This is a genomic window from Mycobacterium sp. GA-1199 (genome assembly GCF_001500045.1).
GTDB lineage: Bacteria > Actinomycetota > Actinomycetes > Mycobacteriales > Mycobacteriaceae > Mycobacterium.
The window spans coordinates 1-57,043 of record NZ_LQIX01000054.1 but is presented as its reverse complement, the minus strand read 5'-3'; the positions used below and the strand labels follow the sequence as shown (position 1 = coordinate 57,043).

General features: G+C 68.2%; 61 protein-coding genes and 1 pseudogene (1 of these 62 cut by a window edge). 47 read left to right on the top strand and 15 right to left on the bottom strand.

The window, feature by feature from the left end; genetic code table 11:
- Positions 1-143, top strand: the final stretch of a protein-coding gene (locus AU198_RS22500; protein WP_156431727.1) for a transglutaminase family protein. It extends 733 nt beyond the left edge of the window; the window shows 143 of its 876 coding nt (coding positions 734-876); its start codon lies beyond the left edge, outside the window; its stop codon occupies positions 141-143.
- A complete protein-coding gene (locus tag AU198_RS22495) occupies positions 136-1,164 on the top strand; it encodes a zinc-binding metallopeptidase family protein (protein ID WP_064350798.1) in 1,029 nt (342 codons plus the stop codon). Before AU198_RS22500 ends, AU198_RS22495 begins: the two co-directional genes overlap by 8 nt.
- A gap of 112 nt (positions 1,165-1,276) precedes the next feature.
- On the opposite strand, the gene AU198_RS22490 is transcribed toward AU198_RS22495, so the two are convergent.
- Positions 1,277-1,750, bottom strand: a complete 474-nt coding sequence (locus AU198_RS22490) for a nuclear transport factor 2 family protein (protein ID WP_064350797.1) — start codon at positions 1,748-1,750, stop codon at positions 1,277-1,279.
- Positions 1,747-2,547: an SDR family NAD(P)-dependent oxidoreductase gene (locus tag AU198_RS22485; RefSeq protein WP_064350796.1), complete on the bottom strand. Its 801-nt coding sequence runs from the start codon at positions 2,545-2,547 to the stop codon at positions 1,747-1,749. Before AU198_RS22485 ends, AU198_RS22490 begins: the two co-directional genes overlap by 4 nt.
- Before the next feature lie 120 nt (positions 2,548-2,667).
- Between AU198_RS22485 and AU198_RS22480 the strand changes: the two genes are divergently transcribed.
- The 4 genes from AU198_RS22480 (at position 2,668) to AU198_RS22465 (ending at position 5,763) form a co-directional block, all read left to right on the top strand.
- Positions 2,668-3,504: a DUF3097 domain-containing protein gene (locus tag AU198_RS22480; RefSeq protein ID WP_064350795.1), complete on the top strand. Its 837-nt coding sequence runs from the start codon at positions 2,668-2,670 to the stop codon at positions 3,502-3,504.
- A 20-nt stretch (positions 3,505-3,524) separates the two neighbouring features.
- Positions 3,525-4,853, top strand: a complete 1,329-nt coding sequence (locus tag AU198_RS22475; RefSeq protein WP_064350794.1) for a replication-associated recombination protein A — start codon at positions 3,525-3,527, stop codon at positions 4,851-4,853.
- Between the two features lie 77 nt (positions 4,854-4,930).
- Positions 4,931-5,293, top strand: coding sequence for an ArsR/SmtB family transcription factor (locus AU198_RS22470; RefSeq protein ID WP_064350793.1), 363 nt, complete (start codon positions 4,931-4,933; stop codon positions 5,291-5,293).
- A complete protein-coding gene (locus AU198_RS22465; RefSeq protein ID WP_064350792.1) occupies positions 5,290-5,763 on the top strand; it encodes an SRPBCC family protein in 474 nt (157 codons plus the stop codon). Before AU198_RS22470 ends, AU198_RS22465 begins: the two co-directional genes overlap by 4 nt.
- 65 nt (positions 5,764-5,828) lie before the next feature.
- Here the strand turns inward: AU198_RS22465 and AU198_RS22460 are convergent, their stop codons facing one another.
- Both AU198_RS22460 and AU198_RS22455 read right to left on the bottom strand, forming a co-directional pair.
- Positions 5,829-6,137 (bottom strand): GlsB/YeaQ/YmgE family stress response membrane protein, encoded by a 309-nt coding sequence (locus tag AU198_RS22460; RefSeq protein WP_064350791.1) that lies wholly within the window; start codon positions 6,135-6,137, stop codon positions 5,829-5,831.
- Positions 6,138-6,209: 72 nt separating this feature from the next.
- Entirely contained in the window at positions 6,210-6,830 is a 621-nt protein-coding gene (locus AU198_RS22455) for a hypothetical protein (RefSeq protein WP_064350790.1), read from the bottom strand.
- Positions 6,831-6,953: 123 nt separating this feature from the next.
- Here AU198_RS22455 and AU198_RS22450 point away from each other — a divergent pair, with 123 nt between their 5' ends.
- The 8 genes from AU198_RS22450 (at position 6,954) to AU198_RS22415 (ending at position 15,090) form a co-directional block, all read left to right on the top strand.
- Entirely contained in the window at positions 6,954-7,355 is a 402-nt protein-coding gene (locus AU198_RS22450) for a secondary thiamine-phosphate synthase enzyme YjbQ (protein WP_064350972.1), read from the top strand.
- A 147-nt stretch (positions 7,356-7,502) separates the two neighbouring features.
- Positions 7,503-10,199, top strand: a complete 2,697-nt coding sequence (alaS, locus tag AU198_RS22445) for an alanine--tRNA ligase (RefSeq protein WP_064350789.1) — start codon at positions 7,503-7,505, stop codon at positions 10,197-10,199.
- Positions 10,200-10,203: 4 nt separating this feature from the next.
- Positions 10,204-10,785 (top strand): Holliday junction resolvase RuvX, encoded by a 582-nt coding sequence (gene ruvX, locus AU198_RS22440; RefSeq protein WP_064350788.1) that lies wholly within the window; start codon positions 10,204-10,206, stop codon positions 10,783-10,785.
- Positions 10,778-12,019: an endolytic transglycosylase MltG gene (locus AU198_RS22435; RefSeq protein WP_064350787.1), complete on the top strand. Its 1,242-nt coding sequence runs from the start codon at positions 10,778-10,780 to the stop codon at positions 12,017-12,019. The genes ruvX and AU198_RS22435 overlap by 8 nt, the downstream gene beginning before the upstream one ends.
- Positions 12,006-12,839 (top strand): shikimate dehydrogenase, encoded by an 834-nt coding sequence (locus AU198_RS22430; RefSeq protein ID WP_064350971.1) that lies wholly within the window; start codon positions 12,006-12,008, stop codon positions 12,837-12,839. Before AU198_RS22435 ends, AU198_RS22430 begins: the two co-directional genes overlap by 14 nt.
- Entirely contained in the window at positions 12,836-14,017 is a 1,182-nt protein-coding gene (locus AU198_RS22425) for an esterase-like activity of phytase family protein (RefSeq protein ID WP_064350786.1), read from the top strand. The genes AU198_RS22430 and AU198_RS22425 overlap by 4 nt, the downstream gene beginning before the upstream one ends.
- Positions 14,018-14,043: 26 nt before the next feature.
- Positions 14,044-14,559 (top strand): hypothetical protein, encoded by a 516-nt coding sequence (locus AU198_RS22420; RefSeq protein WP_156431720.1) that lies wholly within the window; start codon positions 14,044-14,046, stop codon positions 14,557-14,559.
- 99 nt (positions 14,560-14,658) lie between these two features.
- Positions 14,659-15,090, top strand: coding sequence for a prepilin peptidase (locus AU198_RS22415; protein ID WP_064350784.1), 432 nt, complete (start codon positions 14,659-14,661; stop codon positions 15,088-15,090).
- Here the strand turns inward: AU198_RS22415 and AU198_RS22410 are convergent.
- From AU198_RS22410 to AU198_RS22390, 5 genes are read right to left on the bottom strand one after another with little or no spacing between them, the layout of a single operon-like run.
- Complete coding sequence (locus AU198_RS22410) at positions 15,087-15,287, bottom strand: CbtB domain-containing protein (protein WP_064350783.1); 201 nt, start codon at positions 15,285-15,287, stop codon at positions 15,087-15,089. The genes AU198_RS22415 and AU198_RS22410 overlap by 4 nt on opposite strands.
- Complete coding sequence (locus AU198_RS22405) at positions 15,280-15,570, bottom strand: nitrile hydratase accessory protein (RefSeq protein WP_064350782.1); 291 nt, start codon at positions 15,568-15,570, stop codon at positions 15,280-15,282. Before AU198_RS22405 ends, AU198_RS22410 begins: the two co-directional genes overlap by 8 nt.
- Entirely contained in the window at positions 15,567-16,187 is a 621-nt protein-coding gene (gene nthA, locus AU198_RS22400) for a nitrile hydratase subunit alpha (RefSeq protein WP_064350781.1), read from the bottom strand. The genes AU198_RS22405 and nthA overlap by 4 nt, the downstream gene beginning before the upstream one ends.
- The gene (gene nthB, locus AU198_RS22395) at positions 16,184-16,921 is read right to left on the bottom strand and encodes a nitrile hydratase subunit beta (RefSeq protein WP_064350780.1); all 738 of its coding nucleotides are present in this window, start codon (positions 16,919-16,921) and stop codon (positions 16,184-16,186) included. The genes nthA and nthB overlap by 4 nt, the downstream gene beginning before the upstream one ends.
- The gene (locus tag AU198_RS22390; RefSeq protein ID WP_064350779.1) at positions 16,921-17,463 is read right to left on the bottom strand and encodes a DUF1097 domain-containing protein; all 543 of its coding nucleotides are present in this window, start codon (positions 17,461-17,463) and stop codon (positions 16,921-16,923) included. Before AU198_RS22390 ends, nthB begins: the two co-directional genes overlap by 1 nt.
- A gap of 132 nt (positions 17,464-17,595) precedes the next feature.
- Here AU198_RS22390 and AU198_RS22385 point away from each other — a divergent pair, with 132 nt between their 5' ends.
- The 8 genes and pseudogenes from AU198_RS22385 to aroQ all read left to right on the top strand — a co-directional run bounded on the left by AU198_RS22385 (position 17,596) and on the right by aroQ (position 22,981).
- Positions 17,596-17,958, top strand: a complete 363-nt coding sequence (locus tag AU198_RS22385; RefSeq protein WP_231744757.1) for a nuclear transport factor 2 family protein — start codon at positions 17,596-17,598, stop codon at positions 17,956-17,958.
- Positions 17,955-18,443: a DUF3237 domain-containing protein gene (locus AU198_RS22380; RefSeq protein WP_064350777.1), complete on the top strand. Its 489-nt coding sequence runs from the start codon at positions 17,955-17,957 to the stop codon at positions 18,441-18,443. The genes AU198_RS22385 and AU198_RS22380 overlap by 4 nt, the downstream gene beginning before the upstream one ends.
- A complete protein-coding gene (locus tag AU198_RS22375) occupies positions 18,440-18,913 on the top strand; it encodes a nitroreductase/quinone reductase family protein (RefSeq protein ID WP_064350776.1) in 474 nt (157 codons plus the stop codon). Before AU198_RS22380 ends, AU198_RS22375 begins: the two co-directional genes overlap by 4 nt.
- 16 nt (positions 18,914-18,929) lie before the next feature.
- Positions 18,930-19,544 carry a TetR/AcrR family transcriptional regulator gene (locus AU198_RS22370; RefSeq protein WP_064350775.1) on the top strand — a complete coding sequence of 205 codons (615 nt, stop codon included), beginning with the start codon at positions 18,930-18,932 and terminating at the stop codon, positions 19,542-19,544.
- A gap of 37 nt (positions 19,545-19,581) precedes the next feature.
- A complete protein-coding gene (gene aroC, locus AU198_RS22365) occupies positions 19,582-20,793 on the top strand; it encodes a chorismate synthase (protein WP_064350970.1) in 1,212 nt (403 codons plus the stop codon).
- Positions 20,793-21,308 (top strand): annotated as a pseudogene (locus AU198_RS22360) (shikimate kinase); the annotation flags it as partial. The gene aroC and the pseudogene AU198_RS22360, both read left to right, overlap by 1 nt.
- Before the next feature lie 124 nt (positions 21,309-21,432).
- A complete protein-coding gene (gene aroB / locus AU198_RS22355; RefSeq protein ID WP_064350773.1) occupies positions 21,433-22,509 on the top strand; it encodes a 3-dehydroquinate synthase in 1,077 nt (358 codons plus the stop codon).
- A 4-nt stretch (positions 22,510-22,513) separates the two neighbouring features.
- Positions 22,514-22,981 carry a type II 3-dehydroquinate dehydratase gene (gene aroQ / locus AU198_RS22350; protein WP_064350772.1) on the top strand — a complete coding sequence of 156 codons (468 nt, stop codon included), beginning with the start codon at positions 22,514-22,516 and terminating at the stop codon, positions 22,979-22,981.
- On the opposite strand, the gene AU198_RS22345 is transcribed toward aroQ, so the two are convergent.
- Together AU198_RS22345 and AU198_RS22340 are read right to left on the bottom strand one after the other, a co-directional pair.
- Positions 22,909-23,805, bottom strand: coding sequence for a hypothetical protein (locus AU198_RS22345; RefSeq protein WP_064350771.1), 897 nt, complete (start codon positions 23,803-23,805; stop codon positions 22,909-22,911). The genes aroQ and AU198_RS22345 overlap by 73 nt on opposite strands.
- Before the next feature lie 30 nt (positions 23,806-23,835).
- Positions 23,836-24,381, bottom strand: coding sequence for a B-4DMT family transporter (locus AU198_RS22340; RefSeq protein WP_064350770.1), 546 nt, complete (start codon positions 24,379-24,381; stop codon positions 23,836-23,838).
- Between the two features lie 33 nt (positions 24,382-24,414).
- Here AU198_RS22340 and AU198_RS22335 point away from each other — a divergent pair, with 33 nt between their 5' ends.
- The 10 genes from AU198_RS22335 to AU198_RS22290 all read left to right on the top strand — a co-directional run bounded on the left by AU198_RS22335 (position 24,415) and on the right by AU198_RS22290 (position 34,123).
- On the top strand, positions 24,415-25,500 hold the full coding sequence (locus AU198_RS22335; RefSeq protein ID WP_064350769.1) for a M24 family metallopeptidase: 1,086 nt from the start codon (positions 24,415-24,417) through the stop codon (positions 25,498-25,500).
- A gap of 16 nt (positions 25,501-25,516) precedes the next feature.
- Positions 25,517-26,080, top strand: coding sequence for an elongation factor P (efp, locus tag AU198_RS22330; RefSeq protein ID WP_064350768.1), 564 nt, complete (start codon positions 25,517-25,519; stop codon positions 26,078-26,080).
- A gap of 118 nt (positions 26,081-26,198) precedes the next feature.
- Positions 26,199-26,678, top strand: coding sequence for a transcription antitermination factor NusB (gene nusB / locus AU198_RS22325; RefSeq protein ID WP_064350767.1), 480 nt, complete (start codon positions 26,199-26,201; stop codon positions 26,676-26,678).
- A 3-nt stretch (positions 26,679-26,681) separates the two neighbouring features.
- Complete coding sequence (locus AU198_RS22320; RefSeq protein WP_064350969.1) at positions 26,682-27,230, top strand: hypothetical protein; 549 nt, start codon at positions 26,682-26,684, stop codon at positions 27,228-27,230.
- 179 nt (positions 27,231-27,409) lie between these two features.
- Positions 27,410-28,153 (top strand): GntR family transcriptional regulator, encoded by a 744-nt coding sequence (locus AU198_RS22315; protein WP_064350968.1) that lies wholly within the window; start codon positions 27,410-27,412, stop codon positions 28,151-28,153.
- Positions 28,150-28,377: a 4Fe-4S dicluster domain-containing protein gene (locus AU198_RS22310; RefSeq protein ID WP_064350766.1), complete on the top strand. Its 228-nt coding sequence runs from the start codon at positions 28,150-28,152 to the stop codon at positions 28,375-28,377. The genes AU198_RS22315 and AU198_RS22310 overlap by 4 nt, the downstream gene beginning before the upstream one ends.
- Positions 28,378-28,387: 10 nt before the next feature.
- Positions 28,388-29,815: an ABC transporter substrate-binding protein gene (locus AU198_RS22305; protein WP_064350765.1), complete on the top strand. Its 1,428-nt coding sequence runs from the start codon at positions 28,388-28,390 to the stop codon at positions 29,813-29,815.
- The gene (locus AU198_RS22300) at positions 29,812-30,663 is read left to right on the top strand and encodes an ABC transporter permease (protein WP_082691163.1); all 852 of its coding nucleotides are present in this window, start codon (positions 29,812-29,814) and stop codon (positions 30,661-30,663) included. Before AU198_RS22305 ends, AU198_RS22300 begins: the two co-directional genes overlap by 4 nt.
- The gene (locus AU198_RS22295) at positions 30,660-31,421 is read left to right on the top strand and encodes an ABC transporter ATP-binding protein (protein ID WP_064350764.1); all 762 of its coding nucleotides are present in this window, start codon (positions 30,660-30,662) and stop codon (positions 31,419-31,421) included. The genes AU198_RS22300 and AU198_RS22295 overlap by 4 nt, the downstream gene beginning before the upstream one ends.
- Positions 31,418-34,123, top strand: a complete 2,706-nt coding sequence (locus AU198_RS22290) for a fumarate reductase/succinate dehydrogenase flavoprotein subunit (RefSeq protein ID WP_064350763.1) — start codon at positions 31,418-31,420, stop codon at positions 34,121-34,123. The genes AU198_RS22295 and AU198_RS22290 overlap by 4 nt, the downstream gene beginning before the upstream one ends.
- On the opposite strand, the gene AU198_RS22285 is transcribed toward AU198_RS22290, so the two are convergent.
- Together AU198_RS22285 and AU198_RS22280 are read right to left on the bottom strand one after the other, a co-directional pair.
- Entirely contained in the window at positions 34,099-35,319 is a 1,221-nt protein-coding gene (locus AU198_RS22285; RefSeq protein ID WP_064350762.1) for an FAD-dependent monooxygenase, read from the bottom strand. The genes AU198_RS22290 and AU198_RS22285 overlap by 25 nt on opposite strands.
- Before the next feature lie 17 nt (positions 35,320-35,336).
- The gene (locus tag AU198_RS22280) at positions 35,337-36,539 is read right to left on the bottom strand and encodes a serine hydrolase domain-containing protein (protein ID WP_064350761.1); all 1,203 of its coding nucleotides are present in this window, start codon (positions 36,537-36,539) and stop codon (positions 35,337-35,339) included.
- Positions 36,540-36,683: 144 nt separating this feature from the next.
- Here AU198_RS22280 and pyrR point away from each other — a divergent pair, with 144 nt between their 5' ends.
- From pyrR to metK, 12 genes are all read left to right on the top strand, one after another.
- Entirely contained in the window at positions 36,684-37,280 is a 597-nt protein-coding gene (pyrR, locus tag AU198_RS22275; protein WP_064350760.1) for a bifunctional pyr operon transcriptional regulator/uracil phosphoribosyltransferase PyrR, read from the top strand.
- On the top strand, positions 37,277-38,227 hold the full coding sequence (locus tag AU198_RS22270) for an aspartate carbamoyltransferase catalytic subunit (protein ID WP_064350759.1): 951 nt from the start codon (positions 37,277-37,279) through the stop codon (positions 38,225-38,227). The genes pyrR and AU198_RS22270 overlap by 4 nt, the downstream gene beginning before the upstream one ends.
- Positions 38,224-39,516: a dihydroorotase gene (locus AU198_RS22265; RefSeq protein WP_064350758.1), complete on the top strand. Its 1,293-nt coding sequence runs from the start codon at positions 38,224-38,226 to the stop codon at positions 39,514-39,516. The genes AU198_RS22270 and AU198_RS22265 overlap by 4 nt, the downstream gene beginning before the upstream one ends.
- Before the next feature lie 31 nt (positions 39,517-39,547).
- Positions 39,548-40,051 (top strand): PH-like domain-containing protein, encoded by a 504-nt coding sequence (locus tag AU198_RS22260; RefSeq protein WP_064350757.1) that lies wholly within the window; start codon positions 39,548-39,550, stop codon positions 40,049-40,051.
- Positions 40,048-41,178, top strand: coding sequence for a glutamine-hydrolyzing carbamoyl-phosphate synthase small subunit (carA, locus tag AU198_RS22255; protein WP_156431719.1), 1,131 nt, complete (start codon positions 40,048-40,050; stop codon positions 41,176-41,178). Before AU198_RS22260 ends, carA begins: the two co-directional genes overlap by 4 nt.
- A gap of 87 nt (positions 41,179-41,265) precedes the next feature.
- Positions 41,266-44,613, top strand: coding sequence for a carbamoyl-phosphate synthase large subunit (gene carB, locus AU198_RS22250; protein WP_064350756.1), 3,348 nt, complete (start codon positions 41,266-41,268; stop codon positions 44,611-44,613).
- A complete protein-coding gene (gene pyrF, locus AU198_RS22245) occupies positions 44,610-45,428 on the top strand; it encodes an orotidine-5'-phosphate decarboxylase (protein ID WP_064350755.1) in 819 nt (272 codons plus the stop codon). Before carB ends, pyrF begins: the two co-directional genes overlap by 4 nt.
- Before the next feature lie 429 nt (positions 45,429-45,857).
- Positions 45,858-46,175 carry an integration host factor, actinobacterial type gene (mihF, locus tag AU198_RS22240; protein ID WP_003889986.1) on the top strand — a complete coding sequence of 106 codons (318 nt, stop codon included), beginning with the start codon at positions 45,858-45,860 and terminating at the stop codon, positions 46,173-46,175.
- Between the two features lie 9 nt (positions 46,176-46,184).
- Positions 46,185-46,760, top strand: a complete 576-nt coding sequence (gmk, locus tag AU198_RS22235; RefSeq protein ID WP_064350754.1) for a guanylate kinase — start codon at positions 46,185-46,187, stop codon at positions 46,758-46,760.
- Positions 46,761-46,833: 73 nt separating this feature from the next.
- Positions 46,834-47,151, top strand: a complete 318-nt coding sequence (gene rpoZ / locus AU198_RS22230; RefSeq protein ID WP_064350753.1) for a DNA-directed RNA polymerase subunit omega — start codon at positions 46,834-46,836, stop codon at positions 47,149-47,151.
- A 31-nt stretch (positions 47,152-47,182) separates the two neighbouring features.
- Positions 47,183-48,433, top strand: a complete 1,251-nt coding sequence (gene coaBC, locus AU198_RS22225) for a bifunctional phosphopantothenoylcysteine decarboxylase/phosphopantothenate--cysteine ligase CoaBC (RefSeq protein WP_064350752.1) — start codon at positions 47,183-47,185, stop codon at positions 48,431-48,433.
- A gap of 126 nt (positions 48,434-48,559) precedes the next feature.
- On the top strand, positions 48,560-49,768 hold the full coding sequence (metK, locus tag AU198_RS22220; protein ID WP_064350751.1) for a methionine adenosyltransferase: 1,209 nt from the start codon (positions 48,560-48,562) through the stop codon (positions 49,766-49,768).
- Between the two features lie 209 nt (positions 49,769-49,977).
- On the opposite strand, the gene AU198_RS22215 is transcribed toward metK, so the two are convergent.
- Together AU198_RS22215 and AU198_RS22210 are read right to left on the bottom strand one after the other, a co-directional pair.
- Entirely contained in the window at positions 49,978-51,459 is a 1,482-nt protein-coding gene (locus tag AU198_RS22215) for a flavin-containing monooxygenase (RefSeq protein WP_064350750.1), read from the bottom strand.
- 28 nt (positions 51,460-51,487) lie between these two features.
- The gene (locus tag AU198_RS22210; RefSeq protein ID WP_064350749.1) at positions 51,488-52,477 is read right to left on the bottom strand and encodes an alpha/beta hydrolase; all 990 of its coding nucleotides are present in this window, start codon (positions 52,475-52,477) and stop codon (positions 51,488-51,490) included.
- Between AU198_RS22210 and AU198_RS22205 the strand changes: the two genes are divergently transcribed.
- The 3 genes from AU198_RS22205 to AU198_RS22195 all read left to right on the top strand — a co-directional run.
- A complete protein-coding gene (locus AU198_RS22205) occupies positions 52,476-53,198 on the top strand; it encodes a lysoplasmalogenase (RefSeq protein WP_064350748.1) in 723 nt (240 codons plus the stop codon). The genes AU198_RS22210 and AU198_RS22205 overlap by 2 nt on opposite strands.
- A gap of 77 nt (positions 53,199-53,275) precedes the next feature.
- Complete coding sequence (locus tag AU198_RS22200; RefSeq protein WP_197416204.1) at positions 53,276-55,222, top strand: primosomal protein N'; 1,947 nt, start codon at positions 53,276-53,278, stop codon at positions 55,220-55,222.
- A 37-nt stretch (positions 55,223-55,259) separates the two neighbouring features.
- On the top strand, positions 55,260-57,043 hold a 1,784-nt coding region (locus tag AU198_RS22195; protein ID WP_064350746.1), incomplete at its 3' end, for a DUF2207 domain-containing protein.

Here is a 57,043-nt window from a genome sequence, read left to right as displayed (position 1 = left end):
AGCGCTACATCACCGTCGGGTACGGCCGCGACTACGCCGACGTCCCGCCGTTGCGCGGCATCATCTACACCGACTCGCAGAGCAGCGAGATCGACGTCTCCGTCGACGTCGAACCGTTCGAGGGGGGAGTGCTGCATGCGTGACTTCCTGTGCCCCAACTGTGGACAGCGCCTGGCGTTCGAGAACTCGCTGTGCCTGTCGTGCGGTAAACCGCTCGGATTCTCCCTCGACGACATGGCGCTGTTGGTCATCGCCACCGGAGACGAGCAGAACCACGCCGGCTTCGTCGACGGCGAGAAGTACCAGCTGTGCGCGAACATGCATCTGGCGGAATGCAATTGGCTGGTGGAGAAGGGTCCGATCCACAAGCTGTGTGAGTCGTGCAGCCTCACCCGCACCCGGCCCCAGGACTCTGACACCAAGGCGCTCGCGGCGTTCGCCGACGCCGAGCGCGCCAAGCGGCGGTTGTTGGCCGAACTGTTCGAGCTCAAGCTGCCGATCGTCGGCCGCGACGAAGATCCCGACTACGGCCTGGCCTTCGACCTGCTCTCCAGCGAACACCAGAAGGTGTTCACCGGACATCAAAACGGTGTCATCACACTGGATCTCGCCGAGGGCGACGACGTGCACCGTGAGCAGTTGCGCAAGGCGATGGACGAGCCGTACCGCACGCTGCTCGGCCACTTCCGCCACGAGGTGGGGCACTATTACTACTACCGCCTGGTCAGCGTGTCACCCGACTACGACGCCCGATTCCGTGAGTTGTTCGGTGACCCCGACGCCGATTACCAGGCGGCGTTGGACCGCCATTACAACGAGGGCCCGCCCGACAACTGGGGGGAGAGCTACGTCTCCTCCTACGCCACCATGCACGCGGCCGAGGACTGGGCGGAGACGTTCGCGCACTATCTGCACATCCGCGACACCCTCGACACCGCCGCCGCGTTCGGGGTGGCGCCCGCGGCGGCGACATTCGAACGAAAGGTACTGGGGCCAAGCAGCTTCGATGCCATCATCGAGATGTGGCTGCCGCTGTCGTGGGCGCTGAACATGCTCAACCGCTCGATGGGCAAGGACGATCTATACCCGTTCGTGCTGCCCGTCCCGGTGCTCGAGAAGATGCGGTTTCTCCACACCGTGGTCGACGAGATCACCCAGACCTAGTCCCACCACCTCCGCGAGCGGCCGTGTCTGCACGCAACACGCCGTGCATTGTTGTCATTCCGCAACACGCCGCCGCTTGACATAGGAGCTATGGTCGCTCGCGCCGGTTGAGTCACCGCCCCGCCACACCTGTGGCCAACAGCTCGCGCGCCTCGGCGCCGCCGTCGAGCTGGCGGGTCCGCCGTTCGACGATGACCCACCGCCCGTCGCCGCGGCGCAACCGAAAGTGGTTGGCCCCCGCCCGGGATACCGTGAAACCGTCGTCGTGGCGCGTCACCAACAGCGACTCGCAGACCGCGACCGCGTCGTCGCCGTCCACCGTGACCACCGCGGGCCCAAGGAAGTGGCAGCAACCGCGACGGATCAAACCCTGGTGGGCGCCGGAGCGCACCATCGCCGCGACCTCCTCACGGCCCGCCATGTGCCAACCCTCGACGTCGTAGCTGCCGTCGTCGGCCCAGAGGTCCGCGGCCGCATCGGCTTCGCCGGCGTCCACCAACGGACCGTAGGACGCGATCAGCCGTTCGATCTCGCGCTCGTCCTCGATGCGGGCAAGCCGCCGCTCCAGGTCCACCAACTCGGTCATCGGGTTCCCCTCTCGCCCAGCAACTTCTGCATGAACTCGTGCGTGCGCAGCACCACCTTCGCGCGGTCCGGGTCGTTGCGACGCGCGACGTCGTCGGCGTTACCGCCCGCGACATGTACCGGCCCATTGGCCAACTGCTGCAAACCCTCTCGCGCCACATCGGCGGGATCGGCCACCCGCATCCCGGGCACGTCGAAGTTCAAGCCCACCCGTTCCATCGCCGGTGTGCGGGTCACACCCAGGACGAGTTCGAGCACGTGCACGTCGTACTCACGCAATTCGAGCCACAGGCTCTCGGCGAAGATCCGGCCGAACGCCTTCACCCCGCCGTAGACCGTGTGACGTTCGGAACCGAGATAGCCGGCCATCGACCCCACCATCAAGATGCCGCCGCGGCGGCGCTCACGCATCGGACGGCCGAAGTGCTGCACCATCGCGAGCATCGTGCCGACATTCAGGTCGATCACCTTCTGAAAGTCAGCGAGGCCAGCGTCGAAGAACTGCTCGCTGCAGGTGTTGGCCCCGGCGTTGTAGATCAGCAGGCCGACCTCGAGGTCACCGGTGACCGCCACGATGCGTTCCATCGCGTCGGGGGAGGTCAGGTCGACGGCTAAGGTGCGCACCTCCACGCCGCTGCGGCGACAAGCCTCGGCCGTCCGGTCGAGCGGGTCGGGCTTCCGCGCGATCAGCACGAGGTTGAAGCCCGCGCGGGCGAGGTGGTGGGCGAATTCGGCGCCGACACCTTCCGAGCCGCCGGCGATCACCGCCCAAGGTCCGTATCGAGCAAGATCCGTCACGCCCGCATTGTCGCCGACGAGCTGTCGGCTTCCGCGGGCGGACGTGGGCCGCCCGACATCTCGGCGTGTCGGAAACACTTTGGGTCCCTCGACGGCGAGAGGCGGCCCTACGATCGCCCGGTGGCTGATCGATATGGCTCCGACATCCTGGCCAACAACCCGCACCCGCGTAAGGTTCGCTCCACCGAACAACCGGCCGAGATCGGGCTGGTCGTCGAGGACGCGCAGACCGGATACGTCGGCGCCATCGTCCGTGTCGAATACGGCCGCATGGAACTGGAGGACCGCAACGGACGGCGCAAGCCGTTTCCCGTCGGGCCGGGCTACCTGATCGACGGCAGGCCGGTGATCCTGACCGCGCCCCGAGGGGCCGCACCCACGACCACCCGCACCGCGTCGGGATCCGTCGCGGTGCACGGCGCGAGGGCCAAGGTCGCGCTGGCCAGCCGCATCTACGTCGAGGGCCGGCACGACGCCGAACTCGTCGAACAGGTCTGGGGTGACGATCTGCGGATCGAGGGCGTCGTCGTCGAACACCTCGGTGGCATCGACGATCTCGTGGCCATCGTCGAGGACTTCCGGCCCGGTCCCGGCCGCCGCCTCGGCGTCCTCGTCGACCACCTGGTCTCGGGGTCGAAGGAGGCACGCATCGCGGACGCGGTCCGGCGCGGCCCCGGCGGCGCCCACACCCTGGTCGTCGGGCACCCGTTCATCGACATCTGGCAGGCCGTCAAACCCGAGCGGCTCGGCGTCGAGGCGTGGCCCCTCATTCCAAAGGGCATCGATTGGAAGACGGGCGTGTGCCGCGCGCTCGGGTGGCCCGCCGCCGGTCAGGCCGACATCGCACGGGCGTGGCAGCGCATCCGCGGGCGGGTGCGGGACTGGAACGACCTCGAGCCCGCGCTGATCGGGCGGGTCGAGGAGCTGATCGACTTCGTGACGCAACCCGCGTCATGACGGCGTGGTAAGCAGAAGGCGTGTCCGACGGTCTGTTCGACGTCCCCGGCGAGGCTCCCACGCCCGCGGCCGGGCCCGTCGGCGCGTCGTCGCCTTTGGCGGTGCGGATGCGCCCGGCCACGCTCGACGAGGTGGTCGGCCAGGACCACCTGCTGCAGGCCGGCTCTCCGCTGCGCCGGATGGTCGAGGGCTCGGGTGCCGCCTCGGTCATCCTCTACGGCCCGCCCGGTACCGGTAAGACCACGCTGGCGTCGCTGATCTCACAAGCCACCGGGCGCCGGTTCGAGGCCCTGTCGGCGCTGTCGGCGGGCGTCAAAGAGGTGCGCGCCGTGATCGACGTCGCCAGGCGCGCGGCCGCATACGGCGAGCAGACCGTGCTGTTCATCGACGAGGTGCACCGCTTCTCCAAAACGCAGCAGGACGCCCTGCTGTCCGCGGTCGAGAACCGTGTCGTCGCTCTGGTCGCCGCCACCACCGAGAACCCCTCGTTCTCGGTGGTGGCTCCGCTGCTCTCGCGGTCGCTGATCCTGCAGCTGCAACCCCTCGACGCCGATGCGGTGCGCACGCTGGTCCGCCGCGCCATCGACGACCCTCGCGGACTAGCCGGCAAGGTCAGCGTCACCGACGAGGCTGTCGACCTTCTGGTCGCGCTGTCGGCCGGCGACGCCCGCCGGGCGCTGACCGCGCTCGAGGTCGCGGCCGAAGCGGGGGAGGCCGTGACGGTCGAGACCATCGAGCAGTCCCTGGACAAGGCCGCCGTCCGCTACGACCGCGACGGGGATCAGCACTACGACGTGATCAGCGCGTTCATCAAGTCCGTCCGCGGATCCGATGTCGACGCCGCACTGCACTATCTGTCCCGGATGCTGGTCGCGGGCGAGGATCCGCGTTTCGTGGCGCGCCGGCTGATGATCTTGGCCAGCGAGGACATCGGGATGGCCGATCCGACCGCCTTGCAGACCGCCGTGGCCGCAGCGCAGACCGTGCAGTTGATCGGCATGCCCGAAGCCCAACTCACGCTCGCGCACGCCACGGTTCATCTCGCGACAGCCCCGAAGTCCAACGCCGTGACCACCGCGCTGGGGGCGGCGATGGCCGACATCCGGGCGGGTAAGGCCGGTTTGGTGCCGCCGCATCTGCGCGACGGCCACTACTCGGGCGCGGAGAAGCTGGGCAACGCGGTCGGCTACAAATACAGCCACGACGATCCGGACGGCGTTGTGCCGCAACAGTATCCGCCCGATGAACTGGTCGGCGTCGACTACTACAAGCCGACGTCCCACGGCGTCGAGCGGGAGATCGCTGCCCGGCTCGACAAGCTGCGCGCGATCATCCGTCGCAAGCGCTGACCTCGGCCATTGACATAGCTTAAGCGTCGCTCTACCTTGGTATTCAATCATTGAGTTGATCAATCAAAGGGTTGATATTGGAGCGTGATGACGATGCAGACTCTGCGCTCGACCGCGCCTTCTTGGCGCTGGCCGATCCCGTCCGGCGAGCCATCGTGGCGCGGCTTTCGCGGGGGCCGGCCACGGTCAACGAGCTCGCGGAGCCCTTCGAGATCACCAAACAGGCGGTGTCCAAACACATTCAGGTGCTCGAGCACGCCGGCCTGGTCACCAGAACCCGCGAGGCTCAGCGCAGGCCCGTGCACCTGGACCCCGCCGCGCTCGAGCGGCTCACCGCATGGATCGACCGATACCGACTCGACCTCGAACGCAGCTACCGCCGGCTGGATGCCTTGCTGGCTGAGATGACCGACACACCAAAGGAAGGAACCGACACATGAGCAACGCACTGGATCTCACCGCCCCCGTGGACACCCTGGCCATGGAGTTCACCCGGGAGTTCGACGCACCCGTCGACGCCTTGTTCCGCGCACACGCCGAGCCCGACCTGCTCAAGCGGTGGCTCGGCCCGCGCGGACTGGAAATGACGATCGAGGAATGGGAGTTCAAGAGCCACGGCGGATATCGCTACGTGCACAAGGACCAGAGCGGCGCATACGGCTTCAACGGCACATTCCACACCGTGCGGGAAAACGAGTTCATCCTGCAGACGTTCGAGTTCGACGGGGCGCCCGATCAGGTCAACATCGAATACCTGTGGTTCGAGGATCTCGGCGGCGGCCGCAGCCGGTTGCGTGGCCGGTCGATCTGCCCGACCGTCGAGGCCCGCGACGCGCTGTTGTCCTCCGGAATGGAGGGCGGGATGACAGAGGGCTACGAGAAGCTCGACGAATTGCTGAAGACCCTGTGAAAGCCGTGTGGCAGAAGCGATCCCGGCTGCCGGGGGGTGCAGCCGGGATCGCCTGGGTGGTTTGGCTAGCGCAGCACGCCGCCGCGACGGCCGCCCGTCACCCCGGTGCGCCTGCGGCCCATGAGCGCGGACACCAGCGCCACGCCGATCACGGCGACCACGACCTGGCAGAGCAACTCGATCCAGTCGACGCCACTTGTGGCGGTCGGAAGACCCAGCGCCCGGGCAAGCCACGTGCCGATCAGAGCCGAGACGATGCCCACCAGAACGGTGACGATGATGCCGATGGGCTGCCTGCCGGGCAGGATCAGGCGGGCGAGCACGCCGACCACTGCGCCGATGAGAATCGCGGTGATAACGCCGGTGACGGTCATGGTTCCTCCAGGGTCTCGGGGTGCAGCTGACATACCCCGACACCGACGTCAATAAACGGATCGGCGACCGGATCAGACCATTTCCGGGATGCGCAGGTGGGCGAGTACCAGATCGAACTCGCCGACATCGACGATGTCGGCGCCCAGTTCGCGGGTGCGGGCGTTGCGCAGTTCCCTGGCCTGCTCGCGGTTTTCCGCCATGGCTTCACGACTGTCGAACGTTGCCGACGACACGGCGCGCCCCGATTCGGGGTTGATCAGATAGCTGGCGCTGCAGAAGCCGTCCAGTGCCTCCAGGGCCGGCAGCACATCGGTCTTGTAGAACTCGATCGAGCGGGCGATGTGCTCGCGCGGCACCCGCAGCCAGGTGGCCCGGACGCAGGCGCCCTCTGCCGAGCGGTGATCGCGGTGCATGACGCCGATCTGCCACTGATCAACGGTCGCCTCACCGCCGAGGACCTCGGCGGCGCGATCGCGCAGCGGTGCCGCCCGCTCGGCGCTGGTCCGCAACGCGTCCTCGGAGTCCCAGGCGCTGGTCGTGATGCAGTGGCCGGATTCTCGATCCGCCAACAGCGACAAGCCGACGAACCCGTCGATCGCTTCGAGTGCGGGCAGGACCTCGGTCCCGATGAACGCGATGCCGTCGTCGATCGACGAAGGTCGTGCGTGGACGGTGGTGGAACGTGCGTACACGGCCGACCCCCTTTTGCTCGGGGCAGCGCCCCAGCGGCGCCGCCGGACCACTTCCCAGCTTCCTCCTGGGGGGTGGTCGATTCAATGGACGATTCGGCCGAGAAGCCTCGTACGCTCGATGACGTGGATACCGACGTGATCGACATCGAGACCGGCCAGCGCCGCATCATCGACCTCACCGACGAGGTGCGCTCGTTCTGCGGTCGCCGGGGCGACGGCTTGTGCAGCGTCTTCGTGCCGCACGCGACGGCGGGTGTGGCGATCATCGAGACGGGTGCGGGTTCCGACGACGATCTTGTCGAGACCCTCGAGAACCTGCTCCCGCGCGACGACCGCTACCGACACTCGCACGGCTCGCCGGGACACGGCGCCGACCATGTGCTGCCCGCCCTGGTGTCGCCGTCGGTGACCATTCCCGTGCAGGACGGCGAGCCGTTGCTCGGCACCTGGCAGAGCATCGTGCTCGTCGACCTCAACCGTGACAATCCGCAACGCAGGGTCCGGCTGAGCTTCATCGACGGGTGACGTGACGTCGGTGACACCCGACCGAGTCTGAGCTGGGCACTGCCGACGGTGCCCGTTCGTTGTCTTTTCGGCGTGACAACCGCGACCGGTACTGTAGTGCGGTCGAATAGTCGCAGGTATCAGCGAAACTTCAAGGATGTATCAGACGTGCAGACACACGAGATCAGGAAGCGTTTCCTCGATCACTTCGTGAAGGCGGGCCACACCGAGGTGCCGAGTGCCTCGGTGATCCTGGACGACCCGAATCTGCTGTTCGTCAACGCCGGCATGGTCCAGTTCGTGCCGTACTTCCTGGGGCAGCAGGCTCCGCCGTGGAAGCGGGCCACCAGCATCCAGAAGTGCATCCGCACCCCCGACATCGACGAGGTCGGCATCACCACCCGCCACAACACCTTCTTCCAGATGGCGGGCAACTTCTCGTTCGGCGACTACTTCAAGAAGGGCGCCATCGAGTTCGCGTGGACGCTGCTGACCAACCCGGTCGAACAAGGCGGATACGGGCTGGACCCCGAGCGGCTGTGGGCCACCGTCTACCTCGACGACGACGAGGCGATGGCTCTGTGGCAGGAGGTCGCCGGGCTCCCGGCCGAGCGCATCCAGCGTCGCGGGATGGCCGACAACTACTGGTCGATGGGTATTCCCGGGCCGTGCGGGCCGTCATCGGAGATCTATTACGACAGGGGACCCGAGTACGGCGTCGAGGGCGGCCCGATCGCCAACGAAGACCGCTACATCGAGATCTGGAATCTCGTGTTCATGCAGAACGAGCGCGGCGAGGGCACCTCCAAGGAGGACTTCGAGATCCTCGGGCCGCTGCCGCGCAAGAACATCGACACCGGGATGGGCGTCGAGCGGGTGGCGTGCCTGCTGCAGGGTGTGGACAACGTCTACGAGACCGACCTGCTGCGTCCGGCCATCGACCTGATGGCCGCGCGTGCGCCGCGCGGCTACGGGCAGGGCAGCCACACCGACGACGTGCGGTACCGCATCATCGCCGACCACAGCCGCACGGCGGCGATCATCATCGGCGACGGTGTGAGCCCGGGCAACGAGGGCCGCGGCTACGTGTTGCGCCGCCTGCTGCGCCGAATCATCCGCGCCGCGAAACTGCTCGGCGTCGAACAACCGATCATGGCCGACCTGATGACCACCGTGCGCGACGCGATGAGCCCGTCGTATCCCGAACTCGCCGAAGACTTCGACCGCATCCAACGCATCGCCGTGGCCGAGGAAACCGCGTTCAACCGGACGCTGGCCTCCGGCTCGCGGTTGTTCGACGAGGCGGCCGGCGCGACGAAGGCCAAGGGGGCCACGGTGCTGTCCGGCTCCGATGCGTTCACACTGCACGACACCTACGGATTCCCGATCGAGCTCACCTTGGAGATGGCGGCCGAACACGGTCTGTCCGTCGACGAGGAAGGCTTCCGCGGCCTGATGGCCGAGCAGCGCCAACGCGCGAAGGCCGACGCCGCGGCGCGCAAGCAGGCGCACTCGGACCTGTCGGCATACCGTGACCTCGTCGACGCGGGTCCGACCGAATTCACCGGATTCGACGAATTATCCTCCGAAGCAAGGATTCTCGGTATCTTCGTCGATGGTGAGCGCGTGCCCGTCGTCAGCCACGACGGGGGCAGCCCGCCGCCGGACCGCGTCGAGTTGATCCTCGACCGCACACCCTTCTACGCCGAGTCCGGCGGCCAGATCGCCGACGAGGGCACGATCAGCGGATCGGGCGCCTCCACCGCGGCCAAGGCGGCGGTCACGGACGTGCAGAAGATCGCGAAGACATTGTGGTCGCATCGCGTCCACGTGGAGTCCGGCGAGTTCGTCGAGGGCGACACGGTCGTCGCCGCGGTCGACCCGAAGTGGCGCCACGGTGCCACACAGGGGCACTCCGGGACCCACATGGTGCACGCCGCGCTGCGGCAGGTGTTGGGGCCCAACGCCGTTCAGGCCGGCTCGTTGAACAGGCCCGGTTATCTGCGCTTCGACTTCAACTGGCAGGGCCCGCTCTCCGAGGACCAGCGCAGCCAGATTGAAGAGGTGACCAACGAGGCGGTCGAAGCCGATCACGAGGTGCGCACGTTCACCACCGAGTTGGACAAGGCCAAGGCGATGGGCGCCATAGCGCTGTTCGGCGAGCAGTACCCCGAACACGTCCGCGTGGTCGAGATCGGTGGGCCGTTCTCGCTGGAACTGTGCGGCGGCACCCACGTGCACAACTCCGCGCAGATCGGTCCGGTCACCATCCTCGGTGAGTCGTCGGTCGGCTCGGGCGTGCGCCGGGTGGAGGCCTACGTCGGTCTCGAGTCGTTCCGCCATCTGGCCAAGGAACGGGCGTTGATGGCGGGACTGGCCTCGACGCTGAAGGTGCCCTCCGACGAGGTGCCTGCGCGAGTGGCGAACCTGGTCGAGCGGCTGCGGGCGGCCGAGAAAGAGCTGGACCGGTTGCGCCTGGCCAATGCGCGTGCCGCGGCAGCCAATGCCGCCGCCGGCGCAGAACTTGTCGGTAAGGTCCGTCTCGTGGCGCAGCGCATGGCCAGTGGGATGTCGGCCGGTGATCTTCGCACGCTGGTCGGCGATGTGCGCGGCAAGCTGGGCAGCGATCCCGCCGTTGTCGCGTTGATCGCCGAGGGCGAGAACGACAGCGTCCCGTTCGTGGTCGCGGTCAATCCGGCCGCCCAAGACCTCGGATTCCGGGCCAACGATCTGGTGAAGACGTTGGGTGCGGCGGTCGACGGCCGCGGCGGCGGAAAGGCCGATCTGGCACAGGGTTCCGGCAAGGGCGCGGCAGGCATCGACGCGGCGCTGGCCGCGCTCCGCGCAGAGATCGACCGAGGCTAGCGGCGTGGATTCCACACCGGCGGGAGACGATCCGCACGCGCGGGGGACATCAGGCGACCGTCGGCCGGATCGGCCCGGGGAGTCACTGAACCCGCCGGATCCGGGTCGCGGACGCCGGATCGGCATCGACGTCGGCAGCGTGCGGATCGGCGTGGCCGCCAGTGATCCGGACGGCATCCTGGCCACCCCCGTCGAGACCGTCCGTCGCGACCGCACCAACCGGCACATCCGGCGGCTCACCGGGTTGGTCAAGGACCTGGATGTGGTGGAGGTCGTGGTGGGGTTGCCGCGTACGCTCGCCGATCGATCGGGGTCCTCGGCCCAGGACGCCGTCGCGTTGGCCGACGCATTGGCCGAACGGATCGCCCCGACACCGGTGCGACTCGCGGACGAACGACTCACTACGGTGGTGGCTCAACGCTCGCTGCGGGATGCCGGTGTGCGCGCCAGAGGCCAGCGCTCGGTGATCGACCAGGCGGCGGCGGTGGGCATTCTGCAGAACTGGTTGGACCAGCGGCGTGAAGCGGCGCGCACGCGAGGAGCGGATGAGCACGTTGCCGCGCATGGAGAGGTCGGGGATGACTAACCATTGGGGCGGTGAGCGGGCCGAACCGGTTGCGGTGGGCCCGCCGCGGCGCCGGATGACCCGTGCGGAGCGGATCCGGGCCGCGCGCAACCGGCGCAAGCGCCGCGTGGCGGGTGGCTTGGCCGTCGGCCTGCTGATCGTGGTCGCCATCGGCGCGGTGTTCCTGGGTTCCAAGCTGTGGCACTCACTGTTCGGCGGCAACGATTTCACCGGTGAGGGCGTCGCGGATGTCGTGATCCAGGTGCATGACGGCGACTCGACGACCGCGATCGGCAAGACTTTGCAGGAGCACAACATCGTCGCGACCGCCAGCGTGTTCGTCGACGCCGCCGAGGGCAACGACGCGATATCGGCGATCCAGCCGGGCTTCTACAAGATGCGGACGGAGATTCCGGCGGCCAATGCCGTTGCGCGGCTTTCGGATCCGAAGAACCGGGTCGGCAAGCTGACCATCCCCGAAGGGCGCCAGCTCGACGATGTGCGTGATGTCAAGACCAACGCGGTCACCGAGGGCATCCTCACCCTGATCTCCCGAGCGACGTGCGTCGACCTCGACGGCAAGCGGCACTGCGTGTCCGCGGACGCGCTGAAGAACGTGGCGGCGACGGCGGCGCCGGCATCGCTCGGTGTGGCCGACTGGGCCCTCGGCCCCGTCCAGGCGATGGGTGGCGACCATCGCCGCATCGAGGGGTTGATCGCCGCGGGCACGTGGAACATCGACCCGTCGGCCCAGCCACAGGAGATCCTGACGAATCTGATCTCCACCAGCGCAACGCAATACGCCAACGGTGGACTGCTCGAGACGGCCGCGGCCATGGACATGTCGCCCTACGAGATCCTGATCGTCGGCTCACTGGTGCAGCGGGAGTCGACACCGGAGGACTTCTCGAAGGTGGCGCGCGTCATCTACAACCGGCTGGCCGAGAACCGCACGCTCGAATTCGACTCGACGGTGAACTATCCGCTCGACCGCATCGAGGTGGCCACCACCGACGCCGACCGCGCGCAGCACAACGACTGGAACACCTATGTGCGGCCCGGCCTTCCGGCAACCCCGATCTGTTCGCCGAGCACCGCGGCGTTGACCGCTGCGGAGAATCCGGCGCCGGGCGACTGGCTGTACTTCGTCACCATCGACATGCAGGGCACGACGTTGTTCACCCGGGACTACCCGCAGCACCTCGCGAACATCGAGCTGGCCCGGCGCAACGGTGTGCTCGATTCCGCGCGGTGAGCGCAATGGCACGGTGAGTCCGGGCAGGAAGGCGGCGGTGCTCGGCTCGCCGATCGCGCATTCGCGTTCTCCGCAGTTGCATCTCGCGGCGTACCGGGCGCTGGGCCTGACAGACTGGACCTACGAGCGCATCGAGTGCACGGCACAACAGCTGCCGGGCTTGGTCGGTGGGCTGGGACCGGAGTGGGTCGGCTTGTCGGTCACCATGCCCGGTAAGTTCGCGGCGCTGCAGGTCGCCGACGAGCGCACGGCGCGCGCGGAACTGGTCGGCTCGGCGAACACGCTGGTGCGCACCGATACCGGCTGGCGGGCCGACAACACTGACATCGACGGTGTGACGGGCGCTCTCGAGGATGTGTCGGCCACCTCCGGCATCGTGGTCGGCTCCGGAGGCACAGCGCCCGCGGTGGTCGTCGGGTTGGCCGAACTCGGGGTGCAGCGGATCACGGTGGTGGCCCGCAGTCGCGATAAGGCTGCGCCCCTGGTGGATCTGGCCACGCGGTTGGGTGCCGACGGCCGGTGGTGCGACATCGGCGGACCCGAAATCAGCGAGACGGTCGCCGATGCGGACCTGATGGTCAGCACCATTCCCGCCGACGCGGCCGCGACGTACGCATCGACGTTCGCCCGGATTCCGTTGCTGCTCGATGCGATCTACGACCCGTGGCCGACACCGTTGGCGCTAGCGGTGAAAAACGCGGGCGGACGGCTGATCAGCGGCCTGCAGATGCTGCTCAACCAGGCGTTCGCACAGGTCGAACTCTTCACCGGGATGCCGGCGCCGAAAGAGGCGATGCGGGCCGCGCTGCGGGATCGATGATCACCGGTCTGCCGGCGGTGGTGAACCTGATCGCCCGGTCTGGCGTTGGTAAGGGTATGAACTCAGCCGGCAAGGCCGCTCTCTCGGTGACCACGGCCGCGATCCTGTCCGCGACGCCGCCCGTTGCTCATGCCTCGGCCCCGCAATACCTGGGTCAGTGGCAGGCGCCCCACGGCGCGGTGTACGACAGCACCGTGATCGGAGGGCTCTCCGGGATCAGTTACGACGCGGAGCGCGATGTCTACTACACGATCAGCGACGACAAGTCCGACCATGGCAAGGTCCGGTTCTACAGCCTTCGACTGAACGTCTCCTACGGTGGTGTCGACGGCGGTCACTTCGTCAGCAAGCACGACCTGCTCGACGAATCGGGACAACCCTTCCGTCCCAACGACATGTCCGTCCAGCCACCGGTGCTGGCCCCCGATGCTGAGGCGATCGCCTTCGACAGTGCGCGCGAGCAGTTGTATTGGACCTCCGAAGGATTCGTCGCCGACGGTGACGACACCGGCCCGGTGGGACTGTTGCAGCCCTGGATCAGGATCGCCGGCCTCGACGGTACGTATCGCGGGGAATTCGTCATGCCGCCCGGGATCGCCCTGTCGGCCGACGAGACCAGCGGCCCTCGTCCCAACGGGGCGCTCGAGGGGCTGTCGCTCACGCCCGACGGCCGCTACCTGTTCGCGGCCATGGAACACTCGCTGTACCAGGACGGCCCCACCGCAGACGAGCAGACATCCGGGCAGATCCGCATCACGAAGTTCGACGTCGAGTCGAGGACGGCCGTCGCGCAGTACGTCTATCGGGTGGAACGGGCGGCACCGCGAACCGGGAAGAACGGTGTGCCCGACATCCTGGCACTCTCGGAGAGTTCACTGCTCGTCATCGAACGGGCAGCCAATCTTCCCCAAGCCGTCGCGGTGACGCTCTACCGCGCCGATCTCGGCCACGCCACCGACGTGTTGGGGATGCCCTCGTTGAACGAAGCCTCGGTCACACCGATGGCCAAGTCGCTGGCCCTCGACCTCAATGCCCTCGACGAACTCGAGCCGCTCGACAACGTCGAAGGAATCACTCAGGGTCCTGTGCTGCCCGACGGCCGCCAATCCGTCGTCCTGGTCAGCGACGACAATTTCCAGCCGTTCGAAGTGACCCAATTCTTGGCGTTCGCGCTGTAACCACGACCGGGAGCAACACGGTGGGCATGCCGTATCGGTACGACAACCGCGTTCGAGAGTCGGCGCGCGAGTGGCAGACACTTCAACTTGCCGTGTTGGGCTTCGTCGGCCTGTGCGGCGTCCTCACCGGTGATGATTCGGGTCGGAGCCGCCCGCACTGGCTGCAGGAGATCGGCGCTGTGAGCGCGTTCGCCGGTTTCGTGCTGGCTGTCGCGGGAATCTTTCTCGTCGCCACGATCGCGCACCCAGTCATCGGGCAGCCTCGTCTTGGCCCGGCCACCATTTCGCGACTGCGCGTGGGGATCACGCTCACGTTCGCCGCGGCCGCGCTGACCGCGGTGGCGGCGTTGACCTGGTGGTGGCCGCAGCCGCGCAGCGAGGCGCCGATCGCGCCCAAGATAGAGGTGACGACCTCGCAGGGCTCGGTGTGTGGAGTTCCGGTGCCCGGCCGCACCGGAGCGGTCCATCTCGACGCCGAAGGCGAGCGGTTCGTGATCCCGCTGCGACGGTTGCTCGCCATCACTGCCGTCGAGACCTGTTGAGGCGCACCAGGCCACCACACCTAGGTCGAGCGGTTCACCGCAACACCCGCGCTCAAAGAAGTGATGAGCGCGGCGCCGGAACGCCGTTAGCCTTCAGTCGTGGGGGCGGGGGTCTGCGGTGTCGTCGCGCTGGTCTGGCTGGTGACGCTGAGCGTGTTCGACGTCATGCAGCGTCGGCTGCCCAACTGGCTGACCCTGCCGGGCGCGCTGGTGATCGTGGCGGTCGCGTTCGTGGCGGGACGCGGTGTCGCGGCGTTGATCGGCGCCCTGGCACTGTTCCTCGTGTACCTGACCGTGCACCTGCTCGCGCCGACGGCGATGGGCGCGGGGGATGTCAAACTCGCGATCGGTCTCGGAGCGCTGACCGGTTCATTCGGTGTTGACGTGTGGACCCTCGCCGCGCTCACAGCACCGCTGGTAACGGCCACGTGGGCCGTCGTCGCCGTGATGTGCCGTTCGAAAAGCACCGTCCCACACGGCCTGTCGATGTGTCTGGCCGCTACGATCGCCACCGCTCTCGTGGTGACCTAGTGGCAGGGGAACCCGAGAAGATGGCGCGCGTCGTGCACGAACTCGTGGATGTGGGTGTCCGAGCCGAAGATCGAGGTCGCACCCTGGTCGAGCCCGACGAGGTAGAGCACCACCAACGCCAGGAACGCCGTGCCGGTCAACCACGCGGTGGCGGTCAGCGCGCTGGCCTCGATGTGGGTGGCGGTCGCCTCAGTCATGGCTGTCTCCTGTCATACGGGCCGGCGCGGTCAGCAGATGGTGATCGTGAATCACCTTCTCCAGGGCGCTGACCCAATGGTCGTAGTACTGCCAGTCGCCGCGTTCGGTTTCGGGCGTCTCCTCCCACCGCCCGATCATCTCGATCAGGCTCTGCTGGAAGTCGACCCAATCGAAGTGGCGGAATTCCGACAGGGCCAGTGCCAGACCGAACGCCCGGCGCTGCCAGTCGTGATCGAACTGCGGCGCGGCCTGGTCGGTGGTGCAGGTTTCGTGCAGGCTCATGAGACCGGTCCCGCCAGCGCCACACCCATCATCGATTCGGTCGTGACCAGCTCCATCAATTCCTCGTCGGTGAATTCTTCTGTGCCGGAGGGACGTTCGGGGATGACAAACCACCGTGAGTGACCGCTGCTGTCCCACACCTTGATCTCGGTGTCCTCGGGTAGGTCGACGCCGATCTCGGCGAGCACCTTGCGCGGTTCGCGGGCCGCTCGTGAACGGAATACGGGGTCCTTATACCAGTACGGCGGCAGACCGAGCACCGGCCACGGGAAGCACGAACACAGCGTGCAGATGACAAGGTTGTGCACACCGGGCGAGTTGGCCACGGCCTGCAAGTGCTCACCCTCGGCGCCGGCCATGCCCTCGGGCAGCTCGAGTTCGGCGATGGCCGCAGGTGTGTCGACCACGATGCGAGCCGCGAACTCCGGGTCGGTCCATGCCTTCACCACGATCTTGCGACCGTTGAGCGGTGTCATCTCCGATTCGAAGTACGACAACACCTTGTCGACGGTCTGGTTGGTGATCACGCCCTTCTCGATCAGCAGCGATTCCAGTGCGGCGACTTTGGCAGCGCTGGACAGCTCGCGGTCCTCGGGGTAGTGGAACTGGTCACTCATCGCACTCCTTCCAGGTAGGCCTCGAACAGCTCGGCGTAGATGGTCAGCGGACCGTCCTCGGCGCGCTCTCCGAACAGGTCCTGCGGGTCGAACGCGACGATGTAGATCGGCATCGGGTCACCGATGCCGTCGCCCGTGTGGGTGAAGTACGCGTAGTCGCCCTCGAAGATCCGCTCGACGGTGCCGATGCGGCCACGCAGATAGCCGGGTAGGCGGGTGTGGGCGGCGGCGGGCACGTTGGTGATGCGCACGCTGTCACCGACGGCGAACTTCGGATGCGCGACGTCGCGGCGTGGGCTGTCGCCGCGGCGCAGATAGTCGACGACCTGCTCGTCGATCGCCGGCGCCGGATCGGTGAGGGCAGGGGCGGCATCCGCGGCCAATTCCTCCTTGCGCGCGGACAATTCGTCCTCGGTCACGTAGCCCTTGTCGATGAAGAACTGTGTGATGCCGCCCAGCCACTTTTCGTAATAGCGGAACTTGAAGTAGTCGAACGGGTTCATCGCCTCGGCGCCGGTGCGCAGATCGGCCCACGTCCACTCGTCCTTGAACGCGGTCGGCACCGTGTCGATCGGGTACTGCGGAAGCGCGGATCCGAGGTGGTTCGACAGCCCCATCATCGCGACGTGGATACCGAAGATCCGCTTCTCCCACTCTTCGACGAAGACCCGCTTCTCGAAAGCGAGCGGTTCGGGCAGCCCCTCGAGGCCGCCGAGGTAGTGCTGCAGTTTCATTACGCGGGGCTGCCTTCCGTCGTCGGTGCAATTTCGGGGCTTGTGTGGTCGGGTTCGGGCTCGCGGGTCAACACCTTCGCGACGTACTCCGAGAGCAGCCCGAACGAGGCGCCGAGCGCACACGCCGTCGCGGCGACGAGGCCCGGATGCGATATCGACGTCACGGTGATCGCGTTGCCGGTCCCGGCCACCGTGGACACCGTGCTCGCGAAACCGACGACCACCGCCGGCGTCGTCGACAGCAGCGGCACCCAGGACGCCTGCACCATCACCGCGCTGCCGATTCCGACGGCGACCGCGACCGCCACCAGGCTGCCGCCCAACAGATGACCCGCATACAGGCTCGCCGAGGCGATCAGGACACCGGCCAGATTGCTCGTCAGCGATCGCACCCATCCGCCGATTCCACCGCCGACGAAGAAGAACGAGGCCCATGTCAGGAAGACCACCCAGATCGGGACCGTGATCACTTCCGCGGTCAGGGCCACCGCGAGTCCGCCGAGCACACCGATGCTCACCGTCAATGCCGATCTTGAATCCATGGATGAACTGTGCAGCCAATGTGTTTCCGCGATGTGACGGCCATGTTGGATTCGTGACAACGCGGGATCGGCGAACAGCTATTGCATACTCGGGGTATGTTAGTACATACTGCGAGTATGCAAAATGATCTGATGGCTCTATCCGAGCGTTACTTCGCCGCCTGGGCCGACCGCGACCCCGACGCGATCGCCGCTCTGCACACCGAGAACACCTGCTTCTGGACACATCTGGGCGCCGAGCCCGTCGTCGGCCGCGCCGCCGCGCGCGAGGCGTTCGCCGCCGTCTTCGCGCAGTTCCCGGACTTCGCCTTCGAAACCAAACGGGTTCTCTACGGTGAGGCGCACTGGGTGCTGGACTGGACGCTGGTCTCCGGTGGTGTGCGGTTCGACTGCCTGGACCTGGTCACCGTCTCGCCCGACGGGCTGGTTTCGCGCAAGGATTCGTTCATCGACTCCGCCCAGCTGACGGCGACCATGGCGGGGGATCGAGCGTGACCGCGGCAGCGGCCGCTCAGCTGCCCCTCGTCGAGTCCCTGCCGGTGGAGCACCTGTTCGACATGCACGTCAACCTGCAACCGGCACAACCGATCCCGACTGCTACCGGAACCCGGATGACGTTCATCACGACCGGCGGGCACATCGACGGACCGCGGCTGCGCGGTGAGGTGCTTGCCGGCGGCGGTGACTGGCTGCTCGTCGGTGACGACGGCTGCGGCCGGGTCGATGTCCGCGCGACGCTGCGCACCCACGACGGTGTGCTGATCCACTTCGAGAGCGCAGGGATCATCAAGGTGCCGGCCGACGGACTCGACCGGTTGGCGCACGGCGAGGTGCTCGGCTTCGACGAGACCTACGTCCGCACGACACCGAGGTTCGCCACCTCCGACGAGCGATACGCGTGGCTCAGCGAGGTGGTCGCGGTGGGCTACAACATCCTGTCGCCCGGTCACGTCGACTACCGCGTCTACCGAGTGCTGTGAACGACGAACGGCTTGCCCGGCAGTCGAACCGGGTGGTCAACCGCTGGCCGCGTGCGCAGCGGGCGATGGGCCGCGTGCATGCCCGGATCTACCGGGTCAGCGGCGGGCGCCTCGGACGCCGCTGGTTCTCGGGTGCTCCGGTGATGGTGCTCGAGACCACGGGCCGTCGCACCGGTGCGCGGCGCCGCACGCCCGTGCTCTATCTGCGCCACGGTCACGCCGTGGTCGTGCTGGCCGCCAACGCCGGGGCGTCCCACACTCCCGCATGGTGGCTGAACCTGCGTCACGCCGGGACCGGCGTCGTCCAGATCGGCCGGGTTCGCACGTCGGTGCGGCCCCGGGAGTTGACCGGCGTCGAGCGCGAGCAAGCGTGGCAGGCGTTTGTCGGCATGTATCCGCAAGCCGAGTACTACGCGCGCTTCACCGAGCGGCGACTGCCGCTGATCGCGCTCGAACCGGCCGGGTCGTAGCGGTTATCGTTCGGCCGTGACGACGAAGAACGCCAGGCGCACCCAGGCGGAACGCACCGAGGCGACCGTCTCCGCGCTCGTCGACGCGGCGCGCGCGTTGTTCGCCGAGAACGGATACGAGGCGACCTCGCTGGACGCGGTCGCGGCCCGGGCGCGGGTGACCAAGGGCGCCGTCTACCACCACTTCGAGGGCAAGCGCAGCCTGTTCGAGGCGGTGTTCACCCGCGAGGTCGAGCGGATGGCCGTACCGCTGGCCGAGGCCTATCAGCGTGCCTACGCGCGCAAGAAGGATCCGTGGGACGCGTTCGGGGCGGCCTGCCGGGTGTTCCTCGACGAGTGCCTCGACCCCGGGGTGCAGCGGATCGTGCTGCGCGACGCGTTCACCGCGCTGGGCTGGGAGGAGATGCGCCGGCTGGAGACCCCGCTGCTCGACATGATGGAGGCCGCGATCGCCCGCGCGGTCGACGCGGGCGTGATCGCCAAGCGTCCACCCGGACCACTGGCCCACTTCCTGTTCGGGGCCCTGTGCGAGACGGCCATGATCGTCGCGCGGGCAACCGATCAGCGCTCCGCGCACCGCCAGGCCGTCACCGAGCTCGGTCACGTTCTCGGCGGCCTGGTCATCGGCTGATTCGGGGTGAGACGGCCGACGTGGGAAGATGGGACGCGTGTTGCGATGGACCACTGCTGGTGAATCACACGGCCGCGCCCTGGTGGCCGTGGTCGAAGGCATGGTCGCGGGCGTGCACGTCACCTCGGACGACATCGCCGGTCAGCTGGCGCGCCGACGTCTCGGGTACGGCCGCGGCGCCCGGATGAAGTTCGAGCAGGACCAGGTCACGATGCTTGCGGGGGTCCGGCACGGTGTCACGCTCGGCGGCCCGATCGCGATCGAGATCGGCAACACCGAGTGGCCGAAGTGGGAGACGGTGATGGCACCGGATCCGGTCGACCCTGCGGAGCTGGCCGAAAGCGCGCGCAACGCGCCGCTGACCCGGCCCCGGCCCGGGCACGCCGACTATGCGGGCATGCTCAAATACGGTTTCGACGACGCCCGCCCGGTGCTGGAGCGCGCCAGCGCGCGCGAGACCGCGGCGCGCGTCGCCGCCGGCACCATCGCCCGGGCGTTCCTCTCCGAGGCCCTCGGCGTGGAGGTGCTGTCCCATGTCATCTCGATCGGCGGCTCCGACCCCTACGACGGCCCGCCGCCGCAAGCCGGCGACCTCGCGGCGATCGACGCCAGCCCCGTGCGCGCCTACGACAAGGACGCCGAGAAGTCGATGATCGATGAGATCGAGGCGGCCAAGAAGGACGGCGACACGCTGGGCGGCGTCGTCGAGGTCGTCGCGAACGGCCTTCCGGTCGGACTGGGCTCCTTCACCAGCGGTGACAACCGGCTGGACAGCCAACTCGCGGCCGCGGTGATGGGCATCCAGGCGATCAAGGGCGTCGAGATCGGCGACGGCTTTGCGACCGCGCGCCGTCGCGGCAGCGTCGCCCACGACGAGATGTATCCGGGACCGGACGGCATCATGCGCTCGACGAACCGCGCGGGCGGACTGGAAGGCGGGATGACCAACGGCCAACCGCTGCGCGTCCGGGCGGCGATGAAGCCGATCTCCACGGTGCCGCGCGCCCTGGCCACCGTCGACATGTCCACCGGTGAGGAGGCCGTCGCGATCCACCAACGCTCCGACGTGTGCGCGGTGCCCGCCGCGGGTGTGGTCGTCGAGACCATGGTGGCGCTGGTACTGGCGCGTGCGGTGTTGCAGAAGTTCGGCGGCGACTCGTTGACCGAGACGCGCACCAACATCGACAACTACCTGCGGGCGGTCGCCGAACGTGAGCCCTCTCCGCAACGGGTCCAGGCTTCGGGCTGATGGCGCCCCGAGCAGTGCTGGTGGGGTTGCCCGGTTCGGGTAAGTCCACCATCGGGCGGCGGCTGGCCAAGGCGCTCGACCTCTCGCTGCTCGACACCGATGCCGCGATCGAGGAGACCACGGGCCGCACAATCGCCGACATCTTCGCCACCGACGGCGAGCAGGAGTTTCGCCGGATCGAGGAAGAGGTGATCCGCTCGGCGCTGCAGACCCACGACGGCGTGCTGTCGCTGGGCGGCGGCGCGGTGACCACACCCGGTGTGCGCGAGGCGCTGGCCGGTCACACCGTGATCTATCTGGAGATCAGCGCCGCCGAGGGGGTGCGCCGGACCGGCGGAAGCACGGTGCGTCCGCTGCTCGAAGGTGGTGACCGCAGCGAGAAGTTCAAAGCGCTGATGTCCGAACGGGTTCCGCTGTACCGCCAAGTGGCGACGCTGCGGGTCAACACGAACCGGCGCAACCCGGGCGCGGTGGTGCGCTACATCGTGGCCCGCCTCGAGAACCCCGAAACCTCCCACCCTCCGCGACGCAAGCGCCGCTCGCCGTGGCGCAGGGGGCCGTCGCAGCTGACCGCCGAACCCAGTACCGAGGCCCCGCCGTCCCCGGCGGCGGTCGCCGCCCGAAATCCGAAGGCCAACCGTGACTGAGCCCGTGACCATAGACGTCCTCGTCGACCCTGCCTACCCGGTGATCGTCGGCACCGGACTGCTCGGCGATCTCGAACGCGTGCTCGAGGGCAGGCACAAGGTGGCGATCCTGCACCAGCCGACGCTTGCGCAGACCGCCGAGGTCATTCGAAGCACCCTGGCGGACAAGGGGATCGACGCACACCGCATCGAGATCCCGGACGCCGAGAAGGGCAAGGATCTGCCCGTCGTCGGGTTCATCTGGGAAGTGTTGGGGCGCATCGGGGTCGGCCGCAAGGACGCGATCGTCAGCCTGGGCGGGGGAGCGGCCACCGATGTCGCCGGGTTCGCCGCGGCGACCTGGCTGCGCGGAATCGACATCGTGCACGTGCCCACCACGCTGCTCGGCATGGTCGACGCCGCGGTCGGGGGAAAGACCGGCATCAACACCGACGCGGGCAAGAACCTGGTCGGCGCGTTTCACCAGCCGGCGGCGGTGCTCGTCGACCTCGCGACGTTGGAGACGTTGCCGCGCAACGAACTCGTGGCGGGTATGGCCGAGATCGTCAAGGCCGGTTTCATCGCCGATCCGACGATCCTCGACCTGATCGAGGCCGATCCCGACGCGGCGCTCGACCCGACGGGCACCGTGCTGCCCGAACTGATCCGCCGGGCGATCGCGGTCAAGGCCGAGGTGGTGGCCGCCGACGAGAAGGAGTCGCAACTGCGCGAGATCCTGAACTACGGCCACACCCTGGCCCACGCGATCGAACGCCGCGAGCGCTACCAGTGGCGGCACGGCGCTGCTGTCTCGGTGGGGTTGGTGTTCGCCGCCGAACTCGGCCGGCTCGCAGGCAGGCTGGACGACGAAACCGCCGAGCGACACCGCTCCGTGCTCACCTCGCTGGGACTCCCCGTCAGCTATGACCCCGACGCGTTCGGCGAACTGTTGGAAAACATGGCCGGTGACAAGAAGACCCGCGCCGGTGTGCTGCGGTTCGTCGTGCTCGACGGTCTGGGCAAGCCCGGGCGCCTGGAAGGGCCCGACCCGTCGCTCCTGGCGGCGGCCTACGCAGAGATAGGGCGGTGACGTCATGACCCAGACCGTGCTGGTGCTCAACGGCCCCAACCTCGGCCGGCTGGGCCGGCGCGAACCCGACGTCTACGGCAGCACCACCCACGACGAGCTGGCGGCGCTCATCGACCGCGAGGCCGAGACCCTCGGTCTGAAGGCCGTTGTGCGCCAGAGCGATAACGAGGCCGACCTGCTGGGCTGGATTCATGCGGCCGCCGACGCGGGGGATCCGGTGATCATCAACGCCGGCGCGCTGACGCACACGTCGGTTGCCCTGCGCGACGCGTGCAGCGAACTCCGCGCGCCGCTGATCGAGGTGCACATCTCAAATGTGCACGCGCGCGAGGAGTTCCGGCATCATTCGTACCTGAGCGCGGTGGCCACCGGGGTGATCGTCGGGCTCGGGGTGCAGGGTTACCTGTTGGCCCTGCGGTATCTGGCCAGCCTGGGTGAGGATCCGCGTTCGTCGGTGCTGGCCACCGAGTAGCAGATCGCCGTCGAGATCACGGTCGGCAACACGAGGGTGAGCACCAGCACGCAGATGACGATTGCGGGGTTCGGCGCCGTGAGCCAGGCCTCGGGGATGCGGGCCAGGCTGACGGCGAGCCAGGATCCGACGATCGCGAGCACCACGGTGCCGATGGTCGCGAACTTGATCGACCGAAGCTCCAGCAGCGTCGGTTCGGCGGTGTCGGCCAACGACTTCCGCAACGTCCGGGTGCGCAGGTACACCAGCACGAAATCGGCGATGACGAACGCCGCGGCCGCGACGACGATGGCGCCCTCGACCCACACCGCGGGCCGGTGGCCCCACATGAAGCGCAGATAGTCGATCGAGGTCTCGGACACGATCAGCGTCGCGGTCATCGCGGCCGCGAAGGTCAGCCAGCCTCCGAGTTCGGCAAGGAAGCAGTACGCGCGCACGTCGGCGGGGTCCTGGTCGCTCACCTTGTTGACGGCGTGGCTGGCCAGCATCCAGCCGAGCCCGCCGAACAACGCCGCCGCACCCGCGGCCAGCATCCCGGTCGACACCGCACCCTGAGTCCAGGCGATCGCGCAGGTGGCCCGGCGCGATCCGTCGGGCACCTGGGTCCCGGTGATCAAGCTGAACAGGAAGCTGTCGAGCATCAGGACCAGAACGGCCGAGGAGAACAGCGCGAGGGTGTGCACGCCCTCGCGGCTGTTCTTGTCGAACAGCAGGGCGATCGCGGTGATCAGGAAGCCGCCGAGCACCCCGGCGAGCTGTGAGTTCGACGCCGCGGACGACAGCACACTCCATTGGTCGGACGTGCAGAACTCGTCCGGATTCACAGGGGAAACTACAGAGTGCTTGGCCCGGCGCTAGACCCGGTCGTCGCGGGGCGCGGTCTGGGTGGTCTCGTCCGTGCCCGGTTGGCTGACGGCGGCGAACACGTCGGTGTCCGCGCGGTCGTCGTCACCGGCGCGGTGCAGGTGCGGGGTCTGGTCGGCCTTGCGGTCGACGAGCCAGCGGCCGAGCGCCACCCCCGCGAGCGCGAACAGGAACACCAGCAGCGCGGTGAAGGCCGCGAAGGTGGTGAGTTCGTTGACGAGCGCCTCCACGTAGAGCGCCTTGTAGAACAGCGAGATGAACCAGGCCACCGCGCCGCTGACGATCCCGGCGAACAGGCCGGCCAGCAGCCAGATCATCGCCAGGTCTCCGCGGCGGTCCGGGTCCGGATTGGCGCGGGCGTCGGCGCGTCCGTCGACGAACCCCCAGAGGAACACCGCGACGGCGTACAGAACGACCAGCACGACACTGATCAGTCCCGCCTTGGTCTCCCACGCGTTGATCAGCGCGCCCTGCAGCAATCGCACGATCACCATCAGGGCCGCGAACACCAGTCCGCGCAGCAACCACTTACTCATGGGGCCTCACCTTAGCGAGTAGCGTCATCGACCGTGACTATTTCACAGCGCCGGGACCGGCTGCGCGAGCGGCTGGCCGAATCCGGAATCGATGCCATGTTGGTATCGGACCTGGTCAACGTGCGCTATCTGAGCGGGTTCACCGGCTCCAATGCCGCGCTGCTGGTCAAGGCGGATGACGAAACGCCGGTGCTGGCGACAGACGGGCGCTACCGCACGCAGGCGGGGCAGCAGGCGCCCGACGCCGAAATCGTGATCGAGCGGGCCTGCGGACCGCATCTGGCGGGTCGTGCCGCCGCCGACGGAGTGCGCCGGCTCGGCTTCGAGAGTCACGTGGTGACCGTCGATGCGTTTTCGGTCCTGACGAAGGCCGCCGGCGAGCGGACCGAACTGGTGCGCGCCGCCGGGACCGTCGAGGCCTTGCGCGAAGTCAAGGACGCCGGCGAGGTCGCATTGCTGCGGCTGGCATGCGAGGCGGCCGACGCGGCACTGCGGGACCTGGTCGACCGGGGCGGGCTGCGGGCCGGGCGCAGCGAGAAGGAGGTCGCCCGCGAGCTGGAATGGCTGATGCTCGAGCACGGCGCCGACGGTCCGTCGTTCGAGACGATCGTGGCGGCCGGGCCGAACTCGGCGATCCCGCATCACCGGCCCACCGACGCCGTGCTGGCCGCCGGTGACTTCGTCAAGATCGACTTCGGTGCATTGGTGAGCGGCTACCACTCGGACATGACCAGGACCTTCGTGCTCGCGCCGATCGCGGACTGGCAGCACGAGATCTACGCGTTGGTGTCCGCCGCGCAGAAGGCCGGTCGCGAAGCGTTGGCACCGGGAGTCGCGTGCAAGGACGTCGACGCCGCGTCGCGGCAGGTCATCGCCGATGCCGGCTACGTCGAGAACTTCACCCACGGCCTCGGCCACGGCGTGGGGCTGCAGATCCACGAAGCGCCGGGAATCAGCGGCGCGTCCGTCGGTACACTGCTTGCTGGCTCCGCGGTGACTGTGGAGCCCGGTGTCTACCTGCCCGACCGTGGCGGTGTCCGGATCGAGGACACGCTCGTCGTCGGAAACGACACTCCAGACTTGCTCACCCGGTTCCCCAAGGAACTGGCCATCCTCTGACAGGAGTACTACCAACGTGGCAACGACCGCCGACTTCAAGAACGGGCTCGTCCTGGTGATCGACGGCCAACTCTGGCAGATCATCGAGTTCCAGCACGTCAAGCCGGGCAAGGGGCCGGCCTTCGTGCGCACCAAGCTCAAGAACGTCGTCTCCGGCAAGACGGTGGACAAGACCTACAACGCCGGGGTGAAGGTCGAGACCGCGACGGTCGACCGGCGCGACGCGACCTATCTGTACCGCGACGGTACGGATTTCGTGTTCATGGACTCCGAGGACTACGAGCAGCACCCGCTGCCCGAGTCGCTGGTCGGCCGTGCCGCCGGCTTCCTGCTCGAGAGCATGCCGGTGCAGATCGCCTTCCACGACGGCAACCCGCTCTACCTCGAACTGCCGGTGACCGTCGAGCTCGAGGTGACCCACACCGAGCCGGGCCTGCAGGGCGACCGCTCCAGCGCGGGCACCAAACCCGCGACCGTCGAGACCGGTGCCGAGATCCAGGTGCCGCTGTTCATCAACACCGGCGACAAGCTCAAGATCGATTCGCGCGACGGCAGCTATCTGGGTCGGGTGAATGCCTGACCTGGGCGAGCGGAGCGCAGCGGAGCGACGGGGTGAGTGACCTGAGGGGCGAGCGGAGCGCAGCGGAGCGACGGGATGAGTGACCTGAGGGGCGAGCGGAGCGCAGCGGAGCGACGGGGTGAGTGACCGCAAAGGCGATCGGGGAAGGCATCAGGCCCGTAAGCGCGCCGTCGACCTGCTCTTCGAAGCCGAAGCGCGCGGACTCACCTCAGCGGAGGTGGCCGATGCGCGAAATGCGTTGGCCGAGAATCAGTCCGACGTATCGCCACTGAATCCCTACACCGTGACGGTGGCCCGGGGGGTGACGGAGCATGCCGCACACATCGACGATCTGATCGCCGCCCACCTGCAGGGGTGGACGCTCGAGCGGTTGCCCGCGGTCGATCGCGCGATCCTGCGGGTCGCGGTGTGGGAGCTGCTGCATGCCGACGACGTTCCCGAACCGGTGGCAGTGGATGAGGCGGTCGAACTCGCCAAGCAGTTGTCCACCGACGACTCACCGGGTTTCGTCAACGGAGTGCTCGGTCAGGTGATGCTCGTGACGCCGCAGATCCGAGCCGCCGCTGCGGCCGTGCGGGGTGAGGGTAGCGGGAAATAGGTGATGCCCACACCGCAGGATTGGGCGCCGTACACGAGCGTCGACGAAGCGGCCAGGGTGTATCTCCGCGACCCCGAACTCGCGCTCGACCAACTGCGGCCGGTGGTGGACCTGCCGATCATCAAGTCGTTCATCATGTCGCGCGGCTACATCGACGAGCCGTGGGGCGAGGAGGACCAAGCCCTGTGGCAGGAGGTCGTCCTCACCGACGGGCACCGGTTGATCATGTGGCGCGCCGATGACGAGATGTCGTCGACCGACCGCGACCGTCGCGTCCTCAACGCATCGGTGCGCACGATCCTGCTGTCGACGATCACCGATCACGTGCTCACGACCGAGTACGAGGTGCTCGACGACGGCACTCGGCGCCTGTCGGAGGTGAGGTTGCGGATGTACACCCAACTGATCACCCGCGTCCGGCAGAAGTCGGCCACCGAGTCAGACATCTACTGCGAGTCGTTCCGCTACTACAAGTCCGTCGACAACGGTGGGCTCGCTCAAATGCAACGGCTGCTGCAGTTCGGCCGGGTCCTCTCGCGCAGCATGCAATAACCCCAACTTTCGTTCACCGCGATTGTTAATCGGTTGCCGCAGTGCTGGTGGCGCATACGCGTCCATCGGCGCAGTTTCACCTGGTAGCCGCCCGGTGCGGGCGGCGCATTGAACGTCGCCGTTTCGAGGCGATGTCGGGCACCGCGCGACGGCTCGCCCACGCCCCTAGCGTGTTCGGCATGTCGCAGCCCGAGCCGACGCCCCTGCGCCGGCCCCGCGCCGATCGCGCCCGGCAGGTCGCCGATGTGTTGCGCCACCAGATCCACGCGGGCGCCTTCGACGGCGGCCTGCCCGCCGAGCACGATCTGGCGGCCGAGTTCTTCGTGTCCCGCAACACGATTCGCGCGGCGCTCACCGTTCTCAAGAACGAGGGGCTGATCGATCGCGGGCCCAAGGTCGGCACCCAGGTGGCGGTGCGGAAGTACGACCACGGGCTCGACGCGCTGGTGGGGTTGAAGGAGACGTTCAAGGACTACGGCGAGGTTCGCAACGAGGTCCGCGCGGTGCAGCGCCTGTCCGCGCCTCCCGCGGTCGCCCGCAGGCTGCGGCTGCAACCGGGCGAGCAGGTCGTCTTCATCGAGCGGCTGCGTTATCTCGGCGACCTTCCGCTGTCACTCGATCTGACGTACCTGGCCCCCGACATCGGGGCCGAGGTGGTGGCGCGCCCGTTGGAGACCAACGACGTGTTCGCGCTCATCGAACAGGTCAGCGGTCACCGGCTGGGCGCGGCGACACTGGCGCTGGAGGCGGTTTCGGCCGATGCGCACTCCGCGGCGACGCTGCAGGTGCCCGACGGCGCGGCCCTGTTGATGCTCGAACGACTCACCAGTCTCGACGACGGCCAGCCCGTCGACCTGGAGTACATCCGCATGCGCGGTGACCGAATCACCATGCGCGGCAGCCTGATGAGGAGCAACCCGTGACACTGATCAACCAACGCGCCGATGTGCCCGTGACGATCGACGAGTCGTTGTGCATCCAGGGCTGCACGCTGTGCGTCGACATCTGCCCGCTCGACTCGCTGGCGATCAACCCCGACAACGGCAAGGCCTTCATGCATGTCGACGAGTGCTGGTACTGCGGTCCCTGCGCGGCGCGCTGTCCCACCGGCGCCGTCACCGTCAACATGCCCTACCTGATCCGCTGAGGACCCCACCATGGCGAGACCGTTCATCCGCCTGGCCGCGTTGGCCGCCGGGCTCACCGTCGCGGCCTCGGGCTGCGCGCTCGACTCCGCGTCCGATTCCTCCGACGTCGTCAACGTCGTCGTCGGATACCAGTCCAAGACCATCAACACCGTCACCGCCGGCACGCTGCTGCGCGCACAGGGATACCTGGAGCGGCGACTCGGCGACATCGGCGAGCGCACCGGCACCGAGTACCGCGTGACGTGGCAGGACTACGACACCGGAGCGCCGATCACCGCACAGATGGTCGCCGAGAAGATCGACATCGGATCCATGGGCGACTATCCGATGCTGATCAACGGATCCAAGACGCAGGCCAACGAGCGCGCCCGCACCGAGATCGTCTCGGTGACGGGCTACAACCCCAGGGGCGCACTGAACATGGTTGTCGTCAAACCGGATTCACCGGCGCAGACGCTGACCGACCTCGAGGGCCAGAAAGTGTCGGCCAGCGTCGGGTCGGCGGGCCACGGCATGCTGGTGCAGGCGCTGTCGCGAGCGGGCGTGGACCCCACCACCGGGGTCGAGGTGCTCAACCAGCAACCGCAGGTCGGCGCTTCGGCCCTGGAATCCGGTCAGGTACAGGCACTCTCGCAGTTCGTCGCCTGGCCCGGGCTGCTCGTCTTCCAGGACAAGGCCAAGCTGCTCTACGACGGCGCAGAGCTGGACTACCCGACCCTGCACGGGGTGGTCGTGCGGCGTGCCTACGCGGCCGAGCACCCAGAGGTGCTCGATGCGTTCCTGCAGGCGCAGCTGGATGCGACCGAATTCCTCAACGACCGACCGTTGGAGGCCGCGCGGATCGTCGCCGAGGCCAGCGGGTTGCCGCAGGAGGTGGTGTACCTCTACAACGGTCCCGGCGGCACGTCGTTCGACACGACGCTCAAGCCGTCGCTGATCAAAGCGCTCGAAGGTGATGTGCCATATCTGAAGTCGATCGACGACTTTGCCGACCTGGACGTGGCCCGCTTCGTCGAGGACGCTCCGCTGCGCGCCGCATTCGACGAGCGCGGCCTCGACTACGACGAGGCGGTGGCGGCCACGGCCAACCCGTCGCTGATCAAGGGCACCGACCCGGTCTGCAACACCGCGGTGACCGATCCCGCCCAGGCCGGTGAACTGTGGTTGGACGGCGCCGACGCCACGCAACCCGCGGCGACGCCCGCGTGTCTGCTCAAGGCGGTTCGCGAGGCCACCGCCCGCGGGTCGATCATCCGCGCCGCCTACGTGCCCGACACCGAGTTCGGCACCCGCTGGTTCGCCGACAAAGCGATCTGGGTGAAGGACGGCCAAGATTACCGGCCGTTCGCCACCCCCGGCGGTGCGCAGCGGTTCATCGCCGCGCATCCCGGTAGCGCCGCGGTCGACTACGAGCAGGCGTTGGCAGGTGCGGCATGACGACCGTGGCCGACGTGATCGAATCCCCGGTGCGTGTCGAGGCCGCGCCGGTGCGCGACGGGAAGTCGGTGGTCTGGCGCCGCCGGTCGGTACGGGTGGGGTCCGTCGTCGCGGCCGTGGTGCTCTGGCAGGTGTTGACGGCCAACGATGTTCGCGCGTGGCTGCGCTTCGACACCCTCCCGACGGTGACCGAGGTCGCCACCGCGCTCACCGGCCGGCTGGGCACCCAGAACTACTGGCTCGACCTCGGGCAGTCGCTGATCCGGATCCTGACCGGGTTCGGGCTTGCCGCACTCGTCGGTGTCGTCACCGGCATCATGCTCGGCCGATCGACGGTGTTCGCCGACGTGTTCGGACCGCTCGCCGAGCTCGCCCGACCCATCCCGGCCATCGCGATGGTGCCGGTCGCGATCCTTTTGTTTCCCACCGACGAGGCGGGGATCGTGTTCATCACGTTCCTCGCGGCGTATTTCCCGATCATGGTCAGCACGCGTCACGCGGTCCGCGCGCTGCCGACCATCTGGGAGGACTCGGTGCGCACGCTGGGAGGCAGCCGCGCCGATGTGTTGCGCCGGGTCGTGCTACCGGGAATCCTGCCGGGTCTGTTCGGCGGCCTCTCGGTCGGCATGGGCGTGGCGTGGATCTGTGTGATCTCGGCCGAGATGATCTCCGGCCGACTGGGTGTCGGGTACCGGACGTGGCAGGCCTACACGGTTCTCAACTACTCCGACGTGTTCGTCGGCATCATCACGATCGGTGTGCTGGGCTTCACGACGGCCGCCGCAGTCGAACTGATCGGCAGGCGAGCGACGCGCTGGCTGCCGCGCGCCGAGGAGAACATTCGATGACCGTCACCGTCGCCCCCGAGACGCTGCAGGGCTTGCGGCTGCAGCTCGAGGACGTCCGGTTGTCCTACACCGGCGAACCCGTCGTCGACGGCCTGAGCCTCGACGTGCGCCCAGGGGAGATCCTGGTACTCACCGGACCATCAGGGTGCGGCAAGTCGACGGTGCTGCGCGCGCTCACCGGGCTGTTGCGCCCGGACTCCGGCCGAGTGCTCGCCGACGGCGCCGAGGTCGCGACGACGTCGCGCGACAGGGGCATGGTGTTCCAGGACAGCGCTTTGTTGCCCTGGCGCACAGTGCGATCCAACATCGAACTGGCGTTGCAGCTGCGCGGTGTCCCGCGGTCGGGGCGACGCGAACGCGCCGAGCGGTGGATCGATGAGGTGGGGCTTTCCGGATTCGCCGATTACCTGCCCAAGAGCCTCTCGGGCGGTATGCGTCAACGCGTGCAACTGGCGCGTGGGCTGGCGGGTGCACCGCGGGCGGTGATGATGGACGAGCCGTTCGCCGCGCTGGACACCCAGACGCGGGCGGCGATGCAGCGCCTGCTGATTCAGACGTGGCAGGCGCACCCGACCACGATCGTGTTCGTCACCCACGACGTCGACGAGGCGTTGATCATCGGCGACCGCGTCGCGGTGCTGGGCCGGGTGGGCCAACCGCTGCGCGCCCTGGTGGACGTGCCCCAACCGCGGGTCACCGACGCCGTCCGTTCCGAAGCACGCACCGAAATCCTTGCCGCTCTGCATTATTCCTCATGAACATTCCTGAACTCGCCGACACCGTTCGGCTCGACTGTGACGTGCTGGTCATCGGTGGCGGAACCGCGGGCACCATGGCCGCGCTCACCGCCGCCGAACACGGCGCTGCGGTACTGCTGCTGGAGAAGGCGCACGTGCGGCACTCCGGTGCGCTCGCGATGGGGATGGACGGTGTCAACAACGCCGTGATCCCCGGCAAGGCGACACCGGAGGAGTACGTCGCCGAGATCACGCGCGCCAACGATGGAATCGTCAACCAGCGCACCATTTACCAGACGGCGACCCGCGGATTCGCGATGGTGCAGCGGCTCGAGCGCTACGGCGTGAAGTTCGAGAAGGACGAACACGGCGAGTACGCCGTGCGCAGGGTGCACCGGTCCGGCTCCTACGTCCTGCCCATGCCCGAGGGCAAAGACGTCAAGAAGGCGCTGTACCGGGTGCTGCGACAGCGGTCGATGCGCGAGAAGATCCGCATCGAGAACCGGTTGATGCCGGTGCGGGTGCTCACCGACGACACCGGACGCGCCGTCGGCGCGGCCGCGCTCAACTCGCGCACAGGCGAATTCGTCGCCGTCGGGGCGAAAGCGGTGATTCTGGCCACCGGTGCGTGCGGGCGGCTGGGGCTGCCGGCATCGGGCTACCTCTACGGCACCTACGAGAACCCGACGAACGCCGGCGACGGTTACTCGATGGCGTACCACGCCGGCGCCGAGCTGTCCGGAATCGAGTGCTTCCAAGTCAATCCGCTGATCAAGGACTACAACGGACCGGCGTGCGCCTATGTGGCCAACCCGTTCGGCGGCTACCAGGTCAACGCGCTCGGGGAGCGGTTCGTCGACTCCGACTACTGGTCGGGGCAGATGATGGCCGAGGTCAAACGCGAGATCGAATCGGCCCGCGGCCCGATCTACCTGAAGGTCTCGCACCTGCCCGACGAGACGCTCGGCGCGCTCGAGAACATCCTGCACACCACCGAGCGGCCCACCAGGGGCACCTTCCACGCCAACCGCGGGCACGATTACCGCACCCACGACATCGAGATGCACATCTCCGAAATCGGCTTGTGCAGCGGGCACTCGGCCTCCGGGGTATGGGTCGACGAACATGCGCGGACCACGGTGCCGGGACTGTACGCGGCCGGCGATCTGGCGTGCGTCCCGCACAACTACATGATCGGGGCCTTCGTCTACGGCGACCTCGCAGGCGAGCACGCGGCGTCCACGCTCGCCGACGTCGCCCTGCCGGCGGTCCTTCCGCAGGGTCAGCTGCGCGAGGCGCACGACCTCGTCTACCGCCCGCTGCGCCATCCCGAGGGACCGCCGCAGCCGCAGGTCGAGTACAAACTGCGCCGCTTCGTCAACGACTATGTGGCACCGCCGAAGACGGCCACCAAGCTGTCGATCGCCATCGAGACCTTCGAGCGCATGCGCGACGAGATCGGCGAAATGGGCGCCACGACACCGCACGAGCTGATGCGCGCCGTCGAGGTCTCGTTCATTCGTGACTGCGCCGAAATGGCGGCGCGTTCGTCGTTGACGCGCACCGAATCTCGGTGGGGCCTCTACCACGACCGAGCCGACCTGCCGCAGCGTGACGACGAAGGTTGGCGGTATCACCTGAACTTGCGCAAGGATTCCGACGGGTCCATGGTGTTCGTCAAACGGCCCGTGGCACCGTATTTCGTGGCGGTACCCGATCTGGAGCACCTGCCCTCCGATGATCCGGTCACGCATGTCCACCAGCCATCGATCGCTATCGGCCGGGCTCCCACTGACGGCGCATCCCGGATCCGGCGCGCCGCGCCTGCCCAGCCGCCGTCGCCGCGTATCGCCGCGGTGCTCGCGCTCGAGTTGCCGTCGGTTCCGGAGCTGGCCGAGTTCCTTGCCGACGTCGATGCAGGTGTGCGGCGCACCGCGGTGGCCACGCTTGTGGAGCATCTGCCCGATGGATACGAGGCGCCGCTGATCGCCGCATTGGCTGATACCGATGCCGGCGTCCGGCGGACCGCCGCCGACGGGGTGCGCGAGTTGGTCGAGGTGCTGAGCTCCCCGGAATCTGTTGCAGCGCACGTCCAGTCGTCCGATCCGGTGGTGCGCGCGGTGACGATCTACCTCCTGTCGGCGCGTCGTGTGGGTACCGAGGACGTGTATCGTCGGGCCCTCGGCGACGCCGATCACCGCGTGCGGATCGAGGGCGTGCGCGCGCTGGTGTCGGTCGACGACGCCGACGGCGTGGCGGCGGCCGCCGGTGACGACAACCGTGAGGTCCGCATCGCGGCGGCCAACGGACTGGCGACGCTCGGCACGGGCGCCGACGCCGTGCGCCGGTTGGTGCGTGACACCGACCCGCTGGTCCGTGCGGCGGCGCTCTCAGCGCTCGGCGCGGTCGGGTGGGGCGGCGATGACGAGCCGGGTGTGCGCGAAGCGCTCACGGCGCCGGCCTGGCAGGTACGCGAAGGCGCGGCGCGCGCCCTTGCGGGCGCCGCACCGGCCGTCGCCGTTCCGGCGTTGTCGGGGGCGCTGACCGATCAACACCTCGACGTCCGCAAGGCCGCGGTGCTCAGCCTGAGCCGTTGGGTGGCCTCCGAACAGGCGGCGCGGGACGCATTGGAGATCGCGCTCAAAGACGGCGACGCCGACGTACGTGCCTACGCCCGGCAGGCCTTGGCGCGCGCGGGCTACGACACGGACATCGCCGGATAATCCGGCAGCTCGATCGAATCGGCCGTCGTGAACCACAGCCGTGCGGCCACCGGCCGAAACGGCCAGCGCTGCATCCATTTCATCACCGCCGCGTTGACCGCGATATCGGACTCCGACATCGGTGCGTACCGGTCGATCGTGTTGTTCAACTTCTGGCAGGTGTCGACGTATGGGCGCATTCGCGACTCGTATCGCGCCAGTGCGTCGGGCAGGCCGTCGGCCTCGAACGAACTCGCCGGCCCCAGTTCACCCGCGAGAAGATAGGCGCCGACCAGGGCAAGGCTCGTGCCCATACCCGACAGCGGCGATGCGCAGTATCCGGCATCACCGACCAGGGTGACGCGTCCGGTCGACCAGGACGGCATGTGGATCTGGGCGAAGGAGTCGAAGTAGAAGTCGTCGGCTTCGTGGGCGGCGGCCAGCAGCGCGTCGCATTCCCACCCGGCGCCTGCGAACCGCTCGGTGAGGATCTTTCGCTGTTGGTCGAGGTCGTGCCGGTCGTACTGGATGGGTTCGGACCGAAAAGCCAGGCCGGCCTTGGCGATTGCGGGATCGTGGGAGGGGCGCATCGAGGCGTTGAGGCCGCCGGGAGCCTGGTAGAGCAGATACCAACCGTCGAGTCCGACGCTGTCGGGTGCGGAGAACCACGCGTTGTATCCGCCGATCGGCTTGACGAACTGGTCTTCGGGACCGAAAGCCAGGCGGCGCACCGCCGAATGCGGACCGTCGGCGCCGACGACGAGGTCCGCGTGCAGCACGGTGCCGTCGGTCAGCGTCGCTTCCATTCCCGCGTCGCCTTCGTGGAGTTCGGAAATCCGCTGTCCGAAACGGTATTCGACCGAGTCCCGGGTGGCCTGGTACAGCACGTCCACCAGATCGCCGCGCAGGATTTCCAGCTTCGACACCAGACCGTTGCCGCCGAACGCCGTCACCGCCATCTCGGCACGTCTGCTGCCGTCTGAACGCACCCAGGCCGCACCGCGTTGCTCGAGCGCGCGGGCCCGCATCTGGTCGATCAAGCCCATGCGCTCGACGACGTCGCCGCCCGCGCCCCGAAGATCGACCGTCTGGCCGCCGGGCCGGACACCCGGCGCGACCTCCACGACGATGACGCGATATCCGTTGCGCGTCAACCAGAACGCCAACGACGGCCCGGCGATCCCGGCACCACTGATCAGGACGGTCTGCTGGGTCACCCCGCCAGACTAAACGGTCAGATGTCGAGCGCCTGGTAGGTCCGGCGGACGAATTTCGGCTGGGCGCTCTGCAGTTTGGCTATCGATGTGTTGCCAGCGATCGCGGCCATGTCGACATTGATGTCGGGCAGGTTCTGGATCAGGTAGATCAGGATCAGGTTTGCCGACGGGTCGGCCTGCCACCAGGTGCCGTAGGCGCCGGGCCAACTGAACGTGCCCAGCCCGCCGGGTCCGAACAGCGGACGGGATTTCACGGGATCGGTCACCACCGACAGGTTCAACCCGAATCCGCGGCCCACCCAGAACGGCGCGCCGAGGAAGTTCTGGCGCTTCTGCTCATCGGTCAGCCGGTCAGTGCGCATCAGTCGCACGGATTCCTCGGACAGCACCCGGACCCCGTCCAGCGTGCCGCCGCCCAGCAGCATCTGCGCGAAGCGCAGGTAATCGTCGACGGTCGACCACAACCCGGCACCGCCGGTGCAGAACGGCGGATCGGTGATCGGCGCGGGCCCCATCACGTCGTGCTGCAGGGTGTTGTCCTTGTCGAGCTTGTACATCGTCGCGGCGCGGTGTCGTCGCGACGTGCCCACCGAGAACCCGGTGTCGGGCATCTGCAGCGGCTCGAAGATCCGTTCGCGAAGGATGTCGGACAGCGGTTTGCCCTCGATCCGCGACATCGCGATGCCCAGCACGTCGGTGGCATGGCTGTAGGTGAGCCGGTCGCCGGGCTGGTGCACCAGCGGTAGGGCGGCAAGCTCGGCGAGCCAGCGGTCCTGATCCTGGCGGAACGACATTCGGCCGTACGCGCGGCTCAACGGACCCAACACCGAGAACGCATAGGCCAGGCCGCTGCGGTGCGTCATCAGGTCGTCGAATGTGATGAGGCGCCGGGCGGGCGTCGTCTTCTCGAGGTCACCCTGCGGGTCGACAAGAACGTACATGTCGGCGAGTTCGGGGACCCACGTGGCGATCGGGTCGGTGAGCGCGAAGCGGCCTTCCTCGAGAAGACTCATCGCGGCCGCGACCGTCACCGGTTTGGTCATCGAGGCGATGCGGAAGATCGTGTCCCGCTGCATCGGTAGTCCGGCGTCGACGTCGCGGTGCCCCAACTCGTTGACCTGGAGTACTTCACCGGCGTGCCACACCAGGGTCACCGCCCCGGCGAGGAGCCCGGCGTCGATCGCCTCGCGGATGGACGCGTGGTTGCCGTCGAGTTTCATCGCGGCAAGCCTACTGACGCGCCGGTGCGGGCAGGCCCCTTCGTGGCGCGACCGGACCGCCGCTGTCCGGGTGCTAAGCTTCCCCGCAGTTTCGACGTCCTTTAAGGAGCCGTCCAGAGAGGCGGAGAAGGAGGTCAGAGTCGCTTGGGCGCGCATGAAGGCTCGTCGGGCACCGACCGGGAGCTGATGTCCGCAGCGGACGTCGGCCGCACCATCTCCCGCATCGCCCACCAGATCATCGAGAAGACCGCACTCGACGGTGCCCCCGGCGATGCCAAGGCCCCCCGTGTCGTCTTGCTCGGCATCCCGACCCGCGGCGTGACGTTGGCCACCCGGCTCGCCGAGAAGATCAAGGAGTTCTCCGGCGTCGTCGTCGCGCACGGCGCGCTGGACAACACGCTGTACCGCGACGACCTCGACTTCAAGCCGCCCCGCGCCCTGGAGGAGACCTCGATTCCCGAGGGCGGGGTCGACCAGGCCCTGGTCATCCTCGTCGACGACGTGCTCTACACCGGCCGCTCGGTGCGCGCGGCGCTGGATGCACTGCGCGACATCGGCAGACCGAAGGCGGTGCAACTGGCGGTGCTGGTCGACCGCGGTCACCGGGAGCTGCCGCTGCGCGCCGACTACGTGGGCAAGAACGTGCCCACCTCCCGAAGCGAGAACGTCAAGGTCCGGTTGGTCGAAGACGATGGCCACGACCGTGTGTCCATCGCGCCGTACGGAGGTCCGATCAGGTGAAGCATCTGCTCTCGGCGGCGGATTTGTCGCGCGACGATGCGCTGGCGATCCTCGACAACGCCGACCATTTCAGCCAGGCCCTCCTCGGTCGCGAGGTCAAGAAGCTGCCCACCCTGCGTGGCCGCACGATCATCACGATGTTTTACGAGAACTCGACCCGCACCCGGGTCTCCTTCGAGGTCGCGGGCAAGTGGATGAGCGCCGACGTGATCAACGTCAGCGCCTCGGGATCGTCGGTGTCCAAGGGCGAGTCGCTGCGCGACACGGCCTTGACGCTCCGCGCCGCGGGAGCCGATGCGTTGATCCTGCGCCACCCCGCCTCGGGAGCACCGCAGCAACTCGCCGAGTGGACGGCCACCCAGGACGGGCACGGTCCTGCGGTGATCAACGCCGGCGACGGTACCCACGAGCATCCCACCCAGGCGCTGCTCGACGCGTTGACCATGCGTCAACGCCTCGGCGACATCGAGGGCAAGCGGGTGGTGATCGTCGGCGATGTGCTGCACAGCCGGGTCGCCCGCTCGAATGTGCTTCTGCTGCACACCCTCGGCGCGGAGGTGGTGCTGGTCGCACCGCCGACGTTGCTGCCGGTCGGGGTCGCTGACTGGCCGGTCACGGTGTCGCACGACCTCGACGCCGAACTGCCGCTGGCCGACGCGGTGCTGATGCTGCGGGTGCAGGCCGAGCGCATGAACGGCGGGTTCTTCCCGTCGGCGCGGGAGTACTCGGTGCTCTACGGCTTGTCCGAGAAGCGCCAGGCGTTGCTTTCGGGCAATGCGGTGGTGTTGCACCCCGGCCCGATGGTCCGGGGTATGGAGATCGCGTTCTCCGTCGCTGACTCACCGCAATCAGCTGTGCTGCAACAGGTTTCGAACGGCGTGCATATCCGGATGGCGGTGCTGTTCCACCTGTTGGTGGGCGCCGAGAAGGAGGCCATCAGCGCATGAGCACGCTGATACGAGGGGTCCGGCTCTACGGCGAGGGCGATCCCGTCGACGTCCTGGTGTCCGACGGGCAGATCGCCGATATCGGTGCGGAACTTCAGATTCCCGACGATGCCGACGTCGTCGACGCCACCGGCCAGGTGCTGCTGCCCGGCTTCGTCGACCTGCACACCCACCTGCGAGAGCCGGGTCGCGAGTACGCCGAGGACATCGAAACCGGTTCGGCCGCAGCGGCTCTGGGTGGCTACACCGCGGTGTTCGCGATGGCCAACACCAACCCGGTGGCCGACAGCCCGGTGGTGACCGACCACGTCTGGCAGCGAGGTCAGCAGGTGGGCTTGGTCGACGTGCATCCCGTGGGCGCGGTGACCGTCGGGCTGGCGGGTACCCAGCTCACCGAGATGGGCATGATGGCCGGCGGTGCGGCACAGGTGCGGATGTTCTCCGACGACGGCATCTGCGTGCACGATCCGCTGATCATGCGCCGCGCGCTCGAATACGCCACCGGGCTCGGCGTGCTGATCGCCCAACACGCCGAGGAGCCGCGACTCACGGTCGGCGCGGTGGCCCACGAGGGTCCCAACGCCGCGAGGCTGGGGCTGACCGGGTGGCCGCGCGCGGCCGAGGAGTCGATCGTCGCGCGCGACGCACTGCTGGCACGCGACGCCGGCGCGCGGGTGCACATCTGCCACGCCTCCACCACCGGAACCGTCGAGATCGTGCGATGGGCGAAATCACAGGGGATCTCGATCACGGCGGAGGTGACCCCACACCACCTGCTGCTCGACGACGAACGGCTGGCCACCTACGACGGGCGTTACCGCGTCAACCCGCCGCTGCGTGAAGCCTCGGACGCACGGGCGCTGCGCCAGGCGCTGGCGGACGGGATCATCGACTGTGTGGCCACTGATCACGCCCCGCATGCCGAGCACGAGAAGTGCTGCGAGTTCTCCGTCGCCCGTCCGGGCATGCTCGGATTGCAGACCGCGCTGTCGGTGGTGGTGGAGACGATGGTGCGGCCGGGGCTGCTGACCTGGCGGGACGTCGCGCGCGTGATGAGCGAGCGGCCCGCCGAGATCGGCGGGCTACCCGATCAGGGCAGGCCACTGGAGATCGGCGAGCCGGCCAACCTGACCGTGGTGGACCCCAACGCGACGTGGACCGTCGAAGGTTCCGCTCTGGCCAGCCGCTCGGCCAACACGCCGTACGAGGCGCTCGAACTGCCCGCGGCGGTCACGCTGACGTTGTTGCGCGGGAAGGTGACTGCGCGGGACGGGAAGTGTCCGGCGTGAACTTCGAGCGAGTAGCGCAGGCGGATCGCGCATGAACACCGGTACGCTCGTCGCATCGCTGGTCATGGCCGCCGTCGTGGCCGTGCTGATCGCGGTGCTGATCCAGGCGATGATCCGCGGATGGCGTCGTCGCGCAGAGCGCCAGGCCGAACTGATCGGCACGTTGCCTGCGCTTCCCGACACCGTCGGGCCCGCGATCGTGCCCGCCACCAAGGGCCTGTACGTCGGCAGCACGCTGGCCCCCCATTGGAACGACCGAATCGTGGTCGGCGACCTGGGCTTCCGCGCCAAGGCCGTCCTGACCCGTTACCCCGAAGGAATCATGTTGCAGCGCAGCGGCGCCCGGCCCATCTGGATCCCCGACGAGGCGATCACCGAGATCCGCACCGAGCGGGGGATCGCGGGCAAGGCGATGACGCACGAAGGCATTCTCGCGATCCGGTGGCGGTTACCGTCGGGCACCGAGATCGATACCGGGTTCCGCGCCAACGACCGCCGCGAGTACTCGCACTGGGTGGAACAGGAGGCGGCGTGAGGGGAACAGGCAAGGCCGTTCTTGTGCTCGAGGACGGCCGCGTCTTCACCGGCACGACGTTCGGCGCGGTCGGGCAGGCGCTCGGGGAGGCGGTGTTCTCCACCGGTATGTCGGGTTATCAGGAGACGCTCACCGATCCCAGCTACCACGGGCAGATCGTGGTCGCGACGGCACCGCAGATCGGCAACACCGGATGGAACCACGAGGACGCCGAGAGCCGCGGCGACAAGATCTGGGTGGCCGGTTACGCGGTGCGCGACCCCTCGCCGAGGGCCTCGAACTGGCGGGCCACCGGCACGCTCGACGAAGAACTCGAACGTCAGGGCATCGTCGGCATCGCGGGTATCGACACCCGCGCGGTGGTGCGCCACCTGCGCAGCCGGGGGTCGATGAGGTCCGGGTTGTTCTCCGGGCCGGCGCTGGCCGACCCCGACGAACTGCTCGAGCGGGTGCGCAGTCAGCCCGGCATGCTCGGCGCCAACCTGGCCGGAGAGGTCAGCACCGACACCACGTACATCGTGGAACCCGAAGGGCTGCAACGGTTCACGGTCGCCGCCATCGACCTCGGCATCAAGACCAACACCCCCCGCAATTTCGCGAGGCGCGGTATCCGCAGCCACGTGCTGCCCGCGTCGGCGACCTATGAGCAGATCGCCGACCTGAAACCCGACGGCGTGTTCTTGTCCAACGGCCCCGGCGACCCCGCCACCGCCGACCACATCGTGTCCGTCACCAAAGAGGTCCTCGGCGCGGGTATCCCGCTGTTCGGCATCTGCTTCGGCAACCAGATCCTTGGCCGTGCGCTGGGGCGCTCGACGTACAAGATGGTGTTCGGCCACCGCGGGATCAACGTGCCGGTGATCGACCATCAAACCGGTGCTGTCGCGATCACCGCGCAGAACCACGGTTTCGCCCTCGAGGGCGAGGCGGGGGAGCGCTTCGACACCCCGTTCGGCGAGGCGATCGTCAGCCACACATGCGCCAACGACGGCGTCGTCGAGGGCATCAAACTCGTCAGCGGGCTCGCCTTTTCGGTGCAGTACCACCCGGAGGCCGCGGCGGGACCGCACGATGCGAACTATCTGTTCGACCAGTTCGTCGACCTGATGGCAGGGGAGAACAAGTGACGTCGTCCGCGGTGAGCGACCGCTATTGTACGGATGGGCGCGGCGTGTCGTGTGCAGACACGGTCGCTCGCGAAAGTGGGGCGATAGATGCCTAAGCGCAGCGACCTCAACCACGTCCTGGTGATCGGCTCCGGGCCGATCGTGATCGGTCAGGCCGCCGAGTTCGACTACTCCGGCACCCAGGCGTGCCGGGTGCTGCGCGCCGAGGGGTTGCAGGTCAGCCTGATCAACTCGAACCCGGCGACCATCATGACCGACCCTGAATACGCCGACCACACCTACGTGGAGCCGATCACGCCGGAGTTCGTCGAGCGGGTGATCGTGCAGCAGGCCGAGCGCGGCAACAAGATCGACGGCCTGCTGGCCACGCTGGGCGGCCAGACGGCGCTGAACACCGCGGTCGCATTGTCGGAGTCGGGTGCGTTGGCCAGGCACGGCGTGGAGCTGATCGGCGCGGACTTCGAGGCCATCCAGCGCGGCGAGGACCGGCAGCGGTTCAAGGACATCGTCGCCAAGGTGGGCGGCGAATCCGCCCGCTCCCGCGTGTGTTTCACGATGGACGAGGTCCGCGAGACGGTCAAGGATCTCGGCCTGCCGGTGGTGGTGCGTCCGTCCTTCACGATGGGCGGGCTGGGCTCGGGCATGGCGTACTCCGCCGAGGACGTCGACCGCATGGCCGGCGACGGGCTCGCGGCCTCACCGAGCGCCAACGTGCTGATCGAGGAGTCGATCTTCGGCTGGAAGGAATACGAACTCGAGTTGATGCGGGACGGCCGCGACAACGTGGTCGTGGTGTGCTCGATCGAGAACTTCGACCCGATGGGTGTGCACACCGGCGACTCGGTCACCGTCGCGCCGGCCATGACGCTCACCGACCGCGAATACCAGACCATGCGCGACCTGGGCATCGCGATCCTGCGCGAGGTCGGCGTCGACACCGGCGGCTGCAACATCCAGTTCGCCGTCAACCCGGCCGACGGTCGCTTGATCGTGATCGAGATGAACCCGCGGGTGTCGCGGTCGAGTGCGTTGGCGTCCAAGGCGACCGGCTTCCCGATCGCCAAGATCGCGGCGAAGCTGGCCATCGGCTACACGCTCGACGAGATCGTCAACGACATCACCAAGGAGACCCCGGCCTGTTTCGAGCCGACGCTCGACTACGTCGTCGTCAAGGCCCCCCGCTTCGCGTTCGAGAAGTTCCCCGGCGCCGACGGCACGCTGACCACCACCATGAAATCGGTCGGCGAGGCGATGTCGTTGGGACGCAACTTCATCGAAGCGCTCGGCAAGGTGATGCGCTCGCTGGAGTCCGGGCGCGCCGGGTTCTGGACCAAGTCCGACCCCGACGAGGACACCATCACCGTCGACGAGTTGTTGGCGCGGCTGGGCACCCCCTCGGACGGACGCCTCTACGACCTGGAGTTGGTGCTGCGCAAGGGTGCGACCGTCGAGCAGGTCTCGAAGGCCTCCGGGGTCGACCCCTGGTTCGTCGAGCAGATCGCCGGGCTGGTCGCGCTGCGCACCGAAATCGTCGATGCGCCGGTGCTCGACGCCGACCTGCTGCGGCGCGCCAAGTACCACGGGCTGTCCGACCGCCAGGTCGCCGCGCTGCGACCCGAACTCGCCGGTGAGGTCGGCGTGCGGGCGCTGCGCCAGCGGCTGGGCATCCACCCGGTGTTCAAGACCGTCGACACGTGTGCCGCCGAGTTCGAGGCCAAAACCCCGTACCACTACAGCAGCTATGAGCTCGACCCCGCCGCCGAGACGGAGGTCGCGCCGCAGACCGAGAAGCCCAAGGTGCTGATCCTCGGCTCGGGCCCCAACCGCATCGGGCAGGGCATCGAGTTCGACTACAGCTGTGTGCACGCCGCAACGACGTTGAGTCAGGCCGGCTTCGAGACGGTCATGGTCAACTGCAACCCCGAGACGGTGTCCACCGACTACGACACCGCCGACCGGCTCTACTTCGAGCCACTCACCTTCGAGGACGTGCTCGAGGTGTACTACGCCGAATCCGTCTCCGGCGCAGGCGGTCCCGGTGTCGTCGGCGTCATCGTTCAGCTCGGCGGCCAGACGCCGCTCGGACTGGCCGAACGCCTGCAGAACGCCGGCGTCCCGATCGTCGGGACCAGCCCCAAGGCAATCGATTTGGCCGAGGACCGCGGCGCGTTCGGCGAAGTGCTGACCAACGCGGGCCTTCCCGCACCGCGATTCGGCCTGGCCACCAGCTTCGAACAGGCTCGGCGAATCGCCGCCGAGATCGGTTATCCCGTGCTGGTACGACCGTCCTACGTGCTGGGCGGTCGCGGCATGGAGATCGTCTACGACGACGAGACCCTGCAGGGCTACATCACCAGGGCCACCGAACTCTCACCCGAACATCCCGTGCTGGTGGACCGGTTCCTCGAGGACGCCATCGAGATCGACGTCGACGCGCTGTGCGACGGTTCCGAGGTCTACATCGGCGGCATCATGGAACACATCGAGGAAGCCGGTATCCACTCCGGCGACTCCGCGTGTGCCCTGCCGCCGGTGACGTTGGGCAGCAGCGACATCGAGGCCGTGCGGCGTGCCACCGAAGCGATCGCCCACGGTATCGGCGTGGTGGGCCTGCTCAATGTGCAGTACGCGCTCAAGGACGACGTGCTCTACGTGCTGGAGGCCAACCCCCGCGCCAGCCGCACGGTGCCGTTCGTCTCCAAGGCCACCGCGGTGCCGCTGGCCAAGGCGTGCGCGCGGATCATGCTCGGAGCCACGATCGCCGAACTGCGCGAGGAAGGCGTGCTGGCGCGCACCGGGGACGGCGCGAGCACCGCCCGCAACGCTCCGGTCGCGGTCAAGGAAGCGGTCTTGCCGTTCAACCGGTTCCGCAAACACGATGGCACGCAGATCGACTCGCTGCTGGGCCCGGAGATGAAGTCGACGGGCGAGGTGATGGGTATCGACCACGACTTCGGAAGCGCTTTCGCCAAGAGCCAGACCGCCGCCTACGGGTCCCTGCCGCTCGAAGGCACGGTGTTCGTTTCGGTGGCCAACCGCGACAAGCGTTCGCTGGTGTTCCCCGTCAAACGGCTCGCCGATCTCGGGTTCCGGGTCCTGGCCACCGAGGGTACCGCGGAGATGTTGCGGCGCAACGGGATCCCGTGTGAAGAGGTACGCAAGCACTTTCAGGAGCCGAGCGCGGACAGGCCGGCCTCCTCCGCCGTCGACCTGATCAAGGCCGGCGAGGTGGACATGGTGATCAACACCCCGTACGGCAACTCGGGTCCTCGCGTCGACGGATACGAGATCCGCTCGGCGGCAGTGGCGAACAGCATCCCGTGTGTGACGACGGTGCAGGGTGCGTCGGCGGCGGTACAGGGCATCGAGGCCGGGATCCGCGGCGACATCGGCGTGATGTCGCTGCAGGAACTGCACAGCGTGCTGGGGACGTGACGGGTTTCGGCCTGCGGTTGGCCGATGCAGTGGCCCGGCGCGGACCGCTGTGTCTGGGCATCGATCCGCACCCGGAGTTGATGCGCGCGTGGGGACTCAACGCTGACGTCGACGGTTTGCGCCGCTTCTGCGACGTGTGCGTGACCGCGTTCGCCGATTACGCCGTCGTCAAACCACAGGTCGCGTTCTTCGAGGCGTACGGCGCCGCCGGGTTCACGGTGCTGGAGACCACCATCGCCGCGCTGCGCGAGGCGGGAGTGCTGGTGCTCGCCGACGCCAAACGCGGCGACATCGGCTCCACGATGGCCGCGTACGCCGCCGCGTGGGTGGGTGATTCGCCGCTGGCGGCCGACGCGGTGACCGCATCGCCTTTCCTGGGCTTCGGCTCGCTGCAGCCGCTGATCGAGACGGCGACGGCCAACGACCGCGGAGTGTTCGTCCTCGCGGCCACCTCGAATCCCGAAGGCGCGTCCGTACAGCGTGCCGATGCCGGGGGCCGCACCGTCGCGCAATCGATCGTCGACGCCGCCGCGGCGGTCAACCGCACCGTCTCCGCTCGACCCGGCCCGGTGGGTGTCGTGGTCGGGGCCACGCTGGCCGAACCGCCCGACGTCAGCGCGCTCGCCGGACCGGTTCTGGTCCCGGGTGTCGGCGCCCAGGGTGGGCGTCCGGAGGCGTTGAGCGGGTTCGGAGGGGCCCAGCCGGGCCAGTTACTGCCCGCGGTGTCCCGCGAGGTGCTGCGCGCGGGGCCGGACGTGGGCGCGGTGCGCTCAGCGGCGGGCAAAATGCGGGACGCGGTCGCCTACCTGGCCTGACGCACTCGCAGGCGATGTAACACGGGCAACGCCAGTCTCTGTTGTCACAGAAGTCACAAACTGGCTGGTCGCGACACGCCCGAAAGCTGATGACCAGCGAAAATTTTCTTTTTCCGCGGCGTGGGCGCGTCGAAGTGTGGCGCAGGTCACGCGCTGAGCGCCCGATCAGCGCTGCGGCGCCATCCGAATTGCCTTGATATGCAGGCGGTTCCGGCGGGACAAAACGAGATTTGGCCGCTTCTGGCCGCGAAACGCCGTGGGCGCGTGCCCGGCGCTACCGCCCGACACGCTGGGCTTTTGACGCCGTAACCAGGGGGTGGGGTTCGCATTCGTCAGCCTGCGTGGGTACGGTCGTCGTCGCTGGCTGTTTGAGGATTTTCCCTAATCAGCCGAGGCATGGAAATTGATGGTGATGAGACGGAGGAACCCGTGGCCCTTCCCCAGTTGACCGACGAACAGCGCGCGGCCGCGTTGGAGAAGGCTGCCGCCGCACGTCGAGCCCGAGCCGAATTGAAGGACCGGCTCAAGCGCGGCGGCACCAACCTCAAGCAGGTGCTCAAGGACGCCGAGACCGACGAGGTCTTGGGCAAGATGAAGGTTTCGGCGCTTCTGGAGGCGTTGCCCAAGGTCGGCAAGGTCAAGGCGCAGGAGATCATGACCGAACTCGAGATCGCCCCGACCCGCCGCCTGCGTGGCCTCGGCGATCGTCAGCGCAAGGCGCTGCTGGAAAAGTTCGACCAGTCCTAGGCGCATAAGTTGAGCGCCGGCCGAGGGGCCGGCCGGGTAGTCGTGCTGTCCGGCCCCTCTGCCGTCGGGAAGTCGACCGTCGTTCGCTGTCTGCGCGAACGCGTTCCCGACCTGCACTTCAGTGTGTCCGTCACCACCAGGGCCCCGCGCCCGGGGGAAGTCGACGGCGTCGATTACTCGTTCGTGACCCCTGACGATTTCGATGAACTGATCGCCGACGGCGCATTGCTCGAGTGGGCGGAGATCCACGGCGGGCTGCACCGCTCCGGAACACCCGCCCGGCCCGTCCGCGAGGCGATCGCCGCGGACCGGCCCGTACTGATCGAGGTGGATCTCGCGGGCGCCCGGGCCGTCAAGACCGCGATGCCCGAGGCCCTCACCGTCTTCCTGGCCCCACCGAGCTGGGACGAGCTGAAGAACCGGCTCACCGGACGCGGCACCGAGACACCCGAGGCGATCGAGCGCCGGCTGGCCACCGCCCGAGCCGAACTCGCCGCGCAGGACGACTTCGACACCGTCGTCGTGAACACTCAATTGGAGTCTGCCTGCGCCGAATTGGTATCCTTGCTGGTGGGCCACCGATAAGTACGCGCCGGAGACGGCGCCGCAGGCCCGACAGCTATCTCGCATTCAGCTAAAACCGCCAGGAGAATTTTTCGTGAGCACCCCGCACGCCGACACGCAGCTGGCCGCTGTGGACGATTTCGACGCGTCCGCCGCCAGTGCCTACGACACGCCGTTGGGCATCACCAACCCGCCCATCGACGAGCTGCTGGATCGCGCGTCGAGCAAGTATGCGCTGGTGATCTATGCCGCCAAGCGCGCCCGCCAGATCAACGACTACTACAACCAGCTCGGCGACGGCATCCTCGAATACGTCGGCCCGCTGGTCGAGCCGGGCCTGCAGGAGAAGCCGCTGTCGATCGCACTGCGCGAGATCCACGCGGACCTGCTCGAGCACACCGAAGGCGAGTAGCAACACCGCGAGGCGTAGGGGAGCGGCCGCCATGGAGTCCAAGCGGATCATCGTCGGCGTCGCCGGTGGTATCGCCGCCTACAAGGCGGCCACGGTGGTCAGACAGCTCACCGAGGCCGGACACGACGTGCGCGTCGTCCCCACCGAGTCTGCTCTGCGGTTCGTCGGAGCCGCCACCTTCGAGGCGCTCTCGGGCCATCCAGTGCACACCGGCGTCTGGGACGACGTCCACGAGGTGCCGCACGTTCGGTTCGGCCAGGAGGCCGACCTGGTCGTCGTCGCGCCCGCCACCGCGGATCTCCTGGCGCGTGCCGTCGCGGGCCGCGCGGACGACCTGCTGACCGCGACCCTGCTGACCGCGCGATGTCCGGTGCTGTTCGCCCCGGCCATGCACACCGAGATGTGGTTGCACCCGGCCACGGTGGAGAACGTCGCCACGCTGCGTCGACGCGGTGCCGTCGTCCTCGAACCCGCGTCGGGCCGGTTGACCGGAGCCGATAGCGGCGCGGGCCGCCTACCCGAGGCCGAGGAGATCAGCACGCTGGCCCAACTCCTGCTGACGCGGCCGGACGCCCTGCCCTACGACTTGGCCGGCGTCAAGGTGTTGGTCTCCGCGGGCGGGACGCGCGAGCCGATCGATCCCGTGCGGTTCATCGGGAACCGCAGTTCGGGCAAGCAGGGCTATGCGATGGCCCGAGTGATGGCCCAGCGCGGCGCCGACGTCACGCTGATCGCCGGCAACACCGCCGGGCTCATCGATCCGGCCGGCGTCGACGTCGTCCACATCGGCTCGGCCGCCCAGCTCAAGGACGCAGTGTCCAAGCACGCGCCGGACGCGCACGTACTGGTGATGGCGGCCGCGGTCGCCGACTTCCGGCCCACGCAGATGCAGGCCAGCAAGATCAAGAAGTCCGCCGATCCGGATGCCGCCGCGCCGGTCATCGAACTGACCCGCACCGAAGACGTGCTGGCGGGTGCAGTGCGGGCTCGTGCCGACGGACAGCTGCCCAATATGCGGGCCATCGTGGGGTTCGCTGCCGAGACCGGCGACGCCAACGGCGATGTGCTCCACCACGCTCGCGCGAAGCTCCAGCGCAAGGGATGCGATTTGCTCGTGGTCAATGCGGTGGGCGAGAATCGGGCGTTCGAAGTGGACAACAACGACGGGTGGCTGCTTGCGGCCGACGGCACGGAGTCCGCACTGGAACACGGTTCGAAAACGCTGATGGCCAGCCGTATCGTGGACGCGATCGTGGCCTTCCTGCACAGCGGCAGCGGGTAGCGCGGATCACGCATCCGGCTGCGTGAAATGCTTGCGCGCACGGCAAGCACAGGCTTGGGTGCAACAGGGCACACCTATAACTTGATGTACTAACTATCGCGACATGAGAGCGGAAGGATCCACACCGTGAGTCAAGCTCGGCTGTTCACCAGTGAGTCGGTGACCGAGGGCCATCCCGACAAGATCTGCGACGCGATCAGCGACTCGGTGCTCGACGCTTTGCTCGCGGGTGATCCCAAGTCGCGGGTCGCCGTGGAAACACTGGTGACGACGGGGCAGGTGCACGTCGTCGGTGAGGTGACGACGGCGGCCAAGGAGGCTTTCGCCGACATCGCGACCACGGTGCGCGAACGCATCCTCGAGATCGGCTACGACTCGTCGGAGAAGGGTTTCGACGGTGAGACCTGCGGCGTCAACATCGGCATCGGCCGTCAGTCTCCGGACATCGCCCAGGGCGTCGACACCGCGCACGAGACCCGCGTCGAGGGCGCCGGCGACCCGCTCGACCTGCAGGGCGCGGGCGACCAGGGGCTGATGTTCGGCTATGCGATCAAAGACACGCCCGAGCTGATGCCGCTGCCGATCGCGCTCGCGCACCGGCTGTCGCGCCGGCTGACCGAGGTCCGTAAGAGCGGTGTGCTCGATTACCTGCGTCCGGACGGCAAGACCCAGGTCACGGTGCAGTACGACGGCACCACCCCGGTGCGCCTCGACACGGTCGTGCTGTCGACGCAGCACGCGGCGGGCATCGACCTCGAGGGGACGCTGACGCCGGACATCCGCGAGAAGGTCGTCAACACCGTCCTGGCCGATCTGGGCCACGACTCGATGGACACCTCCGACTTCCGCCTGTTGGTGAACCCGACGGGCAAGTTCGTGCTGGGCGGCCCCATGGGCGACGCGGGGCTGACGGGTCGAAAGATCATCGTCGACACCTACGGCGGCTGGGCCCGTCACGGCGGCGGCGCGTTCTCGGGCAAGGATCCGTCCAAGGTGGACCGGTCGGCGGCCTACGCGATGCGCTGGGTGGCGAAGAACGTCGTCGCAGCGGGTCTGGCCGAGCGCGTCGAGGTCCAGGTGGCCTACGCCATCGGCAAGGCCGCGCCGGTCGGTCTGTTCGTCGAGACCTTCGGCAGCGAGTCGGTCGATCCGGGCCGCATCGAGAAGGCGATCACCTCGGTGTTCGACCTGCGCCCCGGTGCGATCGTGCGCGACCTCGACCTGCTGCGCCCGATCTATGCGCAGACCGCCGCGTACGGCCACTTCGGCCGCACCGACGTCGAGCTGCCCTGGGAGCAGCTGAACAAGGTCGACGAGCTCAAGGCTTCCGTCTGACGACGATCAAGCGGCGAGGTACGAGCCGCGTTGAGGAGTCAGACACTCGGGCTTCCGTCTGACGACGATCAAGCGGCGAGGTACGAGCCGCGTTGAGGAGTCAGACGCTCGGGCTTCCGTCTGACGACGCTCGCTGCCGTCGAGACTGCGCTTTTTGATCGATTTCGGGCAAATTCCGTCAGAAACCGTAGTCTCGGCGCCCACCCCAATCAGCGGCTGAACGCGTAATCCTTCAGCGGGAAGCGGCGGCTTCGCCAGTACGCCTCCAGCGTCGTGGTCGGGCGCAGCGGCGCATCGCCGTTCTTGTCGAAGTAGTAGCTGTTGGCCCGCTGGCAGCTCTCCTGCCAGAAGATCTGGCGGTGCCGTTTGCGCATCATCTCGTCGAAATAACGGTCGTTGGCTTCCTGCGTCACCTCCACGCGGCGGGCCGCCTTGCGCCGGGCGTGCTTGAGGCAGCGGACAATGTGATGCGTCTGCGTCTCGATGAGCGCGAAGTACGACGAGCCGACGTAGCCGTACGGCCCGAACACGGTGAAGAAGTTCGGGAAACCCGGCACGCTCACCCCCTCGTAGGCCTGCAGCCGGTTCTCCTGCCAGTGCTGGCTCCACGACCGACCGCGCGAACCGGTGACCGGATAGGTCGGCATGTCGTCGGCGTCCATCACCTTGAAACCGGTGGCGAGGATCAGCACGTCCACATCGCGGATCGTCCCGTCGGCGGTCGCCACGCCCGAACCGGTGATCTTGTCGATCGGTTCGGTCACCAACTCGACGTTGTCCCGGTTGTACGTCGACAGATACGTGTTGTGGAAGCCGGGCCGCTTACAGCCCACCGCATATTCGGGTGTGAGCTTGTCGCGGACCTCTGGGTCCTCGACCTCCTTGCGCAGATACGCCTCGCCGACCTTGGACATGTTCTTGGCCATCGGGTTGATGGTGAAGTACTGCGCGGGCAGCGTGAATGTCAGCTCGACATACGCTTGGCTCAGCAGCCGCTGCACGACGTGTCCACCCGGCAGCCGCATCATCCGCCGCGCCATCGGCGACAGCGGCACGTCGAACTTCGGGAAACACCAGATCGGTGTGCGTTGAAATACGGTGAGCTGCTGGACGATCGGCGCGATCTCGGGGATCACCTGTACCGCTGAGGCGCCGGTGCCGATGACCGCGACGCGCTTGCCCGCGAGGTCCTGCGAGTGGTCCCAGCGCGCGGTGTGCATGGTCACGCCGGCGAACGAGTCGACCCCGTCGATGTCGGGCAGTTTCGGCGTGATCAGCACCCCGCACGCATTGATCAGGAACCGCGCCGTGACGACGTCGCCGGAGTCGAGTTCGATTCGCCACAGGTTCTCGTCGTCGTCGAAGACCGCGCCGAGCACCTTGGTGTTGAACCGGATCTTGGGGCGCAGGCGGTACTTGTCGACGCAATGCTCGGCGTACGCGCGCAGTTCGTGTCCCGGTGCGTAGGTGCGGGTCCACTCCGGGCTCTGCTCGAACGAGAACTGGTAGGAGAACGACGGAATGTCAACGGCGATACCGGGATACGTGTTCCAGTACCACGTCCCGCCGGGGCCGTCGCCGGCTTCGATGATCAGATAGTCGCCGAGACCGGCCTTGTCGAGGCTGATCCCGGCGCCGATACCGGAGAAGCCGGCACCGACGATGATGGTGTCGTGATCGGGCACTGTCATAGGGCCTCCCGTGTCGCTCACATCTCGCTCACGGTACCCCGTCGTTCAGCCGTTGCGATACCGGATGCAACGCGGTGCGCAGCGCCCTCAATCCCCGTTCGGTGGCCTCGGTCGCGGCGGGCACCACCCCGGCGTAACCGAGGTAGCCGTGCACGAGGGATTCGGCGTTGTGCAGTTCGACGCGAACGCCTGCAGCCGACAGCAACTCCGCATATCGGGCGCCGTCGTCGCGCAACGGATCATGCCCCCCGACGGCGATATACGCCGGCGGCAGGCCGGTCAGATCCTTCGCGCGCGCGGGCGCCAGCGTCGAAGGCATGTCGGATAGATCCATGTCTCCGACGTACCACCGCGAAAAGCCGCCTACCGCATCAATATTCAGGATCGGCGCGTCGGCGTTCTCGGCGAAGGACGGCAACGAAGTGTCCCACGTCGTCGCCGGATACCACAACAGCTGGAAGCGAATCTGCGGCCCGGCTGCATCGCGCGCCAACTGTGCCACCACCGCGGCCAGATTGCCGCCCGCCGAATCGCCGGCGACCGCGAGCCGGGACGCGTCGACCTCCAGTTCGTCCGCGCTCGCGGCGGCCCACTGCGTCACCGCCCACACATCGTCGACCGCGGCGGGATAGGGGTGCTCGGGTGCCAACCGGTAGTCGACGGAGATCACCACGGCTTCGGCCTCGGCCGCGTGTCGACCAGCGGTGCTGTCGTAGCTGTCGAGGTCGCCGACCGACCAGCCGCCGCCGTGGAAGAACACCACCACCGGGGGCGGGGCATCGGTTTCGGTCGGCGGCCGGTACACCCGCACCGGGATCGGGCCGCCCGGCCCGTCGACCGTGCGGTCCTGGGCATGCACCTCGGAGGGGATCGCGACCCGCGGAAGCGCGTTGAACCGTTCACGCGCGGCCTGCACGCCGCCGTCGGTTGTCAACTGGAACGGAACTGCCTGCAGTACCTTCAGCAGAATGGCGTCTATGGGTTCCGGGCTGGCCGGCCCTACCTCGGGGACTGACATGGGGACACCGTACGTTCACCGGCGAACCCGACTTCTGTGGGTGGCCGCCGCTGTCGTCGCCGCCTGTTACGGGGTGTTCCTGATCGCGACCGCGGCGCGGCTGCCCGCCGGTGCCGAGCTCACCGGTCAGTTCGCGCTGCAGCCCGCGGCCAAGGCCGCCGCGGCGGTGCTGCTCGCCGGGGCCGCGTTGACACATCCCATCGCCCGGGAACGACGCTGGTTGGTGGCCGCGCTGTTGTTCTCGGCGGCGGGCGATTTCCTGTTGGCGCTGCCGTGGTGGGAGCCGTCGTTCGTGCTCGGGTTGGCCGCGTTCCTCGTCGCCCATCTGTGCTTCCTGGGCGCGCTGTGGCCGTTGGTCGCCCGCTCCGGTCCCAGGCTGGCCGCCGCCGCGGTGACGGCTGCGGCCTGCCTGGCCCTGCTGGTGTGGTTCTGGCCGCGGCTCATCGACGAGGGCATGGCCGTACCGGTGACGCTGTACATCGCAGTGCTCGGCGCGATGGTGTGCGCCGCGCTCATGGCCCGGCTGCCCACACCGTGGACGGCGCTGGGCGCGGTGTGTTTCGCGGTGTCGGACGCGATGATCGGGATCGGCAAGTTCGTGCTGGGTTCCGAGGCTCTGGCGGTGCCGATCTGGTGGGTGTATGCGGCCTCGCTTGTGCTCATCACCGCCGGGTTCTTCTTCGGCCGGACGTCGGTGCCGTCTGCTATTAATCCTGCGTGACGGGGTCCGACAGCCCGGCCCGCCCGGGCGCCACCAGACAGCCTGCCGAGCACGAGCCGGTCGCGCGGGTGCTGCCGATGCTGACCGTCCCGCACCTCGACCGCGAGTTCGACTACCTGGTCGCGGCCGAGCAGTCCGACGATGCGCAACCCGGCGTCCGCGTCCGGGTGCGGTTCCACGGCCGCCTGGTCAACGCGTTCATCCTCGAGCGACGGTCCGACACCGACCACGTCGGCAAGCTCGGCTGGCTCGATCGGGTGGTCTCACCCGAGCCGGTGCTGACGCCCGAGATCCGCCGACTCGCCGACGCCGTGGCGGCCCGCTACGCCGGCACCCGCGCCGACGTGCTGAGGCTGGCCATCCCGCCGCGGCACGCCCGCGCCGAGAAACAGGAGCCACCGCCCACGGCGCCGAGCGACCCGCGACCCGTCGCAACCGATCCCTGGAACGCCTACGGCAGAGGTGAGCAGTTCCTCGCGGCGGTGGCGGGCGGACGGGCCGCCCGCGCGGTCTGGCAGGCACTGCCCGGAGAAGCGTGGCCCGATCGGCTGGCCGAGGCCGCGGCAGCGATGGTGAACGCGGGCCGCGGAGTGCTGGTCATCGTGCCGGATCAACGCGACATCGACGCGGTGCACGCCGCCGCGCTCGACCTCCTCGACGAGGCCCCGGTGGTGGCATTATCGGCGGGACTCGGTCCCGCGCAACGCTATCGGCGCTGGTTGTCGGTGCTCCGCGGCAGCGCCCGGCTCGTCATCGGCACCCGCAGCGCGGTGTTCGCACCTGTCGCCGACCTCGGTCTGGTGATGGTGTGGGACGACGGCGACGACACACTCGCCGAACCCCGTGCGCCGTATCCGCATGCGCGGGAGGTGGCGATGTTGCGGGCACATCAGCTGCGCTGCGCCGCACTGATCGGCGGGTTCGCCAGAACCGCGGAGGCTCAGGCGTTGGTGCGCAGCGGTTGGGCGCACGACCTGGTCGCGCTGCGGCCGGTGGTGCGGGCGGCCTCACCGCGCGTCGTCGCCCTCGACGACAGCGGATTCGAACAGGAACGCGACCCGGCCGCCCGGTCGGCCCGGCTTCCGTCGATGGCGCTGCAGGCAGCGCGCAAGGCGCTCGAGTCCGGGGCGCCCGTGCTGGTGCAAGTTCCTCGCCGCGGATACGTACCCGCGCTCGCGTGCGCGCGCTGCCGCAGCATCGCCCGGTGCCGCAACTGCACCGGGCCCTTGTCGCTGCCCGACCGCGATGCCGCAGGCGCGGTGTGCCGGTGGTGCGGACGCGCCCACCCGTCGTTGCGCTGCGTGCGGTGCGGTTCGGATGCGGTGCGCGCGGTCGTCGTCGGGGCCCGGCGCACCGCCGAGGAGCTCGGCAGGGCGTTCCCCGGCGCGACGGTCATCACCTCCGGCGGCGACGCGATGGTGGCAGAGGTCCCGCAGCGGCCCGCCGTCGTCGTCGCCACCCCCGGCGCCGAACCAAGGGCCGCGGGCGGCTACGGCGCGGCGCTGCTGCTCGACAGCTGGGCGCTGCTCGGCCGCCAGGACCTGCGGGCGGCCGAGGACACCTTGCGTCGGTGGATGGCGGCGGGCGCGCTGGTCCGCAACCGCGGCGATGGCGGCGTGATCGCGGTGGTGGCCGAATCGGCGATACCCACCGTGCAGGCGCTGATCCGTTGGGACCCTGTCGGTCACGCCGACGCCGAGCTGAACGCGCGCGCCGAAGTCGGCCTGCCGCCCGCTGTGCACATGGCCGCGGTGGACGGGCCGCCCGAGGCGGTGCACGCCTTGCTCGACACCGCCGATACACCCGAGGGCACCGAACAACTCGGCCCGGTCGATCTGCCGGTCGGCGCGCGCCGCCCGCCGGGACTGGGGCCCGACACGACGGTGATCCGGATGCTGCTGCGGGTTCCCCGCGACACCGGACTGGCTCTGTCGTCGGCCCTGCGCCGGGCCACCGGCGTGCTCAGCGCTCGTCACGACCAACAGCCGGTTCGCGTCCAAATCGACCCGTTGCACATAGGGTGAACCGGAAACTTGGCGTCGCAGGCAACAGGAGGTCCGCATGCGCCGGCTGTTCGCGTGGTCGATCACGTTGCTGGTGCTGGCATTTGCGGTGCTGTGGCCCGTGGTGTTCAGCGGCGGTGGTTCGGAGGCCGCGCCCGCCGACGACCCCGTCGTCATCACGGACTACGACGTGAACCTCGTCGTCGACGATGACGGGCGGCTCGAGGCCGTGGAGACCATCACGGCCGATTTTCCCACCAGTAGGCATGGCATCTTCCGGTACTGGGACGTGACCAACCCCAACAGTCCTCACGTGCGTCAAGTGCCGGAGATCGAATCGATTCTTCTCGACGGCGACCCGGCACCCTACGAGATGCTGTGGGAGGACGGGGAACGGTTCCGGGTGGCAAAGATCGGCGATCCCGACAGCTATCTGAGCTACGGCGAGCACGTCTACGAAATCCGCTACTCCATCGACGGTGTCCTCGATCCCGGAACCACCGGCGCCGACCGCAGATTCGCCACATCGTCCGGTGAACCCGCCGCAACCGGGTCGGTGTTCTTCTGGAACGTGATCGCGCCGGCCTGGAACAATCGGATCCAGCGCGCCGACATCTCGATCCGGCTTCCCGGTGACGTTCCCCGCGTGCAGTGTTCGGTCGGGTACGACGTCGGTGGGCCCTGCCTGGACATGACGACGACGGGGAACCGGGTGACGTTCTCCGCGCGAAACCTTCCGCCACGCACACCGGTGACGGTGCGCGCGAGCGTGGACCTCCCGGCCCCGCCGCGCACCGAGCTGCCGTGGACGCATGAGTGGGACCGGGTCCTGGGGCGGTCGCTGGCCGGAGTGCTGTGGGTCGCGGCGCTGACGGTGGGGGCCGGCTTGGCCGGTCTGCTCTGGTACCGCAGCACGGTCGAACCGTCGCCGGGCTTCCCGCTGCAGTACGCGCCGCCGGAGGGGCTCGGCCCGGTGCAGACGGAGTACATCCGGACCGAGGCGGTGCCCAAACAAGCCTTGACCGCGACGCTGTTCCACCTCGCCGAGCGGGGCCTGATCGAACTGCGCCAGGTCAGTGAGCAGCATTGGCGGATCCGCGGCATCGCCGAGCACAGCGCCTGGGTCGACGTGGATCCGGTCAGTGTGACGGTCGGGTCGGTGCTGAAGGTTTTGCATCCGGGCGGCGAGTTCGAAGCGAAGAAGACCGTCAAGTCGGGGCAGAAGCTGAACAAAGCCAAGACCGATCTGGCCAAAGCCGTCCAGAACTGGGCCTTCGACAACAAGCTTCTGGTCAAGCGGCGCAAGGAACTCTGGCTCCGCACCGCGAACGCGATCGCGTTCGTGCTCATGCTGTGCGCGGTCTTCCGCTGGCTCTTCCCGACCACGATGTGGGCGCTGCCGTTCGCGGCGTTCTTCTTGTTGTCGATCGGTTCGTGGGCCGCGGGTGTGGGCACCAGGCGTACCGAGGCCGGCCGCGAACTCTGGTCGCGCGCAGGGGGTTTCCATCGCATGTTGACCACCGACTCGGCCGAGGCACGTTTCGACTTCGGCGCCCGAAAAGACCTCTACTCGGCGTACGTTCCGTACGCGGTTGCCGCGGGTGCTGCGGCCCTGTGGGCCAAGAAGTACGAAACGACGATGGGAACGGCGGCGCCACAACCGGATTGGTACAACTCGACCACATACGGCGGTGTGGGACTGGTCGGCGGCTCCGGCGGGGCGAATTTCGACAGCTTCGAGTCCGCGTTGTCGTCGTCGATCGGCGCGTACACCGCATCACAGTCGTCCAGTGGGGGCGGCGGGTCCGGCGGCGGCGGTGGGGGGGGGGGGGGTGGTGGGGG

Bases quoted from the DNA above. Each gene is read 5' to 3' on its own strand.
- AU198_RS22495 (WP_064350798.1), top strand. From the start codon at position 136: ATGCGTGACTTCCTGTGCCCCAACTGTGGACAGCGCCTGGCGTTCGAG.
- AU198_RS22490 (WP_064350797.1), bottom strand. From the start codon at position 1,750: ATGACCGAGTTGGTGGACCTGGAGCGGCGGCTTGCCCGCATCGAGGAC.
- AU198_RS22465 (WP_064350792.1), top strand. From the start codon at position 5,290: ATGAGCAACGCACTGGATCTCACCGCCCCCGTGGACACCCTGGCCATG.
- AU198_RS22460 (WP_064350791.1), bottom strand. From the start codon at position 6,137: ATGACCGTCACCGGCGTTATCACCGCGATTCTCATCGGCGCAGTGGTC.
- AU198_RS22435 (WP_064350787.1), top strand. From the start codon at position 10,778: ATGACTAACCATTGGGGCGGTGAGCGGGCCGAACCGGTTGCGGTGGGC.
- AU198_RS22425 (WP_064350786.1), top strand. From the start codon at position 12,836: ATGATCACCGGTCTGCCGGCGGTGGTGAACCTGATCGCCCGGTCTGGC.
- AU198_RS22420 (WP_156431720.1), top strand. From the start codon at position 14,044: ATGCCGTATCGGTACGACAACCGCGTTCGAGAGTCGGCGCGCGAGTGG.
- AU198_RS22410 (WP_064350783.1), bottom strand. From the start codon at position 15,287: ATGACTGAGGCGACCGCCACCCACATCGAGGCCAGCGCGCTGACCGCC.
- AU198_RS22405 (WP_064350782.1), bottom strand. From the start codon at position 15,570: ATGAGCCTGCACGAAACCTGCACCACCGACCAGGCCGCGCCGCAGTTC.
- nthA (WP_064350781.1), bottom strand. From the start codon at position 16,187: ATGAGTGACCAGTTCCACTACCCCGAGGACCGCGAGCTGTCCAGCGCT.
- nthB (WP_064350780.1), bottom strand. From the start codon at position 16,921: ATGAAACTGCAGCACTACCTCGGCGGCCTCGAGGGGCTGCCCGAACCG.
- AU198_RS22390 (WP_064350779.1), bottom strand. From the start codon at position 17,463: ATGGATTCAAGATCGGCATTGACGGTGAGCATCGGTGTGCTCGGCGGA.
- AU198_RS22385 (WP_231744757.1), top strand. From the start codon at position 17,596: ATGGCTCTATCCGAGCGTTACTTCGCCGCCTGGGCCGACCGCGACCCC.
- aroQ (WP_064350772.1), top strand. From the start codon at position 22,514: ATGACCCAGACCGTGCTGGTGCTCAACGGCCCCAACCTCGGCCGGCTG.
- AU198_RS22340 (WP_064350770.1), bottom strand. From the start codon at position 24,381: ATGAGTAAGTGGTTGCTGCGCGGACTGGTGTTCGCGGCCCTGATGGTG.
- AU198_RS22320 (WP_064350969.1), top strand. From the start codon at position 26,682: ATGCCCACACCGCAGGATTGGGCGCCGTACACGAGCGTCGACGAAGCG.
- AU198_RS22315 (WP_064350968.1), top strand. From the start codon at position 27,410: ATGTCGCAGCCCGAGCCGACGCCCCTGCGCCGGCCCCGCGCCGATCGC.
- AU198_RS22305 (WP_064350765.1), top strand. From the start codon at position 28,388: ATGGCGAGACCGTTCATCCGCCTGGCCGCGTTGGCCGCCGGGCTCACC.
- AU198_RS22300 (WP_082691163.1), top strand. From the start codon at position 29,812: ATGACGACCGTGGCCGACGTGATCGAATCCCCGGTGCGTGTCGAGGCC.
- AU198_RS22295 (WP_064350764.1), top strand. From the start codon at position 30,660: ATGACCGTCACCGTCGCCCCCGAGACGCTGCAGGGCTTGCGGCTGCAG.
- AU198_RS22290 (WP_064350763.1), top strand. From the start codon at position 31,418: ATGAACATTCCTGAACTCGCCGACACCGTTCGGCTCGACTGTGACGTG.
- AU198_RS22280 (WP_064350761.1), bottom strand. From the start codon at position 36,539: ATGAAACTCGACGGCAACCACGCGTCCATCCGCGAGGCGATCGACGCC.
- AU198_RS22265 (WP_064350758.1), top strand. From the start codon at position 38,224: ATGAGCACGCTGATACGAGGGGTCCGGCTCTACGGCGAGGGCGATCCC.
- AU198_RS22260 (WP_064350757.1), top strand. From the start codon at position 39,548: ATGAACACCGGTACGCTCGTCGCATCGCTGGTCATGGCCGCCGTCGTG.
- carB (WP_064350756.1), top strand. From the start codon at position 41,266: ATGCCTAAGCGCAGCGACCTCAACCACGTCCTGGTGATCGGCTCCGGG.
- coaBC (WP_064350752.1), top strand. From the start codon at position 47,183: ATGGAGTCCAAGCGGATCATCGTCGGCGTCGCCGGTGGTATCGCCGCC.
- AU198_RS22215 (WP_064350750.1), bottom strand. From the start codon at position 51,459: ATGACAGTGCCCGATCACGACACCATCATCGTCGGTGCCGGCTTCTCC.
- AU198_RS22205 (WP_064350748.1), top strand. From the start codon at position 52,476: ATGGGGACACCGTACGTTCACCGGCGAACCCGACTTCTGTGGGTGGCC.
- AU198_RS22210 (WP_064350749.1), bottom strand. From the start codon at position 52,477: ATGTCAGTCCCCGAGGTAGGGCCGGCCAGCCCGGAACCCATAGACGCC.
- AU198_RS22200 (WP_197416204.1), top strand. From the start codon at position 53,276: ATGCTGACCGTCCCGCACCTCGACCGCGAGTTCGACTACCTGGTCGCG.